Annotated in this window: 41 protein-coding genes, 1 tRNA gene and 1 pseudogene; 25 read left to right on the top strand and 18 right to left on the bottom strand. The window is 43.3% G+C overall.

The features are described 5' to 3' along the window. Window positions 1–17: 17 nt before the first annotated feature. Entirely contained in the window at window positions 18–5081 is a 5064-nt protein-coding gene (locus tag ACYRY3_RS06045; protein WP_460200814.1) for a class I SAM-dependent methyltransferase, read from the top strand. Here the strand turns inward: ACYRY3_RS06045 and ACYRY3_RS06040 are convergent. Continuing rightward, a complete protein-coding gene (locus ACYRY3_RS06040; protein ID WP_460200813.1) occupies window positions 5062–6522 on the bottom strand; it encodes an RtcB family protein in 1461 nt (486 codons plus the stop codon). The two genes, ACYRY3_RS06045 and ACYRY3_RS06040, sit on opposite strands and share 20 nt — an antisense overlap. A gap of 780 nt (window positions 6523–7302) precedes the next feature. Here ACYRY3_RS06040 and ACYRY3_RS06035 point away from each other — a divergent pair. The 3 genes from ACYRY3_RS06035 (at window position 7303) to ACYRY3_RS06025 (ending at window position 9082) form a co-directional block, all read left to right on the top strand. Further along, the gene (locus tag ACYRY3_RS06035; RefSeq protein ID WP_460200812.1) at window positions 7303–8220 is read left to right on the top strand and encodes a methyltransferase domain-containing protein; all 918 of its coding nucleotides are present in this window, start codon (window positions 7303–7305) and stop codon (window positions 8218–8220) included. Further along, window positions 8217–8924 (top strand): HAD family hydrolase, encoded by a 708-nt coding sequence (locus tag ACYRY3_RS06030; protein ID WP_460200811.1) that lies wholly within the window; start codon window positions 8217–8219, stop codon window positions 8922–8924. The genes ACYRY3_RS06035 and ACYRY3_RS06030 overlap by 4 nt, the downstream gene beginning before the upstream one ends. Before the next feature lie 85 nt (window positions 8925–9009). Further along, a tRNA-Ala gene (locus ACYRY3_RS06025) sits at window positions 9010–9082 on the top strand. A 63-nt stretch (window positions 9083–9145) separates the two neighbouring features. Here the strand turns inward: ACYRY3_RS06025 and ACYRY3_RS06020 are convergent. Then, window positions 9146–10087: a tRNA dihydrouridine synthase gene (locus tag ACYRY3_RS06020; protein WP_460200810.1), complete on the bottom strand. Its 942-nt coding sequence runs from the start codon at window positions 10085–10087 to the stop codon at window positions 9146–9148. A gap of 13 nt (window positions 10088–10100) precedes the next feature. Here ACYRY3_RS06020 and ACYRY3_RS06015 point away from each other — a divergent pair, with 13 nt between their 5' ends. The 13 genes from ACYRY3_RS06015 to ACYRY3_RS05955 all read left to right on the top strand — a co-directional run bounded on the left by ACYRY3_RS06015 (window position 10101) and on the right by ACYRY3_RS05955 (window position 25158). After that, window positions 10101–10745 carry an HAD hydrolase family protein gene (locus ACYRY3_RS06015; protein WP_460200808.1) on the top strand — a complete coding sequence of 215 codons (645 nt, stop codon included), beginning with the start codon at window positions 10101–10103 and terminating at the stop codon, window positions 10743–10745. Then, the gene (locus ACYRY3_RS06010; protein WP_460200807.1) at window positions 10742–11662 is read left to right on the top strand and encodes a class I fructose-bisphosphate aldolase; all 921 of its coding nucleotides are present in this window, start codon (window positions 10742–10744) and stop codon (window positions 11660–11662) included. Before ACYRY3_RS06015 ends, ACYRY3_RS06010 begins: the two co-directional genes overlap by 4 nt. A gap of 28 nt (window positions 11663–11690) precedes the next feature. Beyond that, a complete protein-coding gene (gene pgl / locus ACYRY3_RS06005) occupies window positions 11691–12461 on the top strand; it encodes a 6-phosphogluconolactonase (protein ID WP_460200806.1) in 771 nt (256 codons plus the stop codon). A gap of 3 nt (window positions 12462–12464) precedes the next feature. Beyond that, window positions 12465–13274, top strand: a complete 810-nt coding sequence (locus ACYRY3_RS06000; protein ID WP_460200805.1) for an MIP/aquaporin family protein — start codon at window positions 12465–12467, stop codon at window positions 13272–13274. A 175-nt stretch (window positions 13275–13449) separates the two neighbouring features. Further along, window positions 13450–14031, top strand: a complete 582-nt coding sequence (locus ACYRY3_RS05995; RefSeq protein WP_460200804.1) for a flavodoxin domain-containing protein — start codon at window positions 13450–13452, stop codon at window positions 14029–14031. Window positions 14032–14186: 155 nt separating this feature from the next. Beyond that, complete coding sequence (locus ACYRY3_RS05990; protein ID WP_460200803.1) at window positions 14187–14954, top strand: glucose 1-dehydrogenase; 768 nt, start codon at window positions 14187–14189, stop codon at window positions 14952–14954. Between the two features lie 130 nt (window positions 14955–15084). Further along, entirely contained in the window at window positions 15085–15750 is a 666-nt protein-coding gene (locus tag ACYRY3_RS05985) for an AMP-binding enzyme (protein ID WP_460200802.1), read from the top strand. Beyond that, the gene (locus ACYRY3_RS05980) at window positions 15743–20152 is read left to right on the top strand and encodes a type I polyketide synthase (RefSeq protein ID WP_460200801.1); all 4410 of its coding nucleotides are present in this window, start codon (window positions 15743–15745) and stop codon (window positions 20150–20152) included. The genes ACYRY3_RS05985 and ACYRY3_RS05980 overlap by 8 nt, the downstream gene beginning before the upstream one ends. A 128-nt stretch (window positions 20153–20280) precedes the next feature. Next, complete coding sequence (locus ACYRY3_RS05975) at window positions 20281–21321, top strand: Gfo/Idh/MocA family protein (protein ID WP_460200800.1); 1041 nt, start codon at window positions 20281–20283, stop codon at window positions 21319–21321. Then, window positions 21318–22424 (top strand): DegT/DnrJ/EryC1/StrS family aminotransferase, encoded by a 1107-nt coding sequence (locus tag ACYRY3_RS05970; RefSeq protein WP_460200799.1) that lies wholly within the window; start codon window positions 21318–21320, stop codon window positions 22422–22424. Before ACYRY3_RS05975 ends, ACYRY3_RS05970 begins: the two co-directional genes overlap by 4 nt. Beyond that, window positions 22424–23425, top strand: a complete 1002-nt coding sequence (locus ACYRY3_RS05965) for a hypothetical protein (protein ID WP_460200798.1) — start codon at window positions 22424–22426, stop codon at window positions 23423–23425. The genes ACYRY3_RS05970 and ACYRY3_RS05965 overlap by 1 nt, the downstream gene beginning before the upstream one ends. Before the next feature lie 13 nt (window positions 23426–23438). Beyond that, entirely contained in the window at window positions 23439–24419 is a 981-nt protein-coding gene (locus ACYRY3_RS05960; RefSeq protein ID WP_460200797.1) for a methionyl-tRNA formyltransferase, read from the top strand. Next, a complete protein-coding gene (locus tag ACYRY3_RS05955; RefSeq protein ID WP_460200796.1) occupies window positions 24409–25158 on the top strand; it encodes an SDR family NAD(P)-dependent oxidoreductase in 750 nt (249 codons plus the stop codon). Before ACYRY3_RS05960 ends, ACYRY3_RS05955 begins: the two co-directional genes overlap by 11 nt. A 5-nt stretch (window positions 25159–25163) precedes the next feature. On the opposite strand, the gene ACYRY3_RS05950 is transcribed toward ACYRY3_RS05955, so the two are convergent. From ACYRY3_RS05950 to menA, 3 genes are all read right to left on the bottom strand, one after another. Beyond that, window positions 25164–26582 carry a 2-succinylbenzoate--CoA ligase gene (locus tag ACYRY3_RS05950; RefSeq protein ID WP_460200795.1) on the bottom strand — a complete coding sequence of 473 codons (1419 nt, stop codon included), beginning with the start codon at window positions 26580–26582 and terminating at the stop codon, window positions 25164–25166. Window positions 26583–26605: 23 nt separating this feature from the next. After that, window positions 26606–27562 carry an o-succinylbenzoate synthase gene (locus ACYRY3_RS05945; RefSeq protein WP_460200815.1) on the bottom strand — a complete coding sequence of 319 codons (957 nt, stop codon included), beginning with the start codon at window positions 27560–27562 and terminating at the stop codon, window positions 26606–26608. Window positions 27563–27641: 79 nt separating this feature from the next. Further along, a complete protein-coding gene (menA, locus tag ACYRY3_RS05940; RefSeq protein WP_460200794.1) occupies window positions 27642–28538 on the bottom strand; it encodes a 2-carboxy-1,4-naphthoquinone phytyltransferase in 897 nt (298 codons plus the stop codon). 274 nt (window positions 28539–28812) lie between these two features. Here menA and ACYRY3_RS05935 point away from each other — a divergent pair, with 274 nt between their 5' ends. The 3 genes from ACYRY3_RS05935 to ACYRY3_RS05925 all read left to right on the top strand — a co-directional run bounded on the left by ACYRY3_RS05935 (window position 28813) and on the right by ACYRY3_RS05925 (window position 32205). Continuing rightward, window positions 28813–30126: an isochorismate synthase gene (locus ACYRY3_RS05935; protein ID WP_460200793.1), complete on the top strand. Its 1314-nt coding sequence runs from the start codon at window positions 28813–28815 to the stop codon at window positions 30124–30126. Window positions 30127–30224: 98 nt separating this feature from the next. After that, complete coding sequence (locus ACYRY3_RS05930) at window positions 30225–30866, top strand: YqiA/YcfP family alpha/beta fold hydrolase (protein WP_460200792.1); 642 nt, start codon at window positions 30225–30227, stop codon at window positions 30864–30866. Window positions 30867–31017: 151 nt separating this feature from the next. Continuing rightward, entirely contained in the window at window positions 31018–32205 is a 1188-nt protein-coding gene (locus tag ACYRY3_RS05925) for a histidinol-phosphate transaminase (RefSeq protein ID WP_460200791.1), read from the top strand. A gap of 110 nt (window positions 32206–32315) precedes the next feature. Here the strand turns inward: ACYRY3_RS05925 and ACYRY3_RS05920 are convergent, their stop codons facing one another. From ACYRY3_RS05920 to ACYRY3_RS05900, 5 genes are all read right to left on the bottom strand, one after another. Further along, a complete protein-coding gene (locus ACYRY3_RS05920; protein WP_460200790.1) occupies window positions 32316–32876 on the bottom strand; it encodes a hypothetical protein in 561 nt (186 codons plus the stop codon). Window positions 32877–33751: 875 nt separating this feature from the next. After that, window positions 33752–34369, bottom strand: coding sequence for a GNAT family N-acetyltransferase (locus ACYRY3_RS05915; protein ID WP_460200789.1), 618 nt, complete (start codon window positions 34367–34369; stop codon window positions 33752–33754). A gap of 412 nt (window positions 34370–34781) precedes the next feature. Then, window positions 34782–34928, bottom strand: a complete 147-nt coding sequence (locus tag ACYRY3_RS05910) for a hypothetical protein (protein WP_460200788.1) — start codon at window positions 34926–34928, stop codon at window positions 34782–34784. 122 nt (window positions 34929–35050) lie between these two features. Next, a complete protein-coding gene (locus tag ACYRY3_RS05905; RefSeq protein WP_460200787.1) occupies window positions 35051–35644 on the bottom strand; it encodes a flavin prenyltransferase UbiX in 594 nt (197 codons plus the stop codon). A gap of 133 nt (window positions 35645–35777) precedes the next feature. Continuing rightward, entirely contained in the window at window positions 35778–38132 is a 2355-nt protein-coding gene (locus tag ACYRY3_RS05900) for a ribonuclease R family protein (RefSeq protein WP_460200786.1), read from the bottom strand. Between the two features lie 790 nt (window positions 38133–38922). Between ACYRY3_RS05900 and ACYRY3_RS05895 the strand changes: the two genes are divergently transcribed. Both ACYRY3_RS05895 and ACYRY3_RS05890 read left to right on the top strand, forming a co-directional pair. Then, window positions 38923–39933, top strand: coding sequence for a hypothetical protein (locus tag ACYRY3_RS05895; RefSeq protein ID WP_460200785.1), 1011 nt, complete (start codon window positions 38923–38925; stop codon window positions 39931–39933). 596 nt (window positions 39934–40529) lie between these two features. After that, window positions 40530–41369, top strand: coding sequence for a DUF4142 domain-containing protein (locus ACYRY3_RS05890; RefSeq protein WP_460200784.1), 840 nt, complete (start codon window positions 40530–40532; stop codon window positions 41367–41369). A gap of 144 nt (window positions 41370–41513) precedes the next feature. Here ACYRY3_RS05890 and ACYRY3_RS05885 read toward each other — a convergent pair whose 3' ends face one another. From ACYRY3_RS05885 to ACYRY3_RS05860, 6 genes and pseudogenes are all read right to left on the bottom strand, one after another. Next, complete coding sequence (locus ACYRY3_RS05885; RefSeq protein ID WP_460200783.1) at window positions 41514–42149, bottom strand: class I SAM-dependent methyltransferase; 636 nt, start codon at window positions 42147–42149, stop codon at window positions 41514–41516. 834 nt (window positions 42150–42983) lie between these two features. Further along, a complete protein-coding gene (locus ACYRY3_RS05880; RefSeq protein ID WP_460200782.1) occupies window positions 42984–43283 on the bottom strand; it encodes a 2Fe-2S iron-sulfur cluster-binding protein in 300 nt (99 codons plus the stop codon). 70 nt (window positions 43284–43353) lie between these two features. Next, the gene (locus tag ACYRY3_RS05875) at window positions 43354–43725 is read right to left on the bottom strand and encodes a HesB/IscA family protein (RefSeq protein ID WP_460200780.1); all 372 of its coding nucleotides are present in this window, start codon (window positions 43723–43725) and stop codon (window positions 43354–43356) included. A 104-nt stretch (window positions 43726–43829) separates the two neighbouring features. After that, window positions 43830–44057, bottom strand: coding sequence for a hypothetical protein (locus tag ACYRY3_RS05870; RefSeq protein ID WP_460200779.1), 228 nt, complete (start codon window positions 44055–44057; stop codon window positions 43830–43832). A 34-nt stretch (window positions 44058–44091) separates the two neighbouring features. Further along, the gene (locus ACYRY3_RS05865; RefSeq protein ID WP_460200778.1) at window positions 44092–44889 is read right to left on the bottom strand and encodes a HesA/MoeB/ThiF family protein; all 798 of its coding nucleotides are present in this window, start codon (window positions 44887–44889) and stop codon (window positions 44092–44094) included. Between the two features lie 10 nt (window positions 44890–44899). Next, window positions 44900–45067: pseudogene (locus tag ACYRY3_RS05860) on the bottom strand (nitrogenase-stabilizing/protective protein NifW); the annotation flags it as partial. Window positions 45068–45105: 38 nt separating this feature from the next. Between ACYRY3_RS05860 and ACYRY3_RS05855 the strand changes: the two are divergent. Further along, entirely contained in the window at window positions 45106–45468 is a 363-nt protein-coding gene (locus ACYRY3_RS05855) for a hypothetical protein (protein ID WP_460200777.1), read from the top strand. A gap of 308 nt (window positions 45469–45776) precedes the next feature. On the opposite strand, the gene ACYRY3_RS05850 is transcribed toward ACYRY3_RS05855, so the two are convergent. Both ACYRY3_RS05850 and ACYRY3_RS05845 read right to left on the bottom strand, forming a co-directional pair. Further along, window positions 45777–46496: a protein kinase domain-containing protein gene (locus tag ACYRY3_RS05850; protein ID WP_460200776.1), complete on the bottom strand. Its 720-nt coding sequence runs from the start codon at window positions 46494–46496 to the stop codon at window positions 45777–45779. A 384-nt stretch (window positions 46497–46880) separates the two neighbouring features. Then, window positions 46881–47147, bottom strand: coding sequence for a hypothetical protein (locus ACYRY3_RS05845; RefSeq protein WP_460200775.1), 267 nt, complete (start codon window positions 47145–47147; stop codon window positions 46881–46883). 380 nt (window positions 47148–47527) lie between these two features. Between ACYRY3_RS05845 and ACYRY3_RS05840 the strand changes: the two genes are divergently transcribed. Then, a complete protein-coding gene (locus tag ACYRY3_RS05840) occupies window positions 47528–47812 on the top strand; it encodes a hypothetical protein (protein WP_460200774.1) in 285 nt (94 codons plus the stop codon). Between the two features lie 454 nt (window positions 47813–48266). Further along, window positions 48267–49769: an FAD-binding protein gene (locus ACYRY3_RS05835; protein WP_460200773.1), complete on the top strand. Its 1503-nt coding sequence runs from the start codon at window positions 48267–48269 to the stop codon at window positions 49767–49769. Window positions 49770–49930 lie beyond the last annotated feature (161 nt).

Here is a 49930-nt window from a genome sequence, read left to right as displayed (position 1 = left end):
CACCAGGGCTGGATTACTTGGCTGCTTTTTTCGGTTGCTTGTACGCGGGAGTGGTTGCTGTTCCTGCTTATCCGCCACGCAATCAGCGCAACACACCCAGAATTCAAGCTATTGTTACAGATGCACAAGCTGCGATCGCTCTGACGACAACAGAAATTTTGCCTACAGTACAGTCTTTAATGACAGAAGAATCAGTGGGATTGTTGGAGTGGCTGACTACTGACAATCTTGCACGGGGAATAGAAAATAGTTGGCAAGAACCAATCATTAATAGAGAGACTTTAGCGTTTCTGCAATATACCTCTGGTTCCACGGGGACGCCCAAGGGTGTAATGATTAGCCATGGAAACTTACTTCATAATGCTCAAACAACTTATCAATTCATGGAGCATTCAGCAGAAAGTAAGTTTGTGACGTGGTTGCCGATGTACCATGATATGGGTCTAATTGGTGGCATACTGCAACCGTTGTACGGGGGTTTTCCTTGCATTATTATGCCTCCAGCTTCTTTTCTTCAACGTCCTTATCGTTGGTTGCAGGCTATTTCCCAGTATCAAGGTACAACAAGTGGAGGTCCGAATTTTGCCTATGACTTATGTGTACAAAAAATTACTCCCGAACAAAAAGCAAGTCTTGACTTGAGTAGTTGGAATGTAGCATTTAATGGTGCTGAACCGATTCGCCACGATACCTTAGAGCAGTTTGCAGCAGCTTTTGCAGAATGTGGCTTCCGTAAAGAGGCATTCTACCCTTGTTACGGGATGGCTGAAGCAACTCTGATGGTTTCTGGCGTGCAAAAGGCTACATCACCTATTGTTAAAGCAGCCCAAAAATCTGCATTAGAATCTAATCGAGTCGTTGAGCCATCTGTTGAAGATGATAACGTTTACCATTTTGTTAGTTGTGGTCGAGTCATACCAGAACAGAATGTAGTCATAGCCAATCCAGAAACACTCAAGAGTCTTCAACCTGGCGAAATCGGCGAAATTTGGGTATCTGGACCGAGTGTTGGTCAAGGCTATTGGAATCGTTTTCAGGAGACAGAAGAGACCTTCCACGCTTATCTATCAGATACAGGAGAGGGACCATTCCTGCGGACGGGGGATTTAGGTTTTTTGCAGGATGGAGCGCTTTTCATCACGGGTAGAGCTAAAGATTTAATTATTATTCGAGGTCGCAATCTTTATCCGCAGGATATAGAATTAACCGCAGAACGCAGTCATCCGTCCTTGCGTTCCGGTGCTAGTGCAGCATTTACAGTAGAAGTAAACAATGAAGAAAAGCTGGTAGTCGTACAAGAATTAGAGTTTCGCGCCAGGCCAAATTTAGAAGAAGTAGCTAATGCAATTCGCCAAGCGGTTACTGAAGAGCATGAGGTGCAAGTTTATGCAGTTGTCTTAATTAAACCAGGTAGTATTCCCAAAACTTCCAGTGGTAAGATTCAACGACGTGCAACTCGCGCTCAATTTCAGAATGGCGAACTAAATGTAGTTGCCAGCAATGTACTGAAAAGTAGCAATATTGTCAGAGAGGAAACTCGATTACAGCGCTCTCAACTTTTGGCACTCTCCCCAAGGGAATGTCAAGTACTTTTGGAAGGATATCTGGTGGAACAGGAAGCGAGAGTCTTGGCGATCGCACCAGATGAGATAAATCCGGAAGAACCATTAAGCACTCTCGGACTAGATTCTTTAAAAGTATTTGAGTTGAAAAACCGGGTTGAAGTTGACTTGGAAGTAGAAGTATCTGTAGCAGACTTTTTTGAAGGGATGAGCACGCGATCGCTCGTCACAAAGATACTCGCTCAGATGAGAACAGAAGCTTTTAGACCCTCTGAGCCTATTAGCCGAGTCCAGAAAGCCGAAGTTTACCTCCTATCGTTTGCCCAGCAACGACTATGGTTCCTTGACCGATTGGAACCAGGAAACCCAGCTTACAATATTTCCTTAGCTGTGAATCTCAAAGGAGAGCTTGATGTTCTCCTGTTAGAGCAAAGTTTAAACGAAATTGTCCGACGACATGAAACCCTCAGAACCACTTTTACTACAGTCAACGGGCAGCCGATGCAAATTATTGCTGCTTCCCAAAAATTATCTTTATCAAAAATAAATTGTCAAGAAAGTATTGAATCACAAGATAATGCTGTAGTTCAACAACTTTTAACTGAGCAAAGTCAACAACCTTTCGACCTGACCAAGGGACCATTGTTACGTGCTAAACTTTTGTGTCTAGCACCGCAAGAGCACACCCTTGTGCTGGAAATGCATCACATAATTTCTGATGGTTGGTCTACCGAAGTCTTTTTACAGGAGATGGCATCACTGTACAAAGCATTCTTCACCGGAACTTCTTCACCTCTACCAGAAATTTCTATCCAGTACAAAGACTTTGCACAGTGGCAGAGACAATGGTTGCAAGGAAAAATCCTGCAAACCCAACTCTCTTACTGGAAGCAACAACTTGAGGGTATACCAACAGCATTACAGCTACCCACTGACCGACCACGACCTGCGATACAAACGTCACACGGTTCCCAAGAATCTATCGAGTTGTCTGAAGCTGTCATCACGCAACTGAAGGCGATTGCTCGTCAAGAGGGTGTAACTTTCTTTATGTTGCTATTAGCAGCATTTCAGATTTTACTCTACCGTTATACAGGACAAGATGATATTGCTGTCGGTTCACCGATCGCCAACCGCAATCATGATGAAGTGAAGGGGTTAATTGGCTTTTTTGTCAATACCTTAGTGTTACGCACAGATATGAGTGGCAACCCGACTTTTGGTGAATTGCTGACACGAGTGAGAAAGGTGGCTTTAGAAGCGTACACACATCAGGATTTGCCGTTCGATCAACTTGTAGAAGCAGTACAACCAGAACGGGACATAAGTCGGACACCACTTTTTCAAGTCATGTTCAATGTCCAGGACTACTCGCAGATACCAGAAATACCTGGTTTGGCATTGAGTTTGGTAAAGATAGAAACCAAAACAGCGCAGTTTGACTTGAGCCTGTCTATCGAAATTACAGAGCAAGGAGTGGCGGCATCATGTTATTACAATACCGATCTATTTGATGCTGCTACCATCACTAAAATGCTGAGACACTTTGAGAATTTGCTTTCAGGTATTGCGGTTAATCCTCAAGCTCGGTTATCTTATTTACCACTTCTGAGCGAGGCAGATCGTCAGGAGTTACTAGAACTGAGTAGTAATCAATCCCAAATCCCAAATTCCCAACCCGAAGAATGCATTCATCAACTGTTTGAAGCACAAGTAGAACGGACACCAAATGCAGTTGCAGTGGTTCTTAAAAACCAATATTTAACTTATAAAGAGCTAAATGAGCGAGCAAATCAACTAGCGCATTACCTTAAAACCCTAGGGGTTAAACCAGAAGTTTTAGTGGGAATATGTATACAGCGCTCTTTAGAGATGCTGGTTGGACTGTTGGCGATTCTTAAAGCCGGAGGAGCATATCTACCTCTAGATCCTGCTTATCCAAAAGAACGTCTGGCTTTGATGTTAAAGGATGCCCAAGTGCCAGTTTTACTAACTTCGTCAACACAATTGGACAAACTCCCCGAACATCAATCTCAAGTCATTTGCCTTGATATAAACTGGCAAGTTATTTCCGAAAACAGCCTGGAAAACCCTATTCATGAGACACAACCTGAAAACCTCGCTTATCTAATTTACACATCCGGTTCCACAGGAAAACCGAAAGGGGTAATGATTCAACATCGCTCCTTGAGTCGTTATATCAGTACTGTATGTATAGAGTTTGGGATAAACTTGAGCGATCGCGTGCTACAATTCGCTTCCATTAGCTTTGATACCGCCGCAGAAGAAATATTTCCCTGTCTAATCAGTGGTGCTGCTCTCATACTGCGGACAGATGAGATGATAAGTTCGGTACCTCAATTTTTAAAGCAATGTCATGATTGGGGGGTAACTGTTCTAGATTTGCCTACTGCCTTTTGGCATCAAGTTATCACCGAATTAGCAGCAGCAAATTTAGCAATTCCCAATTCTTTGCGATTAGTGATTATTGGAGGTGAAAGAGCCAGCAGAAAGCACCTGACAACGTGGCAGCGGCAGGTTCGCCAACAGATACGCCTTGTCAATAGCTACGGTCCTACAGAAACAACAATAGTAGCAACGCTTTGTCACTTATCAGTATCGACGTCTAGCGAAGTGCCTATTGGCAAAGCCATTCCTCAAGTCCAAACTTACGTCCTCGACCCAAATTTACAACTCGTGCCTGTAGGAACTCCTGGCGAATTGTACATTGGAGGTGCTGGTGTTGCTCGAGGCTACCTCAAGCAACCGGACTTAACAGCAGAAAAGTTTATTCCTAACCCCTACAGTTCAAAACCAGGGGAGCGTCTTTACAAGACAGGCGATTTAGTTCGCTACCTCCCTGATGGCAATCTGGAATTTCTTGAACGTATCGATCATCAAGTTAAGATTCGGGGTTTCCGCATTGAATTAGGGGAAATAGAAGCATTACTGAATCAGCACCCAGCCGTTCGAGAAGCGGTAGTTGTTGCTCATAGCGATCGCCCAGACCATCAACGCTTGATTGCTTATATCGTTGGGCAGTATTACCAGGAAACGGTAGAAGCGTTAAACACTCAACAAACCTTGCAGTGGCAAACTGTTTTTGATAGTCTTTATGAAAAGTTTGATACCAATCAACACTCTGGCTTCTATATAAAAGGTTGGGAAAGCAGTTACACAGGGGCATCAATCCCAGACGAAGAAGTGCGTGAATGGATGGAGCAAACCATCGGGCGCATCTTGGCTTTGCAGCCCAAGCGAGTTTTAGAAATCGGTTGTGGGGGTAGCGGTCTGATGCTTTTGAGCATTGCCCCTCATTGCCACCAATACTGGGCAACAGACCCGTCACAAAATGCTCTGCAAGTCCTCCAACAGCAGTTGAACATTCTAGAGCAGCCATTAGCAGGAGTCACACTCAGCCAGAGAAGTGCTTTAGATTTTGATGATGTGGCAGAGACTAGCTTTGATGCGGGCCTTCACCGATTTGGACGAGTTTTTATTACTGTATTACTACAGTAAGGGGCAATTCTTTACCCCCTCCTAAAGAACCCAATTGTTTCATGGCTTTATTTTGTAAATCTTGCACCCCTTGATGCAAGTCCTTAAAGTCGCGCCAGCCTTGCCAGTTAGTAACAGTTTTTTCAATCTCTTTATTTTCATTAAAACCAGTAGGAATTGCTGCTTCAATATCCAAGCGGATTTTCTTCAGTTTGCCTTCTAGTTTATCACCATTAAATGGGGTTTTCATTGCCATCATACCACAGTTATGAACGAAAACACCCGCTTTCAAAGCAAAGTTGTGATATTCAGGTACTGTGAGACAATAAACATCTTGCGTATAGTCTAAAGGCAGAACGGCGACAATTTTGTGATTGCACTTATGTTCTTTTTTCCGATGATTGTGCAAACCAATTGGAGTTTTAACTTCTGCTCCACAAATGTCACAGGTGTAGTACCTATTAGCAATTTCCTGAGATTTTGCTCTACCTCTTTCACTTAGGTTGTATTTCACTAAATAATGCTTACCACGCTCACCATTACCAGCAACGGCTTGTTTAAAGTGTTCTGGCTGTTGCTGCATATAATTTAGGATATTTTGAGTTCCTCTAGCAGTGTAGTACTCATATCCTTCTGGTGTTGCTGCTTTTCTGGCAAGTGCTGCTAGTCGTTTTTTCTCAAACTCTGGAGATTGCCAGTGTTGGTTACGTTCAACTAAGCTACGATGATAAGCAGAGTGGTCGCGATCGCCCATAAACTTCAAATTCTCAGGTCGGTTATCTGATTCATTAAAGTTTTGATGATGAATAACTGTTCTTTGTCCTTCAAATCTGGGAACCTTGCCTAGCAAACCAGACCTAGCAATAATCCAATGTGCTTTTTGCCATCTACCTGAGTAGGGCTGAGCGATTAAGGTATAACCATCTTTGTCAGTTTTTGAGTAGAACGGCATTAAGGATGTTCCAGATTGAAGATGTTGTGCTTCCTCGTAATTTCCATCCCGCAGCATGAATTGGTGATCTGGGGTGCAGATAATTTCTTCACCATTGTCCAGAATCACTTTGATAAGAGGAGCATTATGTCTGGTTAACCTTGCTTTTGCCTTAGCTGCTACGATTCTTCCAGTGGAAGTACAAGAGTAAACTATAAACTCTTCATGACATTCAGCTAAATCCTTGATGGGATACAATTTACCATCCACTAGAGGAATCAGAGTATCGCCGACAAAGCAGCCAATATCAACGCCGACAGCAGCTGGAATAATTGCGTCTTTGGTGGCAATTACTGAACCCACTAGGGCACCTTTACCCAAGTGAACGTCTGGCATCAACGCTACGTGTTTAAACACAAATGGCAGTGATGCTACGTTCTTTGCCATCTTGGTTTCTTCTGTCCCCAATGGGTGATTCGCCCAAGATAGGACAGGTGATGTCGTGGAAAGTTCTAATTCTTCGTAGGGCATAATTGAATTTTGGATTTTAGATTTAAGATTTTGAATTTAATTAATTGGTCTTTTTGACACAAGCTAATTGCATAAATTTCACCTTTGCATAATAAGTAAGTTAGTGTGAATAAACAGAAATACGTTACAAAATGTAAATGCATTTGCAACCCTTACAAATGACTTTTGACCCTCCGGGTATCTCTTTCGGAGACGCTCCAAATGTGCGCCAGTTCCTAAAGCGCGGGAAACCCGCCTGCTTTCCCAGGACTCACAAATGACTAAGGACGGCTTTTACCAGTGACGTTTTTTCTTACCGATTTAACTTATGTCAGAGGCTAAGAGCAAATAAAAATTCCTCTTACTTTATACTTAACTATTTACTTGTGTAGTATAATTGTAGCATAAAAATTAACAATGACAACCTCTTTGCGATCGCTCACAATTAATAATGAGACTCACTCCTAAGGGGTGTCCAAGAAATAAATTATCCATCTTGTGGTTCGGGCGTCCTCGCCCGTCGCTGACAATTGGCTCTCTAGAAGCCCGTAAAGAGAAAGTTGAATATTTTTTTATCTGGAAGTCCCTAAGTCCTAGCACAGCGCGACAGAAATAAGGCTACGGTTATAAATCGTTAAAAATCTTACAGTTTAAGCCTTTGATTTTCATCCTTTATCCTTCATACTTTAGCCTTTATGTACTGGTCTCAAGATAGATGAAGCATTGCTGGTTTTGAGGTATACGTAGGATGTCAGAAAATAATATAAGTTAAAATAAATTAATATAGTTTAATAAAAACTTATGGCAGTGCGTCAAAATACTATCTGGGAAAGGTTTTTATCCCCTGTAGTGCGTCTTCTTATTGATGAACAGGGGTTACGGCGATATGCTGAAAGTGTTGATTGGGAAAAAGAAGGCGATCGCTATCGACGTGCTGATGTGACAATACCCACATACTACAGCAGTCAAAATTTTCACGGGATTGAGCGGGGCTATCTCAACCCCGGTGCAGCGGTTACCTACGACCCCATAACCCAATATGTTCTAGCACCTAACGAAACTCTTGTGCGTCAGGCGTTAATTGACGCCATTCAAGTAAAGCCGAGACGAATTCTTGACTTGGGTTGCGGGACGGGTTCCACAACCTTGATGTTAAAGCAAGCTTTCCCGGAAGCCGACGTAATTGGTTTGGATTTATCTCCTTACATGCTCGTTAGGGCTTCGCACAAAGCCCAAAGTGCTGATTTAGAAATTACCTGGCGACACGGTAATGCTGAGAATACACGTTTTCCTGATGCTTCTTTTGATTTGGTAACAGCTTCTTTGTTATTCTACGAAACACCTACAGCAGTATCTCAAGCAATTTTACGGGAATGCTTCCGTTTACTTGTGGCTGGGGGACAAGTGTTGATTTTGGATGGAAATCAGAAAACGATACGCCAATTGGATTGGCTGAACAACGTTTTTGAGGAGCCGTACATTCAGGAATATTCAGCCGGAAGCGTGGATGCATGGATGGGTGCTGCGGGATTTGAAGCGGTGCAAACTCAGGATGTATGGTGGATAAATCAGGTAACAAGTGGAGTTAAGCCCATTTCATCTCAGGAGACACCTTTTGAAAGAAATGTCATGCGATACACTCCTACACAGGTGGACGCCACAGTAGATAATGGAGATTTGCAAGGCTTTCCATCACCCGCTTTTGATACAGTTCCATGAGTTTAAAGGCAATTCTGTTTGACTTTAATGGTGTCATAATTAATGATGAGTCAATTCACGAGCAATTGACAGAGCAACTTTTGATTGAGGAAAACCTGACCTTAAAACCAGGTGAGTACCGCAAAGTTTGTTTGGGACGCAGCGATCGCACCTGCGTGAAGGAGTTGCTAGCCAGCCGAGGGCGAGTGGTGAGTGACACCTATCTCACTCAGTTACTCAACCGGAAAGCAGAAGGTTATGCGCTGGAAGTAGAAAAAATAGAAAAACTGCCTTTATACCCTGGGTTAGATGACTTAATCTTTCAGGCGCGTTCTCGCAACCTGAAGTTAGGGATAGTGAGTGGTGCTATCCGTAAAGAAATCGACCTAGTACTGAATCGCGCCAAACTCGCAGAACATTTTAAAGTCATTGTAGCGGGCGATGACATTACCACCAGTAAACCAGAACCAGATGGTTATTTGCTGGCAGTACAACGCCTCAACCAGGAATATCCCGATTTAGATGTTCTCCCACAGGAGTGCTTGGCAATTGAAGATACCTTTGCTGGTATACGAGCAGCGAAACAAGCAGGTATACAGGTGGTTGGGGTAGCCCACACCTACCCGTTCCACATGCTTCAGCGCCAAGCTAACTGGACGGTAGATTATCTGAGCGATTTGGAACTGGAACGAGTTCAGGAACTTTACTCGCAAAAAAATGGTTAATTTGCTGTTGGTAGTGTTATTATAAATGATTATTTGGATTTAAGATAGGTTTTTGACCCCTTGTCTTAATCCAAAAATCAAATTAGGGGAATTAGCTCAGTTGGTAGAGTGCTGCGATCGCACCGCAGAGGCCACCGGTTCGAACCCGGTATTCTCCATAGTCCTAGGCTCGTAGTAGCGCTGAGAGCCCATGCACCGCAACTACTAAGCAGTAACGGTAATTACACACCTTGGTAAGGTGCTAAGGCTAAAGTTTTCGTTCCTTCAGCAACAAGAAAGCGATCGCAAACGTTAAACAGTTCTGCCTCTGTCTGGGTTTGTCGCATCAGCCGCAGGAAATGCCCTTGGGCATCAACACTTAAGGCAATATAGTTGAGGAACATTTTAAGGTAGCCTACACGCGCTCGCTCTGGTATGTTTGGTGCTTCAGGGGTTTGCCATAAACGCTCAATGTAGTTGCGTACCTCTACTAACCGAACAGGTGCGATCGGCTCTCCTCGCAAAGCTTGCCGAATTTGATTAAAAATCCAAGGATTCCCAATCGCCCACCGTCCCACCATCACACCCGCCGCCCCCGTTTGAGAAAGCACTTCTTGGGCTTTTGTCGCTGAGTAGATATTACCATTGGCAAGCACTGGACAATTGAGCCGCCTGACCGCTTCAGCAATCAAATCATATTTCACTGACCCGTGGTACATATCTTTGACTGTGCGACCGTGCAAACTTAGTAAATCAATGCTGTGGCGATTGATTATATCTAGAATCGAGTAAAAAGTATCTGTGTTGTCAAAGCCTATACGCATCTTGACAGTCAAGGGGCGATCGTTGACTGCTTGTCGCAGTTCCCCTAAAATCCGATCCACTTTTTCTGGAAAGAGCAGCAATCCACCCCCAACTTGCTTGCGATAGATTCTCGGTGCCGGACAGCCCATATTCAAGTCAACTCCCGCAATATTATAGCCACAGAGTTCCCGTGCTGTTCTTACTAAGTCGGGAACGCTTTCGCCAATCATTTGTGCAAAAACGGGGCGACCTGTGTCATTTTCGGTGATTGCTGCCAGAATGCGATGACTGAGCCGTGAGGTCTCATTGACGCGGAAATATTCCGTGAAGAAGTAGTCAGGACTGCCGTAGGTGTTCCTGCGTCCGGATTTCTCAATCATTGAGCAGAATCTCTTGAGCGCACCGATCGCCAAGCGCGTTGTTGAGATTATTGCTGCCCACGGTCTTGATGTCTGGATTTACAGCGATCGCGAGTGGTTTGTGAACGAGCGGCACGGTCCCCACGTTGACCGTGAAGAATGGACGGTCAAGCTCGCGCCAACAGTCGTACCTTCTTTTGATAATTTACTTGACAACGTAGCAAAGATTGTCGGCGTTAGCGATGACTTAGAGGCAGTGGCGCGGTGTGAAGTTGACACCCAGAGGGAGTTTAGAGAACAGGTCTGCTGCGAGGCAGGTGCGAGTTCGGGTGGAGGGGAACAGGTTTCTGCCGCTCGCTCCCAGCCCTATTACCTGGATGTCACGCACCCACGCGCTAACAAAGGGTTTGTGGTCGAGCGGCTTTCACAAATGCTAGCAATTCCCACTCACGAGATTGCGACTATCGGGGATATGGCCAACGATGTGCCAATGTTCAAGACCAGCGGACTTAGCATCGCGATGGGTAACGCCAACCAAGAGGTGCAGCGTGCTGCCAAATACGTGACGACCTCCAACGAAGAGGAAGGCTTTGCCAATGCAGTGGAACGCTATATTTTGGGCAGCCGAAGTTCGGCTTACACCCCAAACGAACTTTATCAGATGGGAGAAGCAAGATGAACAAACACGTGCAAGAAATCCTAAGTTGGTATGGCAGCGACAATCCAGGAACGCTCACCAACCTGTCCCGACTGCTCAACCACGGTAAGCTTGCAGGCACTGGCAAGCTGGTAATCCTGCCAGTGGATCAAGGCTTTGAACATGGGCCCGCCCGTAGTTTTGGTCCCAATCCAGCTGCTTACGATCCCCGGTATCACTTTGAGCTAGCAATTGAGGCTGGTTGTAATGCTTATGCTGCCCCCTTAGGTTTTCTAGAGGCAGGGGCGCGGGAGTTTGCTGGTGAGATCCCCTTGATCCTCAAAGTTAACGACCACGATGTCCTCCTCGATGAACAAGACCCGAATCAAGCTCTAACTGGCAGCGTAGCAGATGCCCTACGCTTGGGGTGCGTGGGCATTGGCTTTACTATCTACCCTGGCTCAGCCCATCGGATGGAAATGTATCAGCAGATCCGGGCTTACGCGGAAGAAGCCAAACGCTTTGGGCTAGTGGTAATTATCTGGGCTTACGCTCGTGGATCTGGTATAAGCAAACAGGGCGAAACCGCGATCGATGTCATCGGTTATTCCGCACAGATTGCCGCCCAACTTGGAGCTCATATCATTAAGGTCAAGCTGCCGACCGCACACATTGAGCAAGAGGCGGCACGCAAAGTTTACGAAAAAGAGCAAATTCCAGTTGGGACGCTGACCGAGCGGGTGCGTCATGTGGTGCAGTGTACTTTCAATGGGCGGCGCGTTGTCATCTTCTCTGGTGGTCCAACCGAAAGCGATGAAACAATACTTGATGAGATCCGCTCAATCCATTATGGTGGTGGGTTTGGCTCAATTATCGGTCGCAACTCGTTTCAGCGCCGCAAGTCCGATGCGTTGCAGTTGTTCAACGCCATCATGGATATTTACGGAGAAATTATTTAGTCTCTCACACCCATGATAAGGACGGGTCATGTTATCAGTAAAGTTTGACATCCAAGTTGTTGCGAACGCTGAAGAGATTAGCTTCAAAGCTGCAGAGGAATTTGTCCATCGGGCTCAAGAAGCGATACAAGCACGAGGGATTTTTACTATCGCTCTGGCTGGCGGCTCGACGCCCAAAAGTCTTTACACGTTACTGGCTAGCGATACCGCATCCTTTCGGGAACGGGTACCCTGGAACAAGGTTCACTTTTTCTGGGGTGACGAGCGCCATGTTCCACCTGACCATCCCGATAGCAACTACCGCATGGTGAAAGAGCGGCTGTTATCTCAAGTTCCTGTTCTACCGGAAAACGTACACCGGATCTTGACCGAGAATCCAGATCCTGGTACTGCGGCAAACAAATATGAGCAAGTATTACAGGATATATTTGCTCTGCGCCAGGGACAACTACCACGCTTTGACTTGGTGCTTTTAGGAATGGGACCAGATGGACATACCGCCTCCCTTTTTCCAGGAACCAATGCAATACACGAACACATACATCTTGTCGCCGCTCCCTGGGTAGAAAAGCAAAACACCTACAGAGTTACCCTGACACCACCAGTACTGAATAATGCCTTATACACGATCTTTTTAGTTAGCGGCGCGGAAAAAGCCGAAACCTTACGAGCAGTCTTAGAGGACGACCCTGACCCCGACCGCTTCCCCGCTCAGATTATCCGTCCAAAACAAGGGAGACTGCTATGGTTGGTAGACCGGGCAGCAGCTCGTCTTTTACGGCTTGAGCAGGAGAGATAAACCATGTCCATAAAAAGCACTGTCCACTCTGGACAGATCCACTGGTCTGAATACGGTGCAGAACTTCTTGGAACTGGTTTTAATATTTTTGTTGGGCTGAGTGCGGTTGTCTTTAATTTTGGTAAGGGGTTGCCGATGCAGGCTCTCATACCCAACGAAAGTATACGTTTGTTAATTACAGGGCTGTGCTTTGCTGGAAGTGGATCTCTCTTTGCGATTTCCCCACTGGGTAAATTGAGTGGTGCTCACCTCAATCCTTCCTTATCCTTGGCATTCTGGGTGCAAGGCAAGATGCATCAACACGATTTGCTCGGATACATTATTGCACAATTCCTTGGTGCAATTATTGCTGCTCAGCTGGTAGTGATGGTGTGGGGAGGTTATGCTGCCAGCGTTAGGAATGGTATGACCTTGCCTGGAGATGGTTACTCACTCTGGTACGTCTTTCTTGCTGAAGTTACCATTACCTTTCTGCTGGTGCTGTCTATCTTTATCTTCTTAAGTCATCATCAACTCATGCGCTGGACACCACTGATGGTGTGTCTTCTAGTGGCAACCATGGTCTGCTTGGAATCACCTATCTCTGGCACCAGTCTAAATCCCGCACGTAGCATTGGACCGGCTTTAGTCACACCCTATTGGAAAGATCAGTGGCTTTACTGCATTGCTTCACCACTGGGAGCAATGGTTGCTGTAGTCGCCTTTCGACTCCTTGCTATGGGTAAAATCGAGCTGTTGACAGCTAAACTTTTTCACGTTCCTCATTACCTTTGCATTTTCAAAAATGTCAAAGTACCGCATCGTCAGAGGTAGTCTATTTAACTCTAGGCAACGAGCGATCGCCTGCAGAACTTTACTTCCCTGGGATTTATCTATGCAAGGTTGTCCAAAGTTTAATGCCCCAAGTGTGAAGTGGGCGGCGCATGGAAAACTCGTTTTCTCCCTCTCTTGTCAACGTCACCTTTAAACCAAATTCAGGAGATTCAAAATGATAAACGTATTGATAGTGTATGCAACAGATTATGGTAATACACGGAAGATGGCTGAGACGGTTGCGTCAGGAGCCGCGTCAGTTCCCGATACTCAAGTTTCTATTAAGTTAGCAGAAGATGTCACAACAGAAGATTTAATTGCCAGTGACGCAGTTATTGTTGGAACACCTGTTCACATGGGGAGCTCCGATTGGCGCGTCAAAAAATTTATCGATACAGTGTGCAGCCGCCTTTGGATGAAAGATGCCATGGTTGGCAAAGTTGGTGCTGTGTTCGCTACCGGCAGTGGTTATGGAAACGCTGGAGGTGGATGTGAACTCACGATGCTGGCTCTGTTAACTAACTTTGCCGAACTGGGCATGGTGGCAGTGCCTCTTCCCAAAAATACCCCAGGTTACCACTTGGCAGGAATTCAGTGGGGACCATACGCACGTTCCGCTGGGGAAAAGATGGAGCAAACGGGCGTGACGGACGAAAGACTTGAAGCGGCAAGGCATCACGGTGCAAATGTCTCTAGAGTTGCTTCAGTTCTTAAAGGTCACGATTTGTTTGTCAAGCCAACTCCAGTTTTAGCTTAAACTCAACAGAATCCAAGAGGATGTTACTGGAATAAACAACCTAGAGTGTTGAAGACAGAAGGAAGATTGTAGATGTACACTAGCAATTCCAATCTACAATCTTCTTTTCCTAAAAGTCTCAACAGACATCACACTATTTTAAACGGAGAACACCATTGAAACTTGAAAATAAGGTAGCTTTAGTAACAGGCAGCAGCCAGGGAATTGGTCAAGCCATTGCAGCGCGTCTTGCTCAAGAAGGCGCGGACATTGTAATTGACTATCGCAGCCATCGGGAAGGGGCTGAGGAAACAAGAGCTAAAGTAGAGGCCGCCGGACGCTCTGGCTTTGTTGTGAAGGCAGACTTAGGTCTAGTGAGCGAAGTTCGCCATTTGATTGAATCTAGCATCCAACATTTTGGTAGACTAGACATCTTGGTGAATAATGCTGGCATTGAAAAGCACGCTGATTTTTGGTCGGTATCAGAAGCAGATTATGACGCAGTGCTTAATGTCAACCTAAAGGGTGTGTTTTTTGTAACTCAAGCCTTCGTTCAGCACCTAATTGGAACCAATCGGACGGGAAAGATTATTAATATTAGCTCAGTGCATGAAGAACTCCCGTTCCCACACTTTACTTCTTACTGTGCCAGCAAAGGAGGTGTCAAAATGATGACGCGCAACCTGGCTGTTGAGCTGGGACCTTTTGGAATCACGATTAACTCCGTCGCACCAGGAGCAATTGAGACCCCCATTAACACTAAGCTTTTGAACGACCCAGAGAAACTGAGTGCTTTACTCAAAAATATCCCTTTGGGTCGCTTGGGCAAGCCGCAAGATGTAGCTTCCGTAGTTGCTTTTTTAGCGTCCTCTGATGCTGACTATATAACAGGTACAACATTCTTTGTGGATGGTGGACTGTTGTGGAACTATCAGGAGCAGTGAGTGAAAATTAGACACTAGCTGGAAAGAAAACGATGACTCAAGAAGAAGCAAGATTGGCAGCCGATCGCGATCGCATAGGATACTGGAAGCGGTGGGGTCCTTATTTAAGTGAACGGCAGTGGGGAATCAGGTGAAAGTGCGCGGCTTCCGCATTGAATTAGCCGAAATTGAGTCAATCTTGAGCCAACACCCAACCGTAGAACAAGCCGTTGTTATTGCCAAAGAGATTGCAGGGGACAAGCGCTTAGTTGCTTATCTGCTAGGTCAGAGTGAAGCAACACCAGTCGTGAGTGAATTGCGCTCTTTCCTCAAACAGCAACTGCCCGACTATATGGTGCCATCTTATTTTGTGGTGCTTGATGCCTTTCCACTCACACCCAATGGTAAAGTTGACCGCAAAGCCCTGCCCACTCCCGACCAAACCCGAATAGAAGCCCAAGCATACGTTGCACCGCGAAACGAGGTGGAGCGAATTCTCACCCATGTCTGGCAAGAGGTGCTGAATCTGGAAAGAGTTGGTGTGAACGACAACTTTTTTGAACTCGGCGGTCATTCACTTCTGATAGTCCAAGTTCACAGCAAACTCAATCAAAAGTTACTCGGAAACATTAACAAAGAAATTTCAGTAGTTGATTTATTTAAATATCCAACTATAAGTACTTTAGCGCAATATCTCGGACAGGATGTGGATGTGGCGGCACCTGCAAGGCAGAAAATCAATAACCGCGCCAGCAAGCAAATAGAAGCTCTGAAACGACAACCACTGACGAAACAAAGGAAGAAGAACAATGGATAACTGGGAAACACACTCTGGAATGGATGCGATAGCGATCGTTGGCATTACTGGTCGTTTTCCAGGAGCCAAGAACGTTGATGAGTTTTGGCAGAATCTGCGCGACGGTGTTGAGTCCATTTCATTTTTTACTGATGAGGAATTAGAGGCTGCAGGCATAGACCGGGCATTACTGAATCACCAAAACTATGTCAAAGCAAATGGTTTGTTAGAAGACGTAGAAATGTTTGATGCCTCATTCTTCGGGTTTACACCCAGAGAAGCAGAAGTTATGGACCCCCAACACCGCCTGTTTCTAGAGTGTGCTTGGGAGGTTTTGGAAAATGCTGGTTATGACCCTGAAACATATGACGGTCAGATTGGTGTTTATGCGGGTGCCGGTCTAAATAGTTACCTACTCTATAACCTCATCTCAAACCGCGATAAAATCGAATCCATAGGCACTTATCAAGTTTTCATCAGCAATGATAAAGATTTTGTGCCTACGCGAGTTTCCTACAAGCTCAACCTCACAGGGCCTAGCGTTAACGTCAGCACTGCTTGCTCTACCTCATTAGTGGCCGTGCAAATGGGATGCCAGAGCTTGCTGAATTACCAGTGTGATATGGTATTAGCTGGTGGAGTTTCAGTTGGCATAACACAAAAAACAGGCTATTTGTATCAAGAAGGCATGATACTGTCTCCGGATGGGCACTGCCGAGCCTTTGATGCCCGCTCTCAGGGAACTATTGGTGGCAACGGTGTGGGAATTGTGCTTCTCAAGCGCCTATCAGATGCCCTTGCTGATGGAGACAACATCCATGCCGTCATCAGGGGAATGGCTATCAACAACGACGGTTCATTAAAAGTTGGTTATACCGCCCCCAGTGTGGAAGGTCAAGCCGCCGTGATATCGGAGGCTCAGGCTATAGCAGGGATTGAAGCAGAAACAATTACCTACGTAGAAGCCCACGGAACCGGAACAGTTTTGGGAGACCCGATTGAAATCGCCGCCCTGACACAAGCTTTTAGTGGCACAACTCAAAAGAAGGGTTTCTGTGCCATCGGTTCGGTGAAAACAAATATTGGACATTTAGATACAGCTGCTGGTGTAGCCGGTCTGATTAAGACAGTTATGGCACTTAAACACAAGCAGATACCACCAAGCCTGCATTTTGAAAAGCCCAATCCCAAGATTGATTTTGCCAATAGCCCTTTTTTCGTCAATACGACTCTACGCGAATGGACAACTGACGGAACTAAGCGTCGGGCTGGGGTCAGTTCTTTCGGTATCGGGGGCACTAATGTCCACGTCATCCTAGAAGAAGCCCCTACTCTTGAGTCTTCTGGAGAATCCAGACCTTGGCAGTTGTTGGTTCTTTCAGCCAAAACCGACTCCGCACTCGATCGCGCAACTGTCAATTTAGCCGAACACCTAAAAGAGCATCCCCAACTTAACCTTGCTGATGTTGCCTACACCCAAAGCATTGGTCGCCGTGCCTTCGAGCATCGACGGATGCTGGTGTGTCAAGATATTAAAGAGGCGTCACTTGCACTCAATTCCCTAGATGCAAAACAAGTTTTTACAAGCTTTATAGAGCCTAAAGCCCGACCTGTGGTGTTTATGTTTTCGGGGCAGGGAGCGCAGTATGTTAATATGGGTAGAGAACTTTACCAGACCGAGCCGACATTTCGCGAGATTGTAGATACTTGCTCGGAACTCCTCAAGCCTCACTTGGGATTAGACCTGCGCGATGTGCTGTTCCCAACGGAAGCACTCACCGAAGTTGCTACACAGCAAATCAGACGGACAGCGATCGCACAACCAGCACTCTTTGTCATAGAGTACGCCCTAGCCAAATTATGGATGGAATGGGGAGTGCATCCGATGGCAGCGATCGGTCATAGCATAGGTGAATACGTAGCCGCATGCTTGGCGGGTGTGTTCTCCTTAGAAGATGCCCTAGCCTTAGTTGCTGCACGGGGACACTTGATGCAACAACTACCTGCAGGGGCAATGCTTTCGGTTCCCCTACCAGAAAAGAAAGTGCAAGCTCTCTTGGGCAAAGAACTTTCCTTAGCTGCAGTTAACGGACCCAGCTTTTGCGTAGTTGCAGGTACCTTCGAGGCTGTGGAGGCACTAGAGTTGCAGTTAGCAGAACAGGGAGTAGAGTGCCGTCGCCTACATACCTCCCATGCCTTCCATTCAAAAATGATGGACCCCATACTGGAGTCCTTCACCGAACAGGTCAAAAAAGTCAGCTTAACACCCCCCCAAATTCCATACATATCCAACGTCACGGGGACTTGGATTACTGCCGCAGAAGCAACAAATCCAGAATATTGGGCAAAGCATCTACGCTCTACAGTACGCTTTGCCGAAGGTGTCCAACAGTTATTGAATGAATCAGAACAGATTTTGCTGGAGGTCGGTCCCGGACGCACATTGAGCACCTTAGTCAGACAGCATCCAAACAAAGCAGTCCACCAAGCCGTGTTTACTTCCTTACGCCATCCCCAAGACCGCCAATCGGATGTTGCTTTCTTGCTGACCGCATTAGGAAAGCTCTGGCTTGCGGGCGTACAGGTGGATTGGTCGGGATTTTATGCCCACGAGCAGCGCCATCGCCTCCCCTTGCCAACCTATCCTTTTGAGCGCCAGCACTACTGGATTGAACCCCGAAAACAAGCAGATGTTGTCAAGACCGATGTAGAAATGTTGTCTTCAACATCAATACCAGATAAAAAGCCAATTGCCGATTGGTTTTACATTCCTTCCTGGAAACGCTCTCCCCTTAGCACCCGTAAACCAGAAGAGAGACCAGTTCAGTCAAGTACACTCGTGTTTATTGATGAGTGCGGCTTGGGTGCTCAACTCGTGAGAAAACTCGAACTTCAGGGACAAAATGTCATTACAGTGAAGGTAGGGTCGGAGTTTCTAAAGTTGAGGGACGATGTATATACCTTAAATCCCAGGGAAGGGAATGACTACAGTGCCCTGCTTGATGAACTACGCAAAGATGTAAAGACCAGCCATGCTTGGTCTCTACAAACAATTGTTCATTTATGGAATGTCACGTCAAAGGGTGAAGCAGAATCGGGGCCCGAATCGATTGACAAAGCTCAAGATTTAGGATTTTACAGTCTGCTGTTTCTAGCACAAGCCCTCGGGCAACAGACTGTGAACGATAAGCTGCAAATTGCGGTTGTTTCCAACAATATGCAGGAAGTCACGGGCGTTGAGGTGCTGTGCCCGGAGAAAGCAACTCTACTAGGCCCGGTCAAGGTGATAGCGCAAGAATACCCAAACATAAGCTGTAGCAGTATTGATGTTGCAATTCCTCCACAAGGAAGTTGGCAAGAGGAAAAACTGATAAATCAGTTGCTGGACGAGCTACAAACTCAATTCTCTGACCGGGTTATTGCTTATCGCGGTTCTCATCGTTGGGTACAAACTTTTGAGCCAGTTCGGTTAGATAAGCCTGAGGAAGCGACACCAGGGTTAAGGAAAGGAGGAGTCTATCTGATTACAGGTGGACTTGGGGGAATTGGGCTTGTGCTGGCGGAATATTTGGCGAAAACAGCACAAGCCAAACTCATCCTCATCGGACGTTCGGCTTTGCCCCCCAGAGAGGAGTGGAAACAATGGCTTGATAGTCATGAAGTTGGGGATAGCGTTAGTCTAAGAATTCGGAAAGTTCGGGAACTGGAAGAACTGGGTGCTGAAGTTTTGGCGATCGCAGCAGATGTCAGCAACCTCCAACAAATGCAAGAAGCTATTGCTAAGGCAGAGGCGCGATTTGGTCGGATTCATGGAGTGCTTCATGCCGCAGGGGTTCCAGGAGGCGGCGCAATTCTGGGCAAAACTCGAGATAGTGTAGAGAAAATCCTCGCGCCTAAAGTGAAAGGCACGTTAGTCCTCGATTCTATTTTTAAAAATACTCCCCTAGATTTCTTTGTTCTCACATCATCAATTACTGCAATCATCGGAGGATTTGGTCAGGTAGACTATACTAGTGCAAATGCCTTTCTTGACGCCTTTGCTCACTACAAGAATTCCCAAGGTAACACCTTCACCCTATGTACAAACTGGGATACCTGGCAAGAAGTAGGCATGGCAGTCAACGTATCGCTACCCGACGTACTCCAGAAATTGCGATCGCAGATGCTGAAGCTGGCAATATTGCCCTCTGAGGGTGTAGATGCCTTTAGCCGCATTTTAGGAAGTCAATTGTCCCAAGTTGTGATATGTCCCAGAGATTTACACCTCCGGGAAGCTTGGGAAAATACTCCAAAAGATTTCTTGGAACCATCAGAGAATACAATCTCATCAAGACCATCCCATCCAAGACCCGAACTCAGTAATGCCATCTGCCTTAATGATAAATCTTTACCCGGACCTGATATCAGACCCTCCCCCTTATAAGGGGAGGGCTAGGGAGGGGTAGGAATAATTCGTAATGAAAAATTCATGAATTACGAATTGGAGCAAAGCGGCTTGACCATAGCTTTTTTAATATTCCACAAACATGAGATTTTGATAAGAAAGAAACAATGGGAAATAACATTAACATCGGTGTCATTGGCTACGGTTACTGGGGACCTAATTTAGTCAGAAATTTCATGGAAATTCCAGGAACCGAAGTTAGGACAGTCAGTGATTTTCAACCAGAATTACTGGCAAAAGTACAATCTCGCTATCCAACCATCCAAGTGACAACAGATTGTCGAGATATATTTGCTGACTCAAAGATTGACGCTGTTGCGATCGCCACACCAGTGACCACCCATTTTGACTTAGCCTTAGCGGCATTGCAAGCGGGTAAACACGTCCTCGTTGAAAAACCCATGACAGTATCATCCGAACAGGCAATGAGGTTGATTGATGAAGCCGAAAAGCGTAACCTGGTTCTGATGGTAGATCATACCTTTGTTTACACGGGTGCTGTACGCAAAATGAGGGAGCTCATTGCTGCCAAGACCATAGGTAATATTTATTACTATGATTCAGTACGTGTGAATTTAGGTCTATTTCAGCATGATGTCAATGTTATTTGGGATTTGGCAGTACACGACCTTTCAATTATGGATTACCTGTTAGCACAGCAACCATACGCTGTTTCTGCCACAGGTATAAATCACGTTCCAGGGGAGCCGGAAAACATAGCATACTTAACATTGTTCTTTGAAAATAACTTAATTGCACATTTCCATGTCAATTGGCTAGCACCAGTGAAAGTACGCCGTACACTGATTGGCGGTAGTCAAAGAATGATTGTTTATGATGACTTAGAACCAAGCGAAAAGGTCAAAGTTTACGACAAGGGAATTACAGTCAATAGCAAGAATACCGAAAGTTTATATCAGATGCTGATTGGTTACCGTGCTGGAGATATGTGGTCGCCTCATTTAGATATGACAGAAGCACTGCGAACAGAAGGATTGCACTTCCTTGATTGTATTCGCAAAAACGAACATCCCATCACAGATGGAGAAGCGGGACTGCGAGTAGTCAGAATTCTTGAAGCTGCTACACAATCTTTGAAAAGACAGGGTCGGTTAGTTGAACTAGATTTAGCGAGGGTCGCAGCATGATTCCATTTGTCGATTTAAAAGCTCAATACAACAGCATCAAAGATGAAATCAACGCTGCTGTCCTAAAAGTACTGGAAAGTACTCAATTTGTTTTAGGAGATGAAGTAACAGCGCTTGAGAAAGAGTTTGCAGCGTACAGTAGAGCGGAATACGGTATTGCTGTTAACACAGGTACGAGTGCATTACACTTAGCATTGTTAGCTGCAGGCGTTGGTCCTGGGGATGAAGTGATTACTGTCCCTTTTACCTTTGTCGCCACAGTGGCAGCAATTTGTTACACTGGTGCCACACCTGTTTTTGTAGATATCAATCCTGTTTCCTACACAATAGATCCCACACAGCTTGAAAAAGCAATCACCGAGAAAACCAAAGCCATTTTGCCCGTGCATTTGTACGGACAACCTGCAGACATGGAGCCGATTGTGGAAATTGCTCGGCGTTATGGTTTGACTGTCATAGAAGATGCTGCACAAGCTCATGGGGCTGAGTATCATGGGCGTCGGGTTGGTAGCCTGGGTGACATAGCGTGTTTTAGCTTTTACCCTGGTAAGAACTTAGGGGCTTATGGTGAGGGAGGTATGGTCGTCACCAGTAATCCTGAATATGCCCGTACTATGCGGATGCTACGTGATTGGGGTCAAGAACGCAGATATCATCACGTCCTGAAGGGCTATAACTACCGCATGGATGGTATCCAAGGGGCGATTTTGCGGGTCAAGTTAAGTTACTTAGATGCTTGGACCAACGCACGTAGAAGCCATGCTGCTCTCTACGACCAATTATTGACCGATTCAGGCGTGCAAACTCCTACTGTCATGCCCTACAGCCATCACGTTTACCATGTCTACGCCATTAGGTCATTGCAACGGGATGTACTGCAACAAAAGTTACAGGAACAGGGGATTCAAACAGGGATTCACTATCCAATTCCAGTACACTTGCAAGAAGCTTACTCAGATTTAGGCTACAAACCCGGTGATTTTCCAAACTCTGAATTAGCAGCGCGGGAAGTCCTTTCACTACCCATGTACGCCGAACTCACAACAGCAAACATTCATTCAATTGCTGAAACTCTTAGCGTTCTTCAGGGAGTGAAAGTTTAATGTACGATACCCGTCCTGGTTTAAATCCCCACCGCCTAGTCACTTTAATGCAACAGGCAATTCAGCGTTGCAATTTACAACTTCAGAATTTAACCGTACTGACAGAAGCGGCAACTGGAGCTTATGCAGTGACGCCAGTACTGGCGGCGCTAGCAGGAGCAACAAAGGTGTTTGCCATAACCCGCAATAGCCGTTATGGTACTGTAGAGGAGGTGCAAAGACAAATACAGCAAATAGCTGAAATTGCACGGGTAAGTGAGCGGATCGAATTTATCACCGATAAATCACGAGATGTCGTAGCTCAAGCTGATATCATTACCAATAGCGGTCACGTGCGTCCTATCAATGCAGAAACGATCGCTTGGATGAAGCCAAATGCGGTTATTGGGTTAATGTATGAAGCATGGGAGTTTAGACCAGAAGACGTGGATCTCATCGCCTGTCGCCTAAACGATATTCAAGTCGTAGGAGTCAATGAACGACATCCAGCAGTGGATGTGTTCTCCTTTTTAGGAATAATGGCGGTTAAGCTCTTACTAGATGCAGGCATTGCCGTTTACACAAGCAATATTTTGCTGTTGTGCGATAACCCTTTTAGTTCATTCATTGAACGTGGTTTAGTCAGTGCTGGTGCTAGTGTAGACACTATCGACTGTTTGGCAGCCGCACCCACAGATAAAACCTATGATGCTATCCTAGTTGCTCTTCAACCGCGCCTCGAACCAGTCTTATCTGCACAAGATGCAGCTACCATCGCCAAGTATTGGCAAGGGGCTTTAGTTGCTCAGTATTGGGGTGACATAAAAAGATCTGCATTTTTATCGCATAACATACCTGTATGCCCGGAAGTAGAACCCAAGCCAGGACATATGGGTATTCTGCCATCAGCAGTGGGACCCGAACCAATAGTCCGTCTGCAAACAGGAGGATTGAAAGCCGCTGAAGTCGTATGGCGGCAATCTTCCAACGACGCAGAAATGAAATTTGCTCAACTGTTGTAAACGGAGATGGGGAATGGCTAATGTCCTTTTAATTGGAATGGGTATCACCACCTTAAGCGCTTTGGAATCTTTGGTTTCCCATTGCAACGTTCGGGGTGTTGTGAGAAATGTAGACCCTGAGTCCAATGGAGATGACCCAGTGGTTAATTTTGCTCAAAAAGCAGGTATTCCCATATTTTCAGATATCTCACAAGGAGCAATTAAATCACTGGTATTAAAGTTGCAGCCAGAATGTGTCGTGGTGTCCTCCTATAACCAAATTCTGCCACCAGGACTGATTGAACTGTCTGTATTTATCAATGTCCATTATTCTCCTTTACCTCAATATCGCGGTCGTGCCAATGTCAATTGGGCGATCGTCAATGATGAATCTCATGCAGCGATAACCATTCATCAAATTGCACCGGAACTGGATGCAGGGAATATCTTATTTCAACAACTGATTCCCATTCGCTTTGATGCTACTGTCGCGGATTTATACGAGCAATTAAATGAAATTCAACGCCAACATTTGGGAGAGACGGTTATTAAGCTATTGCATGGTTATGAAGGAGTCGTGCAAAATAACGCTGAAGCTACCTACTGTTGTACTCGCCTTCCTGAGGATAGTGAGATTGATTGGTCGGCATCCACTAGAAGCATAGACTGCTTCATTCGCGCATTAGTGTCTCCTTTTCCTGGTGCTTACACTTACCTTCAGGGTAAAAAATTGTTTGTGTGGCAAGCTAAGCCCTTAAATAATCCCCCTTCCTACGTAGGACGCATACCAGGTAGAATCATCGGCAGATCGAAAACAGAAGGTTATGTTGATGTTCTCACGGGTGATGGTGTTTTGAGAATTTTTGAGGTTCAATTTGAAGGGGAAGAAAGGACAGCAGCAGCAAATATCATCAAGTCTGTTAAAAGTACTTTGGGCTTAAGGGCATCTCACCTACTAGGACGCATTCAAACTCTGGAACAGGAAATCATTAGGTTAAAAGAATATGCAAAATAAACGAGTTTTGATTACAGGCGGAGCAGGTTTGGTTGGTTCCCACATCGCAGATCTGCTGGTTAAAGAAGGCTCTTCTGAGATTATTATCTTGGATAACTTCACACGGGGACGGCGTGAAAACCTTGCTTGGGCACAACGGCACGGGCATTTGGTGCTTGTTGAAGGTGACATTCGCGATCGCGAACTGTTAGCTGATGTCATGCAACGCGTAGATATCGTCTTTCATCAAGCAGCTATCCGCATTACTCAATGTGCGGAAGAACCGCGTCTGGCATTAGAAGTTTTGGCAGATGGGACTTTCAATGTCCTGGAAGCAGCGGTTAATGCAGGGGTAAAAAAGGTAGTGGCAGCTTCCTCCGCCTCCATTTACGGCATGGCAGAAGATTTTCCCACTACTGAGTCACACCATCCCTATAACAACCGTACCCTCTACGGTGCAGCCAAGACGTTTAATGAGGGTTTGTTACGCAGTTTCTATGATATGTACGGCTTAGACTATGTAGGATTGCGTTACTTCAACGTCTACGGTCCGCGCATGGATATTTACGGTGTATACACCGAAGTGCTGATTCGCTGGATGGATCGCATCGCCGCAGGGCAGCCACCATTGATTTTTGGTGATGGCAAGCAGACAATGGATTTTGTCTATATTGAAGATATTGCCAGAGCCAACATTTTAGCTGCTAAAGGGTTAGGAGGGGTAAAAACCGCGTGCAGCTTCACAGAAAATTGGTATTAATCTTCTTAAAGAATATTCTTTTCCAGAGAGTTTATAGCTATTTGCTGTAGCAGCAAGCGATTAACTTTACCTTGCGAATTGCGAGGCAAACTGTCCACTCCAATCCAATATTTAGGAACTTTAAATTTGCTCAATTTATCTTTTAACAATGTTTTAAGTGTTAATGGAGAAAGATTTGGCATTTTAGGTATATAAATTGCTGTTACTGCTTGTCCCCAAACTTTATCTGGTACCCCAATTACACAGATATCTGTCACCATTTGAGTTTCTCTAATAGCTGATTCAACTTCTAAAGGATAAACATTTTCACCACCTGTAATAATTTTGTCACTGTCACGACCAGAAACGTGTAAATATCCTTGTTCATCAAAAAAACCCAAATCATCTACTTGTAGGTACTCTTGATTTACCCTAATTTTAGGATAATAACCAAGAGACAAAGATTGAGAATAAATTCTGATATTTCCTATTTGATTAACATTTGAACTTATCCCTTTTTCATTATAAATACTAACTTGAACATGAGGTAGAATTCGAGTACAGCCATCTTTTCCGCTAAGAAAATCATCGGGTTTGAGAGTAGCAATTTGGGATGCTGTTTCTGTCATGCCATAGGTAGGAGCCAAGCGAATTTTATGATATCTTGCTTGTTCTAAAAGCTCATTCCAAGCTGGCGCACCACCTAAAAGCACGGTTGAAAATTGGGATAGCCATTCAGTTAATTCTGGATTTTTTAGAAAACGTTGTAACTGTGTTGGTACTAAAGATATAAAGAATTCCGAAGGATTAATATTATAGATTTGACCAGCTTCCAATTCTTTAAAAGAGAGAATGACTAGATTACCAAACGTAGTAAAGGAACGTATGAATTGCATTAAACCGCTAACATGATACAGCGGCAAGACACAAAACGAGTGAACTCGATCTATTTGAAAATATTCTTTAAATCCCCGTACTGATGCCATCAAAGTTTCCCAAGTATGGATGGCAAACTTAATCTTTCCTGACGAACCACCTGTAGGAACCATGATGAGTGGAAAATTTGAGAGTGAGGAGGGGAGCAAAAGAGTTTTCTTCTTGTCTTCCTTGTCTGGGACGATCCCCGTGTTCTCTTCCCCTATCCCCCAAATAATATCCGGGGTTCCCAAATCAAAAACCTGTTGCCATTCTGGTTTTGCCCAAGTGGGGTTACAAAGAAAAACTTGGCAACGGGCTGCAGAAGCTGCGATAAAACTAGCTAGAAATCTTACTGGTTCGTCTTCAGCTAAAAAAATCTTTGGTGGTGTTTCTTTGTGGGAAAACTCCATTAACTCCAAATACCGTTGTTCGGCTATTTGGGTAAATAGATGATTGCGATCGCAAATCAGCCAGTCATGAGGTAGGGCAAATGCCCGGTCTATAAGGTTTTCTAAAATTTTTACCATAAGTTCTCAGCTAGTTTTTCTCCTTATGTGAAATAATTGACTCCAAAACCTACTGCCCTATTGTGTCGTGACAATTCGGTAGCAAGTTGCAGGGAAGCCTTTCTGCCAATTGAGGTTTCAAACACAGAAGAAAACACAGCATCAATTTCATACTGTTGACAAAATTGCCGCAGACGATATGGGGAACCAACTATTCCCGGCTTAATGACAAAAATCCCTCGCCAGCCTTTTTGGTAGCAAGCAGTAAGTTGGTTAAGTGTAGCAACGGATTCATCTAAAGCTATGGCAGTGCTATAGCAGTAGCTGAGATTCAACATTGCATCAAACTGGTCTACAGACAGTGGCTGTTCGATAAATTCAATTTCTAAAGGGAACTCATTGTTCGTCTTGATATGGTCACAAGTCCAAAGCCATAAGTTAGCCGCTTCATAACTCAATCCGCCGTTTGCGTCTAATCTAAGTTTAGTAGAGGCTGGTAAGGCTTGAGCCAGTGCTTTAAAAATTTTGAGTTCTTCAGCAATAGGATAAACCGCTATTTTCCATTTAAAAGTCCTATATCCCTGTTCCCAGAGTGTGCGCCATACCAAAAGCGCCGCTTCGCCAGCTGGTAATAGGGCGCTGTAAGTGAGAAGCGGAGACGGGGAAAAGGAAAAATTTTCTTCCTTGTCTCCCCAGTCCCCATTACCTATTTCCCTAATTGCTGACTCAAAGCCAAATTGACAGGCGGGTAAGTTATCGGGAATAGAGAAAACTGTTCCATCGGTCAGTTCCTCAGATAACTGACGACAAAACAAGAGGGCTTGTTCTAGGGTTTCAGAACCAAACCAGCTAATGGGTGCAATTTCCCCCCACCCGACTCTACCCAAATCATCTGTGAGGCGAAGAATTATACCTTCTCGAATCTCCCAAATACCGTGACTTGTGACTAGCGATCGCACAAATCTCCTTCGGTAAGGACGAAACTGTAATCTATAGTTCATGATGTCAGAATCAAGGCAACTTGCAGGAGCATCCTTTGTCCTTGCCACTACAAGCCATCTTGCAACCAAAGTGTCCCTACTAAAGCACAAATCCCAACCCAAACAGCAAGCAAGCCCAAAAATGAACTGCTACGGCAATGAACTTACAATTGCTGACTCTTTCCGGCTGGTTGTGGTTGGTTAGAACATGGTGACATAACTTTTTAGCAAAGGGTAAACTTGCCCAACTGAGTAACGTCCAGATGGGGAAAGTGCCCCAAAGTACAAAGAAGAAGACGATAGCATAAATGCTGCCCGTAAACCAACGTAGAAGCTCGGCACTTTTTCGCGTACCCAAGCGGACAATGGGAGAACGCTTACCTGCTGCCATGTCATCTTTGACTTGGTGGAAGTGGGAACAGAACAAAATTAAACTCGTAGCAATCCCGACCACTATCGAAGCTGCCAAACTGCTCCACGACCAGCTAGCGGTTTGACTGTAGTATGCTGCTGAGACAGCCAACGGACCAAAGGCAAAAAAGCAAATGATTTCTCCCAAACCCTGATATCCTAGACGAAAGGGAGGTCCTTGATACATATAGCCCAGGGCACAGCACAGCAAAATTATTCCTATCACCGTCAAATCCTGTTGCCACCAAGCTATTGCTAATATTCCTAGCAAACCCAGACCTAAAAACAAATTTCCCAACCAGAATATTAGGAGTTTATTACTAGTTAAGTTCACCAAAGAATGGTGTTTGTTTTTATCAATCCCTGTTTCTGAATCAAAGACATCATTACTGAGATTTTCCCAAGCCAGGATACAAATTGCAGCAGCTAAAAAGGTAGAAAAAACTGCTCCATGAAAAGTCTTAGTTTCAGCAAAAGCAACAGCCGTTCCAACCCAGATGGGCATAATAGCAACGCTGTACATTGGCGGTTTTAGTGCCGCCATCCATAGTTTAGTGTTGGGATAAGAAATCAGCTTTGTAGTCATCAGTCGTGATTCACTAAATGGTCAGCACTTTCTGATACAAAATATTCTATGGTTTACAAATACACCATATACAGGTAACACAATCAAAAGTTGCCAACTTTTCTCTCAATCTCAAATTACAGCAGAAACTGGACATTGCAGGCAAGTTTTTGCAAAACTACTTTGCAAGTCTAACTCTGGATAAAAGGGACTATTTGTGTTACCTGTAGAAATACGACCATAATTTGTGACTCTTTTGGAAGATAACTTCAAAAAAATTTACTATTTTTAGATCATGACAGTTTCACAATGTCGCGCTGACTTTTTTGTATACAATAAGGAGTTATATCGCTTTCTTTGGGCTGTTCAGCAAAATTGCCTAAAAAAGGATTGCACACAAATTGCTAGTGTTTCAATAGAGATTGACGCAGTCGATCCTCTAGTTGTGCTTGATAAACTAGCTGAACCTCACCAAATTAGTTTTTATTGGGAGAATAAGGGAAAAAAAGAAGCGATCGCTGCTATTGATACTGTAGCCAAGTTAGAGATAACAGGCAAAAAACGCTTCATCAAAGCAGAAAATTTTATCAAAGATTGTCTAAAAAAAACAATTTGTTTCTCTAAAATTAACCAAGGGTTTTCAGACCCGCAATTCTTATGTAGTTTCCGTTTCTTTGAGGAAGATAGCAAAGTAGATTACCCATTTCCATCTGCTACTATTTTTCTTCCTAGGTGGCAAGTAGCTGTGAAAAACGAGTGTTGTACATTAGTTGCTAATATAACTGTTAACGCCACTACGGATATCCAAAAAATATTGCAGATTTTGTGGAGCAAGATTGAAACTATAAATTCATTGCAATATGAAATTCTTAGTTTAAATGGTAACCACAAAAAATTCAATCAAAAATATGTAGCTAATCCAGAGGAATTTAAGTATTCCGTATCAGCCGCATTGGAAAAAATTAATTCCAAGGCTTTAAGTAAAGTTGTTTTAGCAGATGCACTTGATGTTAAATCAACCAGCCGATTTAACTTATTGCAATCCTTAAATAATTTACGGCAGTTACACCCTAATTGTTATGTCTTTTCCATAAGCAATGGGAAGGGACAGCACTTTATAGGAGCTAGCCCAGAGCGTTTAATTAGCATTGAAAAAAAACAATTAGTCACGGATGCTTTGGCGGGTTCTGCACCACGAGGGAAAACACCATTTGAAGATGCTGCTAACGCCAGTCGCTTGCTCAACAGTGAAAAAGAAAGGCGCGAGCATTCTTTAGTCATTCATTTCATTACACAACGTTTGTCTCGACTGGGTTTACTACCACAAGTGTTACGACCTCGCTTGCGTCAATTAACCAACATTCAACATTTATGGACTCCGATAAGCGCAATTGTTCCCCCTGACGTGCATCCCTTAAAAATAGTCGCCCAACTGCATCCAACACCAGCAGTAGCAGGTGCTGCCAGAAATATTGCTTGTCGTGAAATTCGCCGTTTTGAGAACTTTGAAAGGGGTTTGTATGCTGCGCCGTTAGGTTGGGTGGACTCTGAAGGCAACTGCGAGTTTATTGTTGGAATTCGTTCCGCACTCATAGATGGCAGTCATTAGTCCTTTGTCATTCGTCATTAGTTCTTTGTAATAGCTATTGACAAATCACAAATGACACTGGACAAATGACACCAAACAATTGACAAAAGTCAACTTAGATGTCAACTCAATTTATTTACCTTCATGGCTTTGCATCAAGCCCTCATTCTGCCAAAGCACGATACCTTCTCGATCGCTTTTCACAAGCCCAGATCGCTCTCCAAATTCCCGATCTAAATGCAGGTGATTTTTCCCACTTGACAATAACCCGCCAATTAGCTCAAATCTCGTCAGTATTTGTTGACAATTCTACTCCCGTCACTCTTATTGGCTCAAGTTTAGGTGGTTTGACAGCCGCGCATCTCGGACAAAAACATTCACAGGTACAACGCCTTGTCCTATTAGCACCTGCTTTTGGGTTTTTATCGCATTGGTTACCTAAGTTAGGCTTAGAAACCCTCAAGCAATGGAAACAAGAAAAATATCTGATGGTACATCACTATGGTGAAGGACGCGCTCTTCCTTTTTGTTATGACTTCGTTCCAGATGCCAAGAATTACAAAGAGGAAGTTTTGCAAACCCCTATCCCTACTCTCATCTTGCATGGAAAACACGATGAAGTCATTCCCATTCAAGCCAGTCGCGACTTTGCTATCCAACGTCCTTGGGTAGAACTAGTGGAACTCGATAGCGACCACAGCCTCAGTAATGTTTTGGTAGAGATTTGGCAAGCAATTCGGGTCTTTTGCCATCTACCCTGAAACTTGTATAATTGTTAATCTTCTCATAAACTCATGCTTTGAAATGTAGGGTGTTACCCTACACACAAAATATGCTGTCATGTTAGAGAATGCAAGTTGCAAAGCATTGACTAATGACCAATGACTCATAACTCATAACTCATAACTAAATATGCTTCCCTTCATCAGGTCAGATTTAGCCCAATTTACGGCATACAAACCACACCCCGGTAGCGATACTGCCCAACCAGTCCAATCACCTATCCAAGTTGACCGCTTGGATACAAATGAGAGCCCATACGATTTGCCATCTGAGTTAAAACAAAAGTTAGCATTGACTTTTGAGCAAGCTATTGAAGCAAACCGCTATCCTGATGGTGGGCACGAAACACTCAAAAGTGCGATCGCGAATTATGCTAGTGAATCAGCAAGCCTTCCACCATCGGTTTTCACTGCTGCCAATGTTTCCGTGGGCAATGGTTCAGATGAACTCATCCGCTCATTACTCATTGCCAGTTGTCTGGGAGGTGAAGGCTCAATTCTAGTTGCCCAGCCCACTTTTTCCATGTACGCTATCCTAGCTCAAACTCTTGGAATTCCAGTGGTAAAGGTGGGTAGACACGAAGAAAATTTTCAAATTGATTTACACGCAGCCCAATCGGCTATCGAAAAAACTCAAAATCCACCCATCAGGACAGTTTTTGTTGTTCATCCCAATTCCCCTACTGGCAATGCTTTAACTGCAGCAGAATTGGCATGGATAAGAAGTTTACCAGAAAATATTTTAGTCGTTATTGATGAAGCTTACTTTGAATTTAGTCACCATACCCTTGTTGGGGAATTACCACAAAGACCTAATTGGGTGGTGTTACGCACGTTTTCTAAAGCTTTCCGATTAGCAGCAATGCGGGTTGGTTATTGTCTTGCTCATCCCGATCTCATTTCCATTTTGGAAAAGATTCGCCTTCCCTACAATCTCCCCAGTTTCTCAATAGCTTCAGCATTAACAGCTTTGCAACACCGTCAGCTTTTGTTAGAGTCAATTCCCCAGACTTTAACTGAACGAGCAAAACTGACTCAAGTATTATCTCAATGCCCGCAATTACAAGTTTGGGAGAGTTCTGCTAACTTTATTTATGTTCGTCTTCAACTCAATGCTTCTCATGAGCAAGAGGTGGCTTTAAAAAATCTTCACCAAAAACTTAAATCTGCTGGCACTATTGTACGGCTAATTAGTGGAGGATTGAGAATTTCTGTAGGAAGCCCCGAGGAGAACAGCCGCACTTTAAGCCATATACTGCCTGCTATTGAGTCAATAGAAGAATCCGATCTTCTTGCTTCAATGTCTCACAGAGACTAGTAAAAAATTAAAATATTTGGAAATTTTCACCTAACAATACAGGTATTAGGAAGACAGCGTCCTTGCCTACTACCTACTTATATTCTTTTAGAGGACGAACAGCAAAAAAATCAATCATCATAACTGTTTTCCACTGAATCAGCATTACCCAAACGGCGCAAGATGGCTACCGTTTGCGGTAAAACACCCACCAAAAGAGCAAATGTTTGATCTGGCAACTGGGCAACCATTTCTGGTGGAAAATATTGCTCAAATTGATCCAAAATCTTTTGGACTCGCTGTTGGGGGACTGGATTTTCCGTAATTTGTTTGATCAATCTAATCCACTGCCGCCTGATCAAATAAGCTTTTTGGCGTTCATCATGGGACTCGGGAGTCAATAAAGATAAATTCCCTATTGCTAGCGCCCCCAGACAATCGCGATCGTAATCACCGCCTACGGCTGCCCCAGGTCCGGCAAACTCCGCATGGAAGCGTTTGAACAGTATCAAACCATTCCGCCTGCGACTATTGACCACGAAAACTTTTCCACTGAGCAGCATTGTCAGGAGATCCGAGCTCTGGGATTGCTCAGTTCCATTAGGCATGACAACATAGTCAATAAAACTGGTGTCAGGGTAATAAGTAGATACCATAGCAGTCTGATAGCGTTGGCACTTTTCGCTATCCATTTTTTCTTAGATTTGAATGGATTTGGTGATAGATTGCACTTGAATAAGAAAGGGGCTCTAGAATCAAATTTTTGCTTTTTTACTATCAAGAATTGAATTGAAAAAAGTATAAATAGACCTGGTTTTGTATTAGAGTATTCATATTTTATGAGATTTAACTGGATTTGTCTCCAACTAAAGGAGTATTTTCTTAAAGTTTTTATAAAGATAGATGCTTTAAATACAAAGTTATTATGAGGACTCAAAAACAAATTTCTCGTAATTTTACTGATGCCAAATTAACTATCTATTTTATATGGAAAACATTTGCTATTTACATATAACTTCAAGATTAGACTTGGCATATAAAATAGAACGATTTAGATAGGCCCTCTCCATCGGAAAGAAAATCTACAAATTTTTATTCCGTCATATAAATAAATATATTTACAAAGATTTTTTTATTTATTAGAGAATAATATTCTTAATTTAACAAGGAAATGCTAATTTTTTTCAAAATTTTATAATTTTTAATACAGACTCAATACAGAGTTTTCAGGTTATGAAGTATTAAAATCAATAACCTTTTGAAGAGCAAATTTCAGTAAAATCGCTGATTTATGAAATATATAACAGTTCTATCTAATTTGTGAAATTTAAGCTTGGAGAGGATACTGCCCACCTTTATCCGATCGTGGGCGCAGCACAGCACTACCTCCCTTGGATTGGGGTTTCAGCGTGCTGGGACATTACCGAGCGCAAACAAAGCTCTAGAGCCCGCAAACAGGTGGATTTTCAGTGGCAATTTCCCCTGAGAATCTTGCCTTATTTATCAAACATTGTTCTGTATGCTGCACAAGCTGACTTCTTCTCAGCCACAAGAGTTATGAAGGAACTCACGTCATTGAATCAGGGCTCAAATGCTTGTGTAGAAGAATCTGCCGTGAACGTCTTAGAAAAAATGCATTCAAATAAGATTCTACCTTGTATACTCGGTACCCCAACTTAAAATAAAGCTGCCGTGCCTGATGGTTATTTTCTAGAACGTGGAGGTACAAATCTTGAAATCCCCAATTAAGGGCTACTTTTTCACAGGCTAGAAGTAAATCTGACGCCGCTCCTTTCCTGCGATATGTAGGATTAACAGCTAGATTGGATAGGTAAAGGAAACTCCTCGAAACCTCACTCCATGAATCGTTAAAACGCACACCTAATTCTATAGTACCAACTAAGTCATCCGCCTTAATGGAAGTCGTGTTAACAGCGACTAAACAAACGTGATGGGGTGTACTTGATGCCAGACGATGTCTTAAATCTTCATAAATGCCCAAACGTAATAATGGAAACAGCCATCCCAAAATCCCATTTTGGGAATGAAAGCTCTCGGCAATGATTTGGGCAACGCCAGTCAAATCAGCAGCTGTAGCTGCACGAATTTGAAACTTAGAGGAGGCGTTGTGAGCGACCTCTGTAGCGGGCTCTTGGTAAGGTGGATGAGAAAACCAGGGTTTCAAGGCTAGTTTAATCTTGATTTTATGGAATGTAACTATTCTCAAATATCCTAAAACACCATTTAACCTTACATGACAACTTTAAGTTAAGTAATGTGTGGGGGAAAGGAGACGGGTGACAGGGAATAAGGTGTAACCCGTAACCTCCAACCTATAAACCTGATACCCATAAGTTTCTAAATCGCCATCGGCTATAAGGCAGCAATCCGCACGTAGACTGAAAATAGAAGGATTTAACATAGCGGCTCAAGAGTGCTAATTGCTAAATTGGAATTAGGTATTTGTCTAATAGTATACTTTGCTCTTTAATTTTATTGTTGTAATATTACAAGCTCTACCACGATTGCCATAAATAAAATTTACGTATGGTGTTAGCGCTCGCGCTGTAGCGGGAAAACTTAAATATGCAGCTAATTTAGATGGATTTTTTAGCCCGTCTTCCGCGCTGCATTAGAGTGTGTAACAGTTCTCGCTGGAGGTGAGGGACGATTTGCCAGGAACCAGATGATTCTGTAAGACTAAAGGTACCATCAACCTCCTTTAAGGGTGCACCCGAGCGCATGGCAATCCACATTAGCTATTGAGGCAATTTGCTGTGACTAAACTTTCCCTAACTCAGCAGTTACGTGGGCAAACAGCCTTATCGCTCACAATGCTCTGCTCTTACCTGATTCAGGTAGGTAACTACCCGATCAGATTATTATTTATCCGTCTGCCATTGCAGCAGGAAAGCGGTGCATGAAATCCCAAGCAATGGGGATTGTGATACCAAGCGGGAATAGCAGGAACAATTCTGACTCCTGTTTCTGCTAAAGCTGTTAAGTTACGCAGGTGAATCAAGCTAAAAGGGGTTTCACGTGGCACAATTACCAGCTTTCGCCCTTCCTTAAGTTGAACATCGGCAGCCCGTTCTAATAAATCCGAACTCATACCAGCTGCTAGCTTTGCTACAGTACTCATACTACAGGGTAAGATTATCATCCCTTGAGTACGAAACGAACCACTAGCAATGTTAGCTCCTACATCACTCCAATGATGACAGCATAGCTTACCTGCTTGTTCAACGACTGCTTGCTGTCGCCAAAATTGTTCCTGTTGCAGGGGTTCTACTGGCATACGAACATTCTGCTCGGATTGCCAAACCATATACGTTGATTTGGAAGCAACCAATTCAATCTCATAGTCTGCTTCAAGCAAAAATTTCAGGGCGCGAACAGCGTAAATCAGTCCAGATGCTCCTGTTACGCCTATTATGAGTGGTTTTGTATTATCGGACACGTGCTGGTAAATGTACTTGTTAACGGTTAACTGTTAATTGTTAGTGGTTGGTGCTTGGTGGTTAGTGGTTAGTGGTTGGTGGTATTCTTAACTACTAACTACTAACTCCCAACTTCTAACTCCTAACTAATTGCTATTCATCATCTGCGTAATCTAAGTCATCGGGCTCCATGTCATCATGACGCATATACATATTCGTAACTTCGTCATTGACGCCACTCATATCTTTACCTGTGGGTAAGCCATCACTACCAACAGTGACTAAATCAATTTGCTGGCGGTAATAATCAACACTCTTCACCTGTACGGCTACGCGATCGCCTAGCCTGTAGGAAGCTCGATTTTTGCGCCCGAACAGTGCTTGTTGTCTGGCGCGATATTCGTACCAATCGTCTTTCAAAGAACTCACGTGTACTAGCCCTTCGACCCTTATGGGTACGCGTGTACTATTCCCGCTTTCCATTTCGGTTGGTGGAACTTCTATCTCGACAAAGAATCCATAGGATTGGACACCTGTGATGACACCGATAAAAACTTCACCGAGACGCTGTTTCATAAGTGAAGCTCTTTGCAACCCTGCCAAATCAGCTTCAGCTTCTTGAACTTCTTTTTCCCGATCGTTGATTTGAACGATGACTCTAGTCAATTCACTTTGCAATTCACTTTGCAATTCTGGTGGTAAAACATTCCAGTTTATTTCACCATGACAGGAGGAGTGGCGGAGGTTAACACGATCTTTCACGCGGGTGTTGCGACGATCGCGCCCGTGTTCGAGGAGTACATAATAAACTCTTTGCATGAGTAAATCGGGGTAACGCCGTAAAGGGGAGGTGAAATGGGTATATTCTGGTAATGCCAAACCAAAGTGACTTCCTTTATTTGTACTGTAAGTAGCTTGTTTTAGGGTATCTTGCAACAAATAGGTTAAGACTTGCTCAGATGCCGAGTCTGCAAAAACTCTAGTTAACTGTTGATAATCAAGAGGTTGAATATCGATTTCCGGGTCTAGGGATAGTTCAACACCCAAATTAATTGCCAATTTCAGCATTTCTTGGACATCTTCTGGATCGGGAGCACTTTGAACTCGCCAGATAGCGGGGATGCCAAGGGCACTCAAATGAGTTGCCACCAGCTGATTGACTAGTAATATATACTCTGTCAGCAGGGAGCGCACGGGCAAATCGTTGGTGACAACACACCCCAACGCACCTTCATCACAGTATGGGTTTTGATTGGGGGGCAAATTCAATTGCAAACAACCCCGATCGATACGAACCTTTTGCAACAGTTGCCGCACAGTTTCCAGGTTTTGCACCATCTGCAGCACTTCTGCGCTTGTTTTGATAGGTTTTTTGGACAGAATTGATTCTGCTTCTGTTTCGCTGAGTGAAGTGTCTACTTTAACGACAGTGGGTTGAATTTCCCAATCTTCTATGTCTCCCGATTTTGAATCAATGGTAATTGAAACAGAGAATGCTGGGCGATCGCTACCTGGTAGTAGAGAACAACGTTCACCAACAACTTCTGGAAACATTGGCAATACCAAATTACCGAGATACACAGCTCGTCCCCGTTTCATTGCTTCTCGGTCAAGAATTTCCTCCGGGAGAATGTAGTGAGAAACATCGGCAATGTGAAAGCTTAAGCGCCAATTTCCCTCGCCATTTTTTTCTAGAGAAAAAGCATTTTCTACTACTTTTGAGTCTCCATTATTGGGGATAATAGAGAGTGTAAACTTTTGGCGCAGATCCAAACGGTTTTTCAAGTCTGCTTTCAGCAGCTTTTTAGGTAATTTGGCGGCTGCTTCTTGCACTGGGTCTGGAAAAATCCGGGAAAGATCGTGCTTGCAGGTGACTAAATCTATGTCGGCTGCTGCTTCTGCATCGCTACCCAGAATCTGCACGACACGACCCATTGGAGGATATTGTGCCAGTGGGTAACGCAAAACCTCCACATGAGCCAAATGGTCAATTGCTTGCTCCAGACTGTTGTTATTGATATTCAATTTGAGTTCAAAGAGCAATCTGTCGTCTAGAGGTACGGCGCGGTAGCCTCCTTCTACTTGCTTAATCCGTGCCAGTAAGGTGTGATTCGATCGCTCTAATATTAACTTGACCTCTCCTTCCGGAGATCGACGACGGCTGCCTTCTTTAAGCACTCTGACCAAAACGCGATCGCCATTCCAAGCATTACTTAGATGACTTTCACGAATGTAAATGTCTTCGGCTCCTTCCACATCTTGGATGGCAAAACAAAAACCTTTGCTCGAACACCGGAGTTTTGCTTCAATCAGCCCTTCTTCCGAGACACGACGATACTTGCCCCGTTCTTTAACCAAAATCCCGATTTTTTCCAGTACGTCTAAAGCGATCTGAAGTTTCTCTATACTAGGTTCATCTTCACAACCCAGTTTTTTTTCTAGGAGTTTACGAGCGACCAATTTATCATCAGTGAAATTGGCCAGAAGTGTAGCGATTGAAAATTCCATGTAGTGAACCGACCTTTGGTCAAAACGTCATGTGTTGTTTATCTGGTTCGCGTGCTGTGTACCCTCACGACTACAGACACTAGCCGGAAACGAATTGCCCATAATAAAGGGGACCACAGGAGCATCTCAAAGTTTAGGTGGCGTATGGTTCCTTTTTTCCAAACAATCTTACAAAGTGCGCCCGTCTAGTGATTTTGCCCCCTTCGGTAATTACACAACGGGTTTTTGAGAGACGCACTTTGGAGAACTCTCCACGCTGCCCAAAAGCACAGTTTAGGGAAACGGCAGGTGTTAGATTGTCTAAGGTGAAGGTTCTTTTACGCCATTAGACTCTGATGTTGAACTAGGAGAAACTGCCGACAAATCTAATTGACCCACATGTAGGATCGGAAACAATTAGGTCAGCAGCTTAACAAGCTGTGAGGACGAACCATTACTACATTATTGTAGATATAGAGCGTGCTTGCAGAAAATAGTTCTAGGACACTAATTGAGTGATTACTATAGCACGAACAGTAAAATCATTTAAGAAAAGCCCTTTGTAGCCAAAAAAGACTTGGAAAAATCTTATGTTACATTGAGGATACTGGGTAAAACGCGAACAGCATTCTAAATACCTTGACTTGTCCAAATTAAATTTTTAGGTAAGAATACTGTTTTTAAAACCCGTAAGCCCTTAAGAACATATCATAGAGTATACGGGTTGGTGCGTTTGTACTAGATTGAGCTAGATTTGAATGAATCGTTTCCAACCCATTTAATAAATAAAGCAAGATTTGGTGACAGTATTATGTTGGCTCAATTTCAGAGCAAGTACCCCCAAGGCAATCTTATTACTGAATTAGTGCAAATTCATCACGGCAAATATATAGTCCGGGCAAGCGTGCAGATTGAAGGCACAACCCGCGCCACTGGTATGGCCGCAGCAGAAATATTAGAGGAAGCAGAAGACAGGGCTATAACTAGGGCACTCATTGTCTTGGGAATCACCCATCAACCTCAAAAATCGGCAGTTACGGCTTCTGAACCAGTCGCCCAAGTTCAACCAAAAGCATCCCTGCCAATTTCAAACGCTTTGAATGAGTCGGCGTATTCTGCTGCTGTACTTAACTCTTCTCCGCAAACAGAAGTCACTGCACCTCTAGGTGCAAGCTCACCTTCATTCATGGGGAAAACTGATACAAAAGTTAACGATAAGAGCGATCGCTTTAGTGCTGCTAGCAAGCAAGAAAGCCAATTTGATACCAAAATTCCAGATCCAAACGATATCTTTGCAACTACTAACAAGCCAGAAGCCCAATTGGATATCACCAGTCAAGATATGAGCGGGCGTTTTCCTGCTACTAAGAAGCAAGAAACTTTACATGGCACCAGAGATCTGGACACCAGTGATTTCATATCAGCTACTGACAAGCAGGAATCTCACTTCGATAACTCATTAGATAACTTAGGCATCGTATCTGGCAGCAAAACTGAAAACAATTCTTCACCTGAAAGTTCTCTTAGCAGTAACGTTACACCGTTCCCATCACGTAGTAATATTTCACAACAGGACGTGGGAACTCAAACAAATACAGGAAAAAGAAAGAAGAAGAGCGAACCAGTGGACTTATCTGATGTCATCGCTCAAACAGATGTTCAGATCCAACGATTGGGCTGGACAAAAGAGCAAGGGCGGGAGCATCTTAAGAAAACTTACAACAAGATAGGACGTACTTTACTGACCGAGGAAGAATTGTTAGACTTTCTCAGGTTCCTCGAATCACAGCCTACGCCCATAGATCCCTTAGCAGGGTTTTAGCTTAATCGGTCAGTTGCCCCACATCTGACCGAAGGCAGTGTGGGATGAATAACCAGTTCTGCGTTAGGGAGACGGTCAATCCAATCTTCAACTATGAAGTGATTGTTTTATCCTTGCTTGCTGCATATAACCGCAACTTATTTAATCTTCGGGTTGATCTCCTTAAATTTCAAAACTCGCTCCCCCTCTCCCTCTCCCCCCCTCTCCCCCTCTGCCTTAATGATAAGTCTTTACCCGGACATGATATGATATCTCCGAAAATTAACTATGCGTTGTCTACAATCGCTGCAGAGACGTGCATGGCGCGTCTCTACATTCTTTTTTGGAGATGTCTATTAATAAGTATTTCTATAGGCATAAGGGAAGCCTATTCCTTGGGTAGAAGTTTGAAAACCCGCTACTAGTTACCTTTTCATCAGAAGCAGTACAAACTGGTAGCTGTTTGAAATTTTATTTCATACGGTACTTGTGTGGTGGATATACCTCCCTGAATACAAGATGGTTTGTATCTCCTGAGTCACAAGGAAGTTAATCATTGTATTGCTCCTGCTGAAAATCTCCTGTAAGTCAGCCTTAGGTACTTAATAGCAAGGAATATGCACAATCACACGCAATTCATCAAAAAATTTGTTGGTAGCTTTCTAGGAATGGCTGGCATTAGTACCATCATCGCTTTTCCGGGAATAGGACAAGCCAACATAAACTCTGGTTCTTCTAGTAATTCCAATCAGCCCATCCTTGTTCAAAATAGTCCAGGTACGTCAAAACCCGCTCCTGGTTCTACAAATGGTACTCGTTCGCAAGCCAACAATTTAGACCAACAATTTGTGACTCAGGCAGCGCAAAGTGACTTGACGGAGATCCAAACCAGTAGACTAGCACTTCAACGGTCTCAAAACCAAGCTGTGAGGAAGTATGCACAGCGTATGATTCAAGAGCATACAAGCTCTAGCAAACAACTGACCCAGATAGCACAGCAAAAAAAGCTACAGTTACCAAAAGATATAGGTTCAGACAACAGAGCTTTGGTGTCGCAGTTGGGTGGTCTCAAGGGTACAGACTTTGACCAAGCATATATGCAAGGGCAGGTTGCATCTCATACCAAAACTCTAGCTAATTACCAAAATTACCTCCAACAAGGAAACGACCCTCAGCTGAAAGCATTTGCAAGTAAAGTTGCACCTCTGGTTGCCGATCACCTAGAGATGGCACAGAATATGGCACAGGGCACTGGAAATACTGGCTCGGGAACTCCTGGTAATACCGCTCCTGGTTCTAGAACTCCTGGTAATACCGCTCCTGGTTCGGGAACTCCTGGTAATACCGCTCCTGGTTCTAGAACTCCTGGTAGTACTGCTCCTGGTTCGGGAACTCCTGGTAGTACTGCTCCTGGTTCGGGAACTCCTGGTAGTACGGCTCCAGATTCGGGACGGTAATGTACGGTCAATAAATAAGGGACTTTCAGATAAAAACATATCCAACTTTCTCTTCTTGTGGTGCGGGCTTCTAGCCCGCCACTCGTATGGAACGGGCGAGTATAGCTGTTCCATAAGAAGTCGCAAACATTTTTTGAATCGGTATTACTTTTTGCGAGCAACGATCTCAAAGAGATGCCAATGCTTCTCTTCTCCGATCGCAGTTTTTCCGGGATGGTCTTCTTCCTCGAACATTTCTATCTCAAAAGGTTGCAGCAACATTTCTACCTGTTGGCGGGTGTGATGGCTAATTGTCGGAAAAATCGCCCAAGAATCGCGTTCGCCAAACAACTGTCCGCTAAAACGCCCGTCGGAACGCAAACAAGAAATTATTTTTTCCCACAAGCAGGGGAAATGCTCTGGGGGACAAAACGGCAGAGAAAAACTGGCATTTACCAAATCTACTGACTCTGGTAAGGTCAACTCTTCAAAACGGTTTACACGAGTTTCTAAAAGTTGGCAATTGATATCCGGACGGTTCAGCAACCGCGCCACTGCTTCCGCTTCACCATCGATAGCTAAGACGCGCCAGCCCCGACGCAACAGTTCTACTGTATCCCTTCCTTCCCCACAACCCAAGTCAACCGCGAAGCAAGACCGACGAACACCTGTTTTGCCAGTGTCAAACTCTTGAGTTTCAAAATTTGCCAGAGCTGTAAGTAAAGTGTCTCGTGGTGGACGGCCCACTACAGCATCGTAATACTTAGACCAATTGCGCTCAAACGCTTTGTCATGTGACATACGTAATTGAAAACTGTATATTATGAAATCCTCATTTTACCTTTGTATAAATATTATCAGTAGCGATCGCGGAAAGTTTAGTCTTCCAAGGAAAAAACTGTTCGGGTTGTAGCTAATTTACAGCTTATTAATTGAGCTTATATCAGTAATAATTTTTGCAAATTTCATTTAGTAACCATCTCGGAAGTGGTTGATGCTTAAAGGCGTGAGTCATTGGTGTGTGTGTTATCGATCGCTTTTCGTGAAAAGTCAGCATCAAGATGTATGTGCAGATTTAATGAGAATAATTATTTATTACCGAATATTAATAAATATAATGTTAATGACAAGAGTTTGCTAATATATACGCATAAATAAACACACAATAAACGAAGGATAGAAATCATGACCCAAGTTTTATTTCAGTAGATTTACATAGAGAGCTTATTGGTCTTTTAGTAAATTTACTGAAGACGATAAACCTGGGAAAGAGCTATTATTAGCTTGTTTAAATCGCACAGCAAAAATCAGAGTGTAAAAATTAGCGCTAACAACGCTAACAAAGGTATAAAAAGGGATAAAGTGTCAGGGATGAAGAATGATCTGCTGAGTGCATTGGTTCGTACTTCATAATTAACACTTGTGTTTTAAAAAATTCTCCATTTTGATTTTGGATGTGAGATGAGCAATTAGACAAAGGCGTGAGGAAAAAGGTAGTTTTTTACCTTTTTCCTTTTCCTTTTGCCCAAACATAAAAAACTACCCCTTAACTTCTCATGGATGGGAGAAGAGGTAGGAGGTAGTTTTTTCTTGTAGAACAGCTTCCCAATCCTTTTAGGGCGGGGCTATCCGTGTTTAAGCTAGATAAGGTTCTTGATGGGTCTTAATTGTGCAGTTAGAACGTGGGTAAGTCACACAAAGAAGAGCAAAACCTTTTCCAACTTGTTCATCATCAAGGAATGTTTGCTCAGATTGGTCAACTTCGCCTTCCACAACTTTGCCTACACAGCTAGAACAAGCACCAGAGTGACAAGAGAAAGGTAAATCAATACCGCTTTCTTCTGCTGCATCCAGAATAGTAGTTTCTTCGTCAACTTCGATTGTGGTATCGAGATTTTCTTTTTTGTTGATTAGTCTGACTTGATAAGTAGCCATTTTTCAAATCCTCTCACACTCTGTACGTGATGGTTTTATGACTTCAAGGGTGTGGGTGGGGATGTAGGAATTAACTGCAAGGTTTACCGGCAGATGTACAGTCAGCTGTTTTAAAGGACTTTCCACAACCGCAGGTTTCTGTTGCATTAGGGTTTATAAACTTAAACCCGCTTTCCATCATCCCCTCAACAAAATCTATAACCATCCCTTCCAACAACGGCGCACTTTTAGGATCGATGTAAACAAGTACTTTACCTTGCTGGTTAACCAAATCGTCTGGTTGGGGCTTATTAGTGATTTCCATTGCATACTCATAGCCACTGCAACCACCGTCTTTGACAGAGATGCGGATACCTTTAGTAGGTGTATTGGTTTCGGGGGCAGAACCTCGCAGTAACATCCGCAAGTGAAATTCTGCTTTTTCTGTCAAAGTAAGAGTCATTGAACCTCCGGTCTTGGTAGAATTTGCACTCAAAGTTGTTGGAATAGGGGACAGGGTACAGGCAACAGGGTATAACCTGTAACCTGTAATCTAGACCCTACATCCTAGTTTTCCAAAGTGTGAATTTTTTGAGTGGTGATGAGTAAAGCAAGCACAATCAGCACTTCAATTGGCACAGGTGAAAAACTGAAGCTTAAAATCAGGCAAAACAATGCAATAAATGCAGCTATCAGTTGCCAGATTTGATTTGCAATTTTTGCAGTGGCATAAAAGCAGCCTATAGCAAAGCCCAGGGAAATTAATGAGGACACCAACATGACAAATATTGACACAAAGTGGTGTTTGCAGACTGTTAACAGTTAACAGTTAACCGTCAACCATCAACTGTTCCATTGGTGTAGATTGCGAGTATCTCCAAGGTGCATTGTTACCACAGACCGGACAAGAGCGATCGCGATAAGAACGGCGTTTGGCAAACTCCATCCGCGCCAAATCGATAGTCAGCAATTGCGACAACAGAGGCTGACTAAACCCAGTAATGAGCTTGACAGACTCTAAAGCAGCCAAACAAGCAAGTGTACCGGAAACAGCACCCAATACTGCAAAGCCGCGTCTATCCCAATCAGGCTTTTCAGGAAACAAACAAGATAAGCAGGGAGTCACACCGGGAATAATCGTTGTGAGATAAGCCTCCATCCCGTCCATTGCTGCTTCCACCATAGGCTTACGCCAGCGCACGCAAGCTTCATTTAACAAATCGCGCTCCGTAAAATTATGAGCGCAATCAATAGCCATATCAGCTGATTGCACTAAGGAATCCACATTTTCCGGAGTGACATATTCATGTACGGCTTCAATAACAACATCAGGATTAATGGCTTCCAGAGTTTCTTTTGCTTTAAAGACCCTGGGCTTACCAACCCAATCATGTGTCATTAGAATTTGACGATTCAGATCGTCAAGTCGCAGGTCGCCACCCCGGACAAGAATCAGCCGCCCAACGCCAGCTACCGCAAGGTATAGCGCCGCTGTACCGCCCAATCCTCCTACACCCGTAACTAGAACTGTCGCTGACTTGAGGCGCTTCTGTGCTGTTTCACCAAAATTAGGAAGCATCATTTGACGACGATAGCGTTCTAATTCGGTAGGCGTTAGGTTTACCACTTTTTACCTCCTAATCAGAAGTGATTTCTGTTAGCATAACTACATTTTTGGGCTTCTCATTAAACACTTTAAACAGCTTTTGTTCTTGTGGTGTTGAACTGAGAAATAGCTGATAAGCTTCTTGTAACGCCTCACGATATTTACTTAACCGTTCTAAATCGCTAAGGTCAGTATAATTAACACCTAAAGGACGCTTGAGCCACGAAGTCACACTTCGTGGCTCAATCTTGTGGGCTTTCTGCTTTTATTGCTGTAAGTAACTTCCCTGTTTGGGCGTTGCAAGATAAATATAATACACACCCGCTACCAATTATTGGCTTGAGACTTGAAAATCCTTATTTTTCACCAGAAGCTCATGGATTTTTGGGGCTGGCTAAACGTGTTGCTGAAGCTACCATCGATGCTAGAACTGGTTTAGAGCAACTACAGGCAGAACAATTGCAAAACTGCCACATCATACCACTTCCAACTTTAGGAGTTGGTGTCACAGACTTTGCCATCTCTAAAAGTAAAAAAGAAGAACTCTATATTGCTGCTGAAGATAGAACTTTGGCACGTTTATCTGAGTTAGGTTTGTGAACTACCCACACTGACTTGGAGTACCAAGTTGCGATCGCCCCTTTGCTCTTAGAAACGAGAGTATTTTCACAACATATTACGAAAAAAGCCCAGTCAATAGACCGGGCATTCTCGTAAGCGATCGCTTGCCAGAATTGGCGGATGGGGAAGGTGACGGGCAAAGTTTTGCTTGAAGTGGGATTGCTTGCACGAGTGCGATAAGCACGCTTGTGCGGCTTGCACCGAAGCGATCGCTTCTGCAGTGCAGTTTGGTTTCAGTACACGGAAGTGTTGACCGGATCGCCCAAGATTAATTGAAGTTAAACCGTCTAAAACTTGCGAGCCATGTAGTTTGGAGTTCCTATAGCAGTTCCTACTTGAGCAGTAAATCCATTAGCTGAAGCTATTGTATTTAATGGTCTAGTTACAACCAATTTAGCCGCACCAAAATCAACCAAAACTAAAGGTTTATTTCCACGAGGTCTAATAATATTTTCTGGTTTGATATCTCTATGAATTACATTTTTATCGTGAACAAATTTAATGACTGGTAACAGTTCATAAAGAAGCTGCCAAATTTTTTCCTCTGTAAAGGCTCCTTGTCGATTGACTTCTACCTCTAAATTTTCTCCATCAATAAATTCTTGTACTATATATAAATATCCATCTTGCTCAAAGTGGGTTATCAATGCAGGAATTTGAGGATGTTTTAGCTTAGCTAATTGATTAATTTCTGTACGATATATATCAGGAATTTTATGTACAATTTCTTGTACTGGGATGATAGTATCGAATTGAATATTAAGTTTTCTATTAGGAGTATTGTTCGCATCTGGAGGTAAAAATTGCTTAATCAAACATCTTTGTGATTCATCTAAACTATGTTCATCTACAGCTTTAAATGTTCTACCAAAACCTCCTTGACCAATTATTTCAATTGGAATAAATCGATTATTTAGAACCAATCCAGAACCACAATTTGTACAAAATTTAGTATTTTCGGTATTTTGGGGATTGTGGCATAGAGGGTTAACACAAATCTTTTTCATAACAGTAATAATAGAAATTGTATTTTTGCTAATTGAAAAAGTGTTGTAGCTCAAATCGTGCAATAAAAAAGCTTTCTAGTTACTTATCACTCGGTATAATAGTTAATACCCTTGATATAGCTTAATAGTTTTTGCATCATACATCCCATTCTATGAGGCTATGTTTATTTGTATCTATTTGCTTTTTGTTTTTTCTTGTTACCCCTAATGATTGAGCGAATATACTTGACACTACATCATTGCCTAGTGTTATTCCAGATTGAGGTGAGAACCTTTTTGTACAAACTTTACTCTATTCAACTTTATAATCCTACTATGTTTGAAACAAACCGCACATTACTTGTAAAGAGTAATTTCAATAGAAATCGGTTTTACAGAGGATTTCTACTTTGTTGCCCGCGAACTCGTACATACTATACGTTGCAATCTCCGTTGTAGCTCAGGAGGAAGAGACACTTTGGGTGTCTGCGCCAGTTTAAACTGTGCCAAGTCATTCTTTTGTTGACTTGTTTGCACCCGTGCAGCTAACAGCAACTTAGAGTGAGAAAATTTCCCTCTCTCTCCTCTAATTCTTGATTCAGCTGCACTTGTAGGCAATATCACAGACAACACTAGAGTTGCAACTGTGAAACATTTCAGACGGTAGACCATTTACAACTCCTCCACTAGTAAACACAGATTACTCGCCTAATAGTCTATATATCTGGTTACTACACACATATGCAAAAAATTAGGGTTCTTGCGTACTTAGCGTGCTAATTTTATTGAACAATAAGCTTGAGCCCAATGCCAGCCAAGCATAACAGTCATTATTGAGTGCAAAACGGTCGGATGGCTGAAAATTTAGACTAAAAGCGCTTGTAAGCCTTGATATTACAGCAAATTTATCAACTGGAATTAACAATTTAGCACCATATATACGAAAGAACCAAGAAACGGGACATATTGCCTTTTTTTGGAATTTTTCCCCTACCCCCGATACTCCAGTCTTTCAAGCCCTGAATAAAGCTTATCAAGAATATGTGCCATCAATGGTATCAACCCCACCTACAATTCCTTTACTAATAGAAAAAAGAGAAAACTGGATATTAGACAGTAAATGCTTCAAAAACCCGGTCATAAAACAATATCCCTGGTCGTTGGACTATAGCACCGAGCAATATCTCAACCTCCTCAAAACTCAAACTGTTTATCAAAAATTTACGGAAACTGAAAAGCAGGATTTATCTAATGTCGTTATCCAGATAGTAAATTCCTACGGTGGATATGTGACCAAGCCCTACCTATCAGTTCTGTTTTTAGCTCAAAAAATTTAATATGAAGAGTTTTCGACTGCCACTACAATGCACTTCTGAAAGCTTGCTCAATTAAATATAATCACTGACGAGTTTCCCAAAGGAAGATAGACAATTCCAGCTTCGCTAAAGCGATCGCACACTTGCGCGTTGTAAACGGCGATCGATATCGCCTAATTTTTAATAGCATAATTTCTATTATACCATTTCTAGTATTTTGCTCTATCTAAAATCTTATAAATTCATGGGCTGTATGCACTTAAGCTATAAATTTAGGGTCATACATTATTAGATAAACTTCGTTAATTACAATCTTGTGTGTGTCAGAAAATGTACATAAGTTTGACGAGATTGTGTTTTATTAATTGATTTCAGCTTTCTAAATTTAGTATAAATTTTAATGTAAAATTTTGTATCTAAATTCAAGATTTCTGGCTTAGTATTAAATAATGAACACTAAGTATTTTAAAAATTTATGACTTATATGGAAAACAAAAAATCAAATACTTCGCGCCGCCAAATTTTACAGGGTTTGGTTGCTAGTACTATTGTGATTGGATTTGATGTTAAACGGCGTTCTTGGGTAACATCTGCTAATGCCACATCCATCTTTGAAAATCTACCCCAATTAGATGGCAAGCTTTACACAGATAGTGAAACTCTTACTAGTGCTAGTGTTGATTTCGGTAATATAGTACACCGTCAACCGCTGGCAGTACTTCAACCAGAATCAATAGAAGATATTGTTAAAATTATTCAATTTGCTCGTACTTATGAAATTAAAGTTGCAGCACGCGGTCAGGGTCACTCAACTCGTGGTCAGTCACAAGTAGAAGCTGGCATTGTCATTAATATGAGTTCGCTCAACAAGATTCAGTTTGTGGGAACCGACAGCGCTGTTGTGGATGCAGGAGTTTTATGGAGCCAGTTATTGAAACAGACGCTTCCGCAGAAATTAACACCCCCTGTTCTTACAGATTACATAGAACTTTCGATTGGTGGAACTTTATCGGTAGGCGGTATTGGTGGTGCAACTCATCGCTACGGCGTAATGATTGACAATGTTTTAGAACTCAAGGTAGTGACTGGTGCAGGTCAAATAGAAACCTGTTCGCAACGACAAAACAATGAGCTTTTTACATCTGTACTTGCAGGACTGGGCCAATGCGGAATTATTGTTCAAGCAACTATTAAACTTATTCCTGCCGCTACCAATGCGCGTGTGTTTGAATTATATTATGACGATTTAGCAACATTCATACAGGATCAACGCTTGTTGATAGATGATGAACGTTTTGATTACGTAGAAGGACAATTGATTGCTAAAGATACTGGGGGATGGCGTTATATGTTGGAAGTCGCTAGTTTTTACAGTCCACCAAACATCCCAAATAATAAATTTTTACTTGCTAAATTAAACTACAACCAAGGTACAGAAAAAATAGAAGATAAAATTTACTTTGATTTTCTTAATCGTTTAGAGCCTGTAGTTGCTTCTCTTAAATCTCTTGGAGTTTGGTCGTTTCCACATCCTTGGGTGGATTTATTTGTGCCTGAGAGTACCGTTGAAACTTTAATTGGAGAAGTTGCTGCTAACTTAACACTAGCTGATACAGGTCAAGGGCCAATATTACTGTATCCAGTTAAAACTCAACTCTTTCAACTGCCTTTATTCCGAGTCCCAAAAGAAAAAGTTACGTTTCTGTTTTCTGTTTTGCGAACAGCAATCCCTCCAGATAGTTCTACAGTTACAAAAATGCTCGAAGATAATCGCCAGTTATTTGAGCAAACTCGTGATTTAGGTGGTTATTTATATCCAGTTAGTTCTGTCTCTTTTTCTGAAAATGATTGGAAGCAGCACTTCGGCCCGTTTTGGAAAAAGCTAGTCCGTGCAAAGCGGCGTTACGATCCTGATAACTTGCTAACACCAGGGCAAGAAATTTTTGTATCTGAGCCAAGCCAAGGATTTATTGATTAGCCCTCATTTGTCACTCTCAGCAGAGGAAAATTCAAAATCAGAGTCAATACTAGTACAAGTCGGCGTAAATAAGGCGACTATTGTAAATTGCTCCAAAGCTTATAGTGTAAGCCTTTTAATTTCATCCTTTATCCTTCATACTGAGCGCCTTGTTGTACTAG

This window comes from Scytonema sp. NUACC21, from assembly GCF_054684315.1.
The sequence above is the reverse complement of the archived record's forward strand: the minus strand, read 5'-3'. Positions and strand labels throughout refer to the sequence as shown.

Coding starts and splice junctions, on each gene's coding strand:
- ACYRY3_RS06035 (WP_460200812.1), top strand. CDS start 7,303: ATGGCAGTGCGTCAAAATACTATCTGGGAAAGGTTTTTATCCCCTGTA.
- ACYRY3_RS05840 (WP_460200774.1), top strand. CDS start 47,528: ATGGTATCAACCCCACCTACAATTCCTTTACTAATAGAAAAAAGAGAA.
- ACYRY3_RS05960 (WP_460200797.1), top strand. CDS start 23,439: ATGGCTAATGTCCTTTTAATTGGAATGGGTATCACCACCTTAAGCGCT.
- ACYRY3_RS05935 (WP_460200793.1), top strand. CDS start 28,813: ATGACAGTTTCACAATGTCGCGCTGACTTTTTTGTATACAATAAGGAG.
- ACYRY3_RS05920 (WP_460200790.1), bottom strand. CDS start 32,876: ATGGATAGCGAAAAGTGCCAACGCTATCAGACTGCTATGGTATCTACT.
- ACYRY3_RS06020 (WP_460200810.1), bottom strand. CDS start 10,087: ATGATTGAGAAATCCGGACGCAGGAACACCTACGGCAGTCCTGACTAC.
- ACYRY3_RS05950 (WP_460200795.1), bottom strand. CDS start 26,582: ATGGTAAAAATTTTAGAAAACCTTATAGACCGGGCATTTGCCCTACCT.
- ACYRY3_RS05835 (WP_460200773.1), top strand. CDS start 48,267: ATGACTTATATGGAAAACAAAAAATCAAATACTTCGCGCCGCCAAATT.
- ACYRY3_RS05885 (WP_460200783.1), bottom strand. CDS start 42,149: ATGTCACATGACAAAGCGTTTGAGCGCAATTGGTCTAAGTATTACGAT.
- ACYRY3_RS05925 (WP_460200791.1), top strand. CDS start 31,018: ATGCTTCCCTTCATCAGGTCAGATTTAGCCCAATTTACGGCATACAAA.
- ACYRY3_RS06000 (WP_460200805.1), top strand. CDS start 12,465: ATGTCCATAAAAAGCACTGTCCACTCTGGACAGATCCACTGGTCTGAA.
- pgl (WP_460200806.1), top strand. CDS start 11,691: ATGTTATCAGTAAAGTTTGACATCCAAGTTGTTGCGAACGCTGAAGAG.
- ACYRY3_RS05965 (WP_460200798.1), top strand. CDS start 22,424: ATGTACGATACCCGTCCTGGTTTAAATCCCCACCGCCTAGTCACTTTA.
- ACYRY3_RS05910 (WP_460200788.1), bottom strand. CDS start 34,928: ATGCGCTCGGGTGCACCCTTAAAGGAGGTTGATGGTACCTTTAGTCTT.
- ACYRY3_RS05880 (WP_460200782.1), bottom strand. CDS start 43,283: ATGGCTACTTATCAAGTCAGACTAATCAACAAAAAAGAAAATCTCGAT.
- ACYRY3_RS06040 (WP_460200813.1), bottom strand. CDS start 6,522: ATGCCCTACGAAGAATTAGAACTTTCCACGACATCACCTGTCCTATCT.
- ACYRY3_RS05945 (WP_460200815.1), bottom strand. CDS start 27,562: ATGAACTATAGATTACAGTTTCGTCCTTACCGAAGGAGATTTGTGCGA.
- ACYRY3_RS05970 (WP_460200799.1), top strand. CDS start 21,318: ATGATTCCATTTGTCGATTTAAAAGCTCAATACAACAGCATCAAAGAT.
- ACYRY3_RS05930 (WP_460200792.1), top strand. CDS start 30,225: ATGTCAACTCAATTTATTTACCTTCATGGCTTTGCATCAAGCCCTCAT.
- ACYRY3_RS05980 (WP_460200801.1), top strand. CDS start 15,743: ATGGATAACTGGGAAACACACTCTGGAATGGATGCGATAGCGATCGTT.
- menA (WP_460200794.1), bottom strand. CDS start 28,538: ATGACTACAAAGCTGATTTCTTATCCCAACACTAAACTATGGATGGCG.
- ACYRY3_RS05850 (WP_460200776.1), bottom strand. CDS start 46,496: ATGAAAAAGATTTGTGTTAACCCTCTATGCCACAATCCCCAAAATACC.
- ACYRY3_RS05845 (WP_460200775.1), bottom strand. CDS start 47,147: ATGGTCTACCGTCTGAAATGTTTCACAGTTGCAACTCTAGTGTTGTCT.
- ACYRY3_RS05875 (WP_460200780.1), bottom strand. CDS start 43,725: ATGACTCTTACTTTGACAGAAAAAGCAGAATTTCACTTGCGGATGTTA.
- ACYRY3_RS06030 (WP_460200811.1), top strand. CDS start 8,217: ATGAGTTTAAAGGCAATTCTGTTTGACTTTAATGGTGTCATAATTAAT.
- ACYRY3_RS05890 (WP_460200784.1), top strand. CDS start 40,530: ATGCACAATCACACGCAATTCATCAAAAAATTTGTTGGTAGCTTTCTA.
- ACYRY3_RS05975 (WP_460200800.1), top strand. CDS start 20,281: ATGGGAAATAACATTAACATCGGTGTCATTGGCTACGGTTACTGGGGA.
- ACYRY3_RS05955 (WP_460200796.1), top strand. CDS start 24,409: ATGCAAAATAAACGAGTTTTGATTACAGGCGGAGCAGGTTTGGTTGGT.
- ACYRY3_RS06010 (WP_460200807.1), top strand. CDS start 10,742: ATGAACAAACACGTGCAAGAAATCCTAAGTTGGTATGGCAGCGACAAT.
- ACYRY3_RS05900 (WP_460200786.1), bottom strand. CDS start 38,132: ATGGAATTTTCAATCGCTACACTTCTGGCCAATTTCACTGATGATAAA.
- ACYRY3_RS05895 (WP_460200785.1), top strand. CDS start 38,923: ATGTTGGCTCAATTTCAGAGCAAGTACCCCCAAGGCAATCTTATTACT.
- ACYRY3_RS05995 (WP_460200804.1), top strand. CDS start 13,450: ATGATAAACGTATTGATAGTGTATGCAACAGATTATGGTAATACACGG.